Source organism: Asaia spathodeae NBRC 105894, assembly GCF_025994195.1.
Taxonomy (GTDB): domain Bacteria; phylum Pseudomonadota; class Alphaproteobacteria; order Acetobacterales; family Acetobacteraceae; genus Asaia; species Asaia siamensis.
The window spans coordinates 1-56,814 of record NZ_BAPY01000010.1 but is presented as its reverse complement, the minus strand read 5'-3'; the positions used below and the strand labels follow the sequence as shown (position 1 = coordinate 56,814).

Sequence of the window (56,814 nt, the reverse complement as noted above, 5' to 3'; positions counted from 1 at the left end):
GGCGGCATACCGGGAATGGTCTGCACGGCGCCGGGCGTCGTCTGGGCCGTCGGCGCGGCTGCAGCTGCGGGCTGAGCCGGTGTCTGCACAGCGGGTTGGGCCGGGGCTGCAGGAGCTGACGTGTCAGCCGGTTTCGCAGAGGACGCCGGAACAGTATTCGGCGCAGCGTCCTGCGCCCATGTCACCGGGGCCGCGCCAAGCGACACGCCAAACAGCGATACGATGAACGCGTGATGTGAGAACTTCATAGATGCTCCTTGAAAACGACTGATCTCAGCGGGCCTTGCCAAGGGCACTGAGCGCTGCCTGAACCTGAATCTCTGTTCCGATCTGCCCCAGCGCCGCCGTAGCGGGGCGCGGGTCTCCTCCGTAAACACCCAAGGCAGTTCCCGGCAGGGGCGCCTTTTTCAGGGCGTCCTGCCGCACCATCGTCGGGTCGATCGCCAGCATCAACGCCGTATCACTCAGATCGGCATGTTTGCCGAGCGCTGCGCCGAAGCCTTTCTGACGCAGGACATCAGCATAAGCGCCGCCAATACTGTCGTAATACGCCGCCAGATAGAGAGCCTCTCCCTGACCGTGCCACTTATTGTTCAGCTTTTCTACCGCGGCCTTGAGATAGGACAAATATCCGCCGTGATCGGCGATGAAAACAACGCGATGAAAGCCCTGGACATGGAAGCTCTCCCCGGCGCCCTCGATCACGCCCTCAAAGACGGCGGGCGGAATCGAGATCGTGCCGGGGAAGCGCATATGAGAGCTGCGTGGGGTGGTACTGCCTTCAGGGACATAGGCAATGACAGGCGCCACAAGCGTATGGCCCAGCCTTTCGGCGATACGCTCTGCCTGGCTCTGTGCCCTCACATTATGCTTGCCCACCGCGATATAGGGGCCGCTCTGCTCGGTCCCTCCCACGGGCACGATGATCGTGTCGGTACCGCTCTGCAGACGCGCCTGGATCTCGGTCCATGTCAGTCGCTCGAAAGAGACCGTCTCGGCATGGGCGGCAGAAAGCGCTCCCCCGGCGGGAGCGGCTGCCAGAAGAACCGACAGGAAAAAGCCTCGCGCTCTGGAACGAAGGCAGGTCTTGAAAACCACGCGTGAGACTTCCTCTTGAAGAAACCGACGTCGTTCTATCACAGGTGCGGACAGGCGCCAGAGGCGGGCGTGGATGTTGCAGAGTTTTGCCAGAGCTGTAAAACACCCAACTCATTCCGACTCAGATATGGAGCCATTGCCCCATGGCGCTCGACCCAGTCGGCCTCAACGCCCTGCTGGCCCCCGAACCGATCGATAGCGTGGCCCATGTCATTCAGGTCGCCCTTACCCCGGTTTTCATGCTTTCGGGCGTGGCATCGCTGCTGACCCTCTTCAATACGCGCCTTGCCCGCGTATCCGACCATGTCGAGGAGGTGGCCCATCGCCTGAATGAGGCCAATGAAGACGCGGATGAGACGGCAAGGCTCGAACGTCATCAACGCAGACTGCGCCGGCGGATCTTCGCTCTCGACAGCGCAGTCATGCTTGGTGGCGTCGGCGGCGCGTCAACCTGCGGGGCGGCGCTGGCCCTGTTCGTCGGGAGTCTCCACAACAGCCAGACGGTCGCCTGGCTCATCTTTCTCTTCGGTGGCGCGCTGTTCTGCACGGTCGGCGCGCTGTCTGCCTTCCTCGCTGATACGTTTCTTGCATGGCATGGGCTGAAAAGAGATGGGGCTCTGCCCAAGCCCGTCGCCATGGTAAAAGCAACAAGATAGCGAGCAACCTCGTGGTGGGCGTAATTTTATTACCCCACTGCTGCGCAAATAAATCCTGAATAGAAAACACGTTCGTTCCATGCATTTACTGCATTGCTGAAGCGCGTTTTCAGCGATTGCCTTGGGGAGGGTTTAGGCGCTTTTACCGCCGCCACACACCAAACACCTTAGGAAATCCTGATGTTCAGCGTCGAAATCGCCAATCTTCTCGCCCATCCGATCAGCGCCCTCAGCGCCCTCACGATGGTCTCTTTCATTCCCGTTATTGGTGCTCTTCTGGTTGCCACCATCGCTGCCGACCGCACGGCCTGATACAGACACGATCAGGACCATGATTACTTGAAGAAGAGAAGCATAGCCGCTCCGGCTCGCCTCCCGTCTTCAAGCTATTCATCCGAGTATTTTATTTGCGCACAGGCGCAAAGAGCCCCAGATCCAGATGGTGGCCATTGGAATAGTTGAGACCGGTCACCCGGCCATATTCCGTCAGGGAAAATCCCTTTTCCAGCATATGCGCCGTCAGGGCCGCTTCATCCTTATGGTCGACAAGAACCAGTGCACAGGAAGCGTTCGCCGCGAGATACTCTGCGGCTGCAGGCACGCCCAGCAGCTTCGTGTTCGACCCTGCCAGAAATGCGAGGCTCGGTTCGGAATAGGAGACTGAGACCAGCGTGCTGTCTTCGCAGGGGCGATAATCGTCATAAAGCGTCGCCGCGCGCGGGGCGAGCTGCAGCAGCCCGAGATTGGGAATGACCGTCAGGAAGATGCCTGCATGCACCACCACGGCTGCCCCGATCACGACCCAGGCCGCACGCCGACGCTGCCTCTGCCACAATAGCCAGAAGGCATAGAGCACCAGGGGCAACGCTCCGAATGCCGCAATCAACGCGCCGTAATCGAGGCGGTGCTCGCTCTGCCATAGCAGAATGGCCCCTGCCACGACGAAGCCCAGCGCCAGCACGCCCCAGAGCAGCGTATAAAGCCCCATGAGCCCGCGCGCCCATGCCGCCTTGGGTCGGGTCAGCGGCCATTTAGCCAGGGTTGCGGCAGCCAATATAGCGATGGCCGGATAGGTGGGCAGCACATAATGCGGCAGCTTGGTCGCTATGGCTTCGAAAACGAGCCAGTGCGGTACGATCCAGCAGAGCAGAAAGCGAACGGTGGGCTCGCGATGACGTGCCCAGATGGCTGGCAGGCCAAGAACGAGAAAAAGCGATCCCGGCCAGAAAGCCAGCAGAAACACCACGAGATGAAAACCGGGTGGCAGCCCATGTGCCTGCTGACCATGGCCGATCTTCCCGAGAAAATTGGTGCCAACCGAGTGGGAGAAAAACGCCCCGTGGCTCACCACCCCGATGGCAATGCACCAGGGCAGCACGACAGCGAGCGTGATCAGCCAGCCCCAGCGTGGCCGCAGACGACCGAACCAGACTGCCTGACGTTCGATGATACGCAGGGCAAGCGGCGTCGCGAGACCAGGGATGAGTACCACCGGCCCCTTGAGCATCAGACCGCAGCCCATTGCCCCCCAGTAAAGCAGGGCAATGCCGATCGACGTATTCCGATTGCGCTGCTGGTCGATATAGGCCCGCAGCAGGGCCGTCTCCACCAGAAGGATGTCAAGTAGCAGCACCGTATCGATGGTCGCCATGCGCCCTTCAGCGGTGAGCAGGGTCGATACCGCCAACAGGGCAGCTGCGATCAGGCCGGTCATGCCGCCAAACAGCGTCGCGCCAAGATAGGCTGTAAGAGTAACAGCCGAGACCGCGGCGATCAGGCTGGGAATGCGATAAGGCCACGCGACATGACGGTCATGAGGGCCGCCGAAGAGCTTTTGCGCCCCGGCCTCGAGCCAGTAGATGCCAGCCGGCTGGAGATAACGCGGCTGGTCGAGAAAGCGGACATCGACGTAATTGCCGCTCTCGAGCATCTGCGCCGAGGCTTCCATGTAACGCGGCTCGTCACGGTCGAGAGGGACAAGGCTCATGCGACCCGGCAGAAAAATGAGCAGGGTCAGCAAGGCCACGCCGAGATAGTGGCGCCAGGTCAGAGTCATGAGAGCCCTCAGCGTTCGGTTACGCGGCCCGGCAGTTTCGTGCGATTGAGCAGCCACATGACACCCAGAAGATCACGGATGCCGACGAGCGCGCGATTGAAATTGGTATATTTGGACTGACCGTGAAGCCTTGCGCGATGACGGGTCTCCACACAGATCAGCTTCGCCCCATAGCACCCCAGAAGCGCGGGGAGAAAGCGATGGACCCCCTCGAATTGCGGGATACGCAGAAAAGCGGATCGGGCAAAGAGCTTCATGGGGGCGCCGGTATCGGGGCATCCATCGTTCAGAAGACGACGACGCAGGCCATTGGCAAATCTGGTTGCAATGACGCGCGACAGACGGTCATTGCGCTTGAGACGCACGCCGACCACCAGAGGTTCGCCTTCCTTGCAGGCTTCAGCCCGCTTGAGCATGTCGATGATGACGGCCGGATCGTCCTGCCCGTCTCCATCCAGCGTCGCGATCCAGTGCCCTTTCGCTGCCTCGATGCCGGTGCGAAGCGCTGCCGACTTACCAAGGCGGCGATCATGGCTCAGCAGGCGCAGACCAGGCAGACAGCGCGCACGTTCTGCGAGAAGCGCCTCGACCGTTGCGTCGGTGCTGCCATCATCGACAAAGATCAATTCGATTTCAGGGGAGTTCTCGAAAACATCGGCCAGTTCCTGGCAGACGGGGCGGATATTTTCCGCTTCGTTGAGAACGGCAATAACGACAGAAAGACGTACACTCATGGCAGGAACCGCCTATGGCTTGTCCGGGAAGCAGTGCCACCCGGACAGATGATCAGGCCGCGTTCTGGCTGTGTGATCCGGCTTCGTTCGAAGCCTTGAGAGCCTGCGGCAGATCGCTTATGGCAGAGTCCAGCAGGGCTGAGGCACCAGCCTGCTCCGTGCTGAGATGCTGACCAAGCAGGCTGCGCGTCGCCTTGATGGCAGCATCGGCAGCCAGATCGCGCATTTCGCGAATGGCAGCGCGTTCCGAAGCAGCGATGCGATCACGCGCCATCTGCTCGCGACGGGAAGCAACAGCCTCTGCCTCGCGACGTGCGGTCTCGGCAATTGCAGCTGCCTCTTCGCGCGAACGCTCGATCAGGGCGCGGGACTCCGCCAGAGCCTGCTCGCGCTCACGGGTGGCGTCCTCAAGCATCTTCTCGGCTTCACGACGCAGACGGCTGGCCTCGTCGAGATTGCTCCGCACCTGATCGGCACGCGCATCGAGAATGGCTGCTATGGCCTTCCAGAGCTTGCCGCCGAAAAGGACAAAGAAGAGAACGAAGGAAATAGCGACATAAAAACGCTGATCGTGGAACATCGCGTGACTTCCTTAGCCTCTGCTCGCCGCAAGACCGGCCTGAACGGCATCCTGCACCTGGGCGCGAGAGATTGTGTTCTCATTGCCAGCAGGACGCAGCAGCTTCTCGATCAGGCTCTGGGCCGTATCTGCCGCAACACCCGGCAGGCTCGCAAGCGCTTCTGCACGGGCAGAAGCAATACGCTTCTCCGCTTCGGCGATATCGGTCATGAGCCGATGATTCATTTCGTGGGTCTGAGCTTCAGCGGCCATACGGGCTTCGTGAACGACCCGGTCAATATTGGCCTGAGCCTGTGCCGCGGCGTCGTGACGGGCACGACGCAGTTCGTCAACGGCGCGATCGGCGTCGTCACGGGCACGGCGGGCAATATCAAGATCGCCCTCGATCCGGTTGCGTCGATGGGTCAGAACCCCTTCGATACGCGGCAGGGCCGAGCGGCTCAGAACAATGTAGAAGACCGCAAAGATGACCGCGCCCCAGACCACCTGCCCGATAAGCAGGGGATTGGCGAAGTCGAGCTGCGGCATGCCAGCTGCCCAGGCCCGTCCCGGCACAGCGCCGAGCGCAAGCGCAATGGCCAGCGGGGCAGCGAGATTACGAGACGGAAGGCGCATGACTTTACCCTGCCTCTCTAATCAGACGAACAGGATCAGGAAGGCGATCAGAAGAGCGAACAGCGCGACGGCTTCCGTCAGCGCGAAGCCGAGCATGCCGAGGCCGAACACGTGCGGGCGAGCAGCCGGGTTGCGAGCGATGGAGCTCACCAGCGTCGAGAAGATGTTGCCGAGGCCGATGCCGACACCGGCAAGAGCGATAACAGCAATACCGGCACCGATTTCGCGAGCAGCAGTAACGTCCATGAGTCAGTTTCCTTGGTTACGACAGAACAACAGTTAAACGTGAAAGGCGGCGTGCACTCAGTGCGCCACGGCCTCACGCAGATAAATGCAGGTGAGGATGGCGAACACATAAGCCTGCAGAACGCCCACCAGCAATTCCAGAGCCGTCAGCGCGACATTGATGACGACGGGCGCCACAGCCAGCACTGAACCGAATGCCCCAAGACCTGCCAGCATCAGGGTGAAACCGGCAAAAACTTCGAGCAGAACGTGACCAGCCATCATGTTGGCGAAAAGTCGGATCGACAGGCTGACAGGTCGCGAAAGAAAGGAAAGGATCTCGATCGGGATCAGAAGCGGCGCGAGAAAGACCGGCGCACCTTCAGGCATGAAATGCGTGAAGAATTTGACGCCCTGGTATTTGAACGACGCCAGGATCGACACCAGAAAAACGAGAATGGCCAGAGATGCCGTAACGGCAATATGGCTCGTGAAGGTGAAGCAGTAAGGGATCAGGCCGAGATAGTTACCGGCGAGAATGAAGAAGAAGATCGCAAAAACGAAGGGAAAGAATGCCGTTCCTTCCTTGCCGATCGTCTCGGTGGCCATGTTATGAATGAAATCATAGCCCAGCTCGGCAGCAGCCTGCAAACGACCCGGCACCACGGCAGCAGGACGCATGCCGAGATACAGGAACGCCAGAACGGCCACGATGGCTATCAGCATGAAGAGCGGCGACTGGCTGAAGCGCAGGGCTTCGCCAATCTGTCCGAGAACAGGATGAAGCTCGAACTGGCCGAGCGCGTCAATCGTTGATCCGGCGGCCAAGCTGCCTCTCCCGCTTCTCATTCAGAGCTTCCGACAACCCGGAAGCTCCATGAAACCAATAAACAAGACGCAGAAAACTGCGCCACGCTGTCAGACGTTGGCGTTTTTCACCGCACGCCAGACATTCAGCATCCCTGCTGCACCGCCGACGAGCGAGAAAAGGATAAGAAACAGGGGTTTTGTTCCGCACAGGCGATCAAGCCCGTAGCCCAGAACAACGCCAACGATAAGCGCCGCAACCATTTCGGTTCCGATCCTCATCGCAAGGCCGAATGCCGAATAGTCGGCACTGCCTTCTTGCTCTGTGGTGCTCGTGTCCGCCTTACCGCTCTTGCCGCGCATCCGGGCCTCAGCATCAGCCAGCCTTCTGTCGAAGGTGTCAGCGCTTTCTCCCGCTTGCGAGGAAACGTTCAGGTCGTCCTGTGCGCCCACGATTCCATACCTCGCCTTTCTCCCCGGAGCGGGGAGTCCTTGGTGCGCGGTTGCTACCCATCAAGACGTGTCCTGTCAACGCCTCGTAACTGCAGGACAATGAATTCTTGGTGTCATTCAGGCCGCTCAGACCCTGCGCGCCTCACCGGCCAGCTCGCGCCTCGTGCGATCCAGTGCCTCAGCGTAACGACGCAGCACGTATTTCTCGCTCAGGAGCCCCACGATCCGACACGTGGAGTCATTTTCAACCACAACGAGAGCGTCGGCTTCAGCACGCTCGAAGAAATGCACAGCCTCCTCACACGCCATACCAGGAAGAAGCATGATCTCCCGATGCAGGGCCAGCGCTTCCAGCGGTCGTTCTGGCGGATGATCCGGGGAATGGATCTCGGACACCAACACGATCCCGCGATAGCGCCGCACCCCGTCTGTAAGCACGACAAGAGGCCCCATGCCGAGCGGGCAGCACTGCCGTGCCTCACCCACAGTCATGTCGGCCGGCCTGCACGGGAATTCGCGCTGCATCAGGCGTCCGACCGTGAGCGCCCTGAGCCAGCTCACATCGATAGCTGATCGAATCGATTCGCCACGCTGATGAAAACGCCAGGTGGCAAAGGAATAGCCAAACAGTCGGCGCACGGTGAGCATAGACAGCACACTTGCCAGCAGCACGCCACTGGCAAGTGTCAGATCGGCTGTCATCTCGAGAATGAGACAGGTCATGGTCATCGGCACACCGATAATCGCAACCGCCGTGGCACTCATGCCCAGAACGGCACAGCTCGCAACGGACAAACCACCAACACCCAGAGCCGCGATGCCGAAGCCATAAAGCGACCCTGCCAGCACGCCAAGATAAAGCGAGGCAAAGAACAGCCCGCCACGAAACCCGCTGCCGATCGAGATGGAAGAGGCTGTCACTTTCAGAACCAGCAGCAACACCAGAGGAAGTGGCTGCAGCCCTTCTTCCAGTACCTTGATGACTGCCGCGTGACCCGCCGACAGGATGGATGGAGAATAAAGCGCCAGCACCCCCACCACGACGCCACCCAGCGCAGGGCGCAGCCAGACCGGCAGCGGAACCAGTCGAAACAGGGTTTCCGCCAGGGTCACGCCGCGCATCGTCGCGATGCCCACCAGCCCGCAGAACACCCCAAGCACCAGCACAGGCATTGTTTCATGCAGGGTAAGCGGCGCATGAGGCAGAAGCGTCAGCGTGGTACTGACACCCCCCAGGAAGTGGGCCGTACCGACAGCAGCAATGGTCGCAACGGCGACGGGCGCGAGATTGACGAGCGAATAGGTGCCGATCACCAGCTCGAAAGCATAGAAGGCCCCGGCGATCGGCGCGTTGAAGGCCGCGCCGATCGCACCACCCGCACCACAGCCGACAAGAATGCGCAGATCCGCCCGACGCACCCGGAAGAGACGCCCGCATCGGCTTCCCAGCGCTGCGGCAATCTGGGTAAATCCGGCCTCTAGCCCAAGAGACGCGCCGCTTCCGTTCGAAAGAAAGGTCTGGAAGGCGACGATAGCGCTGTCTCGCACCGACATGCGTCCGCCACGCAGGGCATTGGCCTCGATCGGGTCAACCGGGCGGTGGCTGAATCGACGGGCGAGCATCACCCCGAAAACCCCAAGCACGAGCCCGCCAAGACTGGGCATGAGCACGGTGCGCCATGGGCTCAGGCTGGTCAGCCCGGAAAGGCGCCCGTCATTGTGAAGGGCGTAGAGCACGCGATGGGCATAAAGCGTGCTGCGTGTCATGACCCAGACGCTCAGCCCGGCCAGGATACCAACGCCCGCAGCAAGGACGGTCAACCAGATTTCATTGGATCGAACGAGCGCACGCACATAGTACGGCACGTGCATCACGTGCTGGAACCAGTCGACAATTCTGCGAAACCCTGAGGCCAAGAAAGATCCTCACACGGCTTTGAAGACAAGCGGAGAGCGATGCCCTTATTGTCGCCCGGACTTGCCGCAGGCAACAGAAAACCCCAGACTTCGCTCATTCTGCCTCCCCGAAAGGAGCCTCTACTGTGCTGCTGAACGTCATCGAACGCCTCCCGGCCCAACCGGGGGGACACCCGCCAGTCGTTTTTCTGCATGGCCTGTTCGGACGAGCGCGCAATATGGGCTTTCTCCAGCGTCAGGTGTCACGCACGCATCGGACCCTGGCGCTCGACCTTCGCAACCATGGCGAAAGCCCGCACGGCCCCATGGATTTTCCCGCCATGGTCGACGATGTGGTCGAGACCCTTCGTGCCCATGAGGCGCTCCCCGCCATTCTGGTCGGGCACTCGATGGGCGGCAAGGTCGCCATGATCATGGCACTGCAATATCCCGAACTCGTTGCCGGCATCCTGATAGGCGACATGGCCCCTGCCCGCACCGGTTTCGGTCAGGCAGCCCTGGCAGAAGCCATGCTGCATATCCATTTTCCCGATCAGCTCGACCGGCAGCAGGCAGACCAGCTTCTGGCGAAGGATATTCCCAATCGCAGCGTCCGCGATCTGATGCTGCAGAATGTCAGGCTCGGCACCGAACCGGGCTGGCAGATCGGGTTGCAGGACATCACCAATTCGATGACCAACATCGAAAACTGGCCCTATGTCCCCGAGGGGTACGTCTATGAAGGGCCGACGCTCTTTCTGAGAGGGGAGCACTCTCCCTATATCGGCAAGGATCACGAACCGGTCATGCGCAGGCTTTTCCCCAATTACCGGCTTGAGACCATTCCCGATGCGGGCCATTGGCTCCATGCCGACAATCCAAAGCTCTTTTCTGAAAAGATGCTCGGGTTCATCGAGACCATCTGATCGGTAAGCCCTCTCTTTAAGGTATCGCCTCATGCTCAAACGCGCCGCGCTGTTACTGCTGCTTTCCATCGGTTCCGCGCAGGCCGACCCGCTTCCCGCCCTGACGCGGGACGGGCTTCAGGCGCTTACCCTGGCCAAGGATTCCATTGCCTTTCATTCGGTCGCCGGGGCGGATAACCAGACCATCAATGTGGCGGAACTCTATCGCAAGACACTGGTCGATGGCGGCTTTCCCGCTGATGCCATCACCATCACCAGACTGAACGACACGGCCTATATGGTGCTGCGCTGGGCCGGGCAGGACAGCGCGCTCAAGCCTCTGGTCATTTCCGGCCATATGGATGTGGTGGCCGCTCGTGCTTCCGACTGGGCACGCGACCCTTTCACGCCTGTCGTGGAAAATGGCTATCTCTACGGTCGCGGCGCCTCTGACATGAAAATGAGCAACGCTCTGGCTATCACAGCGCTGCTTCATCTGTATCACCAGGGCTATAAGCCAAAGCGTGACATCATTCTCGCGCTTTCGGGTGATGAAGAAACCACGATGAAGACGGGCCAGATCCTGGCCAGCCAGCTTTCCAATGCGCAGGAAGTTCTCAATCTTGATGTCGGTGGTGGCACCCTTGATGAAGAAAGCGGCCAACCGCTTTTCTACAGCTGGTCAGGGGCTGAAAAGACCTATGCCGATATCGCACTGACCGTCACCGATCCGGGTGGTCACTCCTCTGAGCCACGGTCGCATAATGCCATAACGACCCTGGCTCAGGCGCTCGTGAAAATTCAGGCCCATCCGTTCCGGCCCGAGCTGAATGCGCTGACGCGCAGCTATTTCCTCAACGCCGCACGTTTCACCACCCCCCATCTGGCCTCGGCCATGCGCGTCTTTGCCGCCAGCCCGGATAATGCACAGGCCGTAGCAACGCTGCGTGCCGAACCCTCCCTCGTGGGCGCCATCGGCACGACCTGCGTGCCGACCAGAATTGAAGGTGGCCACGCCCTCAATGCGCTGCCACAGCGTGCCGAAGCCAACATCAATTGCCGCATCTTCCCCGGCCACTCCCGTATGGACATCATCCACGAACTGGCTGCCATCATCGATAACCCGGCGGTGCATATTGAAGATCGGAGTGAAGGCTCGGTGGAAACCCAGCCTTCGCCCATGAACGGCCGGCTTCCCACCGCTGTCGTTACCGCAGCCCAGCAGGCTTTTCCCGATGTCCCCGTCTTTGCCAGCATGAGCTCAGGCGCAAGCGACAGCATGTGGTTCAGGGAGAAAGGGGTGCCCTCCTACGGCGCAAGCCCGATCTTCATGAAAGCCTCTGATAATTTCAGCCATGGGCTGAATGAGCGCGTGCCGCTCTCTGCCATCACGCCCGGCATGCATTTCCTGCTTTCCATCATCCCGGCCCTTTCGCAGAACTGATCAGGGTCTGTGGGCGGTGAGGGACACCCTCAATCGCCCGTCAGCGGGTTCTTGATCGTCTTGCCCTCTTCGGAGGCGCGCCAGAGATACCACGCCAGCGCCGAGCGATGGGGGCTGAAACGCTCCCCCTCCCGGCGCAGGGCCGCAGGTTTGGGCGGCTCTGCGAGTCCATGGAGCTTCTGCCAGCCCGCACGCACGCCAAAATCATCTACCGGCAGCACATCACGCCGATTTAATGTAAAGATGAGCAACATCTCCACCGTCCAGCGCCCTATGCCACGCAGGGTGATGAGACGCGCAATCAATGCCTCATCGCTCAGCAAGGCGGCTTCCTGCAGATCGGGCACCACCCCTGTCAGCCTGGCCTCGGCCAGACCGCGCAACGCAAGCAGTTTCGAGGCTGACAGGCCGCAGGCTCTCAAGACCTCATCACTTTGCGCCAGAAGGGCTTCCGGCTCGGGCATGGCGCCATCTGTCAGCGCACAGACGCGCCCCAGAATCGCTTCTGCCGCCCTGCCATGCAGTTGCTGACCGATAATGGCGCGAAACAGCGCCTGATAGGGTGTCTTGCCGTCAGATCCCCTGAGGCGACAGGGCCCGATACGATCGATCGCCGCCGCAAGGGCTGGGTCCTGCCCAAGACAGGTATAGAGGTCCGGGTCTTCGGGCATATGATTCTCTTCTTCCATTACAGCGCGACCGTCTCGCCCGCTTGGCAAGAGCAGGGGTCCAATGTCATGATAGAGGCAAGTGCCAGATCGTGTCGTCATGCAGAGTTCGTCACCTGCCCGATCACGTGGAGGCGTGTGTTCTGATTCTCTACAGGTGTTCTTCTGACACGCACACAGCCCGTTGATCCGGCTCCGCCCTCGTCAGGTGTGGCCTCTGCCTCGCGTCCTGGCAAGAAACGGACACGAAACGAGCCGTTGCTTTTTGCACCGGCGGCACTGAAGACGCGCGCCCTGCCCCCCATGGCAGGAACGAGGGCCAAGCTCAGCCATTACGAACCGAAAACAGCCTCGGAACCGCCGGTCAAGCCAGCTGGCGCCTCGCTGATCCGTCCGCAGGTGCTCGAGGATTCGGGCGTGACAACCGTGTTGATCGCCTCGGCAATCGCCCATGCGCTGCTGATCGGACTGCTGATCTACGAGAGCGCACGCCATGCTCATGGCGAGCCCAACGGCATGGAACAGCCACAGGTCGAAATGATGTTTGCGCCGCCCACCAAAAGCGGCATGGCGGGCCCTCATGAAGACAAACCGGGCGGCGAGGAGAAACCCTCCACCAGCCACGATGCCCCTTCGGCAAGCAGCCAGGACACGCAGCAGGAGCAGCAGCCCGACGAACAGGAATCGACACCGACCCCGGCTGTGCCCACACCGACCGCGCCTTCAGCGCCCCCCGTCCCTGACGGCCCCTCGACCGAGCTGACGAAAACGCAGACCGAACGCCCAGTCAGCCCTGGCATTCCGAAATCCGGCAAGCAGAGCCAGACGCACGCCCATAGTCACCGGTCGAGCCGTCGCCCCACGCCGAAGCAGTCGGATAATCCTTTTGCGAACATGACCACGCTCGATTTCGGTGAGGCGCCCTCTGCCCCACGTCGTCAGCGCGGCCGCCGCGGCGGGTCGGGCGCTCCCATCGACATGTCACTCGGGCCGCTTTCGACCAATGGCCAGATCAACGCGCCTTTCATGACGCGCAATACGATCAAGGGTGTCAGTGACGATTACGGCAGCGAGATCGACCGCTGGATTCGGGCCCATCTCTATTATCCAGAAGATGCCATCAAGAACGGCGAAGACGGCCCGTCTTCCGTGCATGTCGTTCTAGACCGAACGGGCCGTGTCAAATCGGTACGGCTGACTGGCCAGTCAGGGTCGTATTCACTTGATGCAGCGACGACTGGCATGTTCCAGGGCGCGCGCCTGCCGCCCGTGCCGCCCGACATGAAGGGCGACCATTTCGATATTGATCTGACGATCAATTACATTCTGATCAGACGCTGAGCCTGCCATGAGCCTTGACTCCGTTCGCGACGAACTCGCCCGCCTCGCCCCGGAACTCGCGATAATCGATGACGGGTTGAGCACGGCGACGGTTCTTGAGGCAGCCGAGGTGCACAAGGTTGCCCCGGACCAGATCGCCAAGACGCTCTGCGTCGATACTGGGGGCCGGATCGTCCTGGTCGTGATGGCAGGGACGGCACGGCTCGATAATCGGCGTGCCCGCGAGGCGTTGGGGGGCAAACCCCGCTTTCTGGGGCCTGAAGCCGTGCTCGAAGTGACCAGCCACCCCGTTGGCGGCGTATGCCCTTTTGGTCTGCCCGCACCGCTTCCTGTCTATTGCGATGAATCACTGCTGCAGTTCGAAGAAATCATCCCGGCTGCCGGTTCAATCACGGCCTCGGTCCGCATGACGCCTCTGAAACTGGCCGAATTGACCAAGGGCGTCTGGGTGCATGTACGTCAGGATGAAAAATAAGAGCTCTTTTTTATGAAAAGAGAGCCAGAAAACCTTCGCCTGTAGGTCACCGACCAGACAAACAGCACACCAGTTTTCTTGAGATAAAAGTCTTTTTGCTTCTTTTTCTTCAGAAAAAGAAGGTCCCCCACCTCACCAGGAGGCGGGGAACAGGCCCTCTTACTCCGCCGCTTCAGCGTAGGTGGAGATATCAGGGCAGGAGCAGACCAGATTGCGGTCACCCCAGGCGTTATCGATGCGATTGACCGGCGCGAAATATTTCACGCGGTCGAGACCGTTGGGGAAACAACCCTGCATGCGGTCATAGGCGCGGTCCCACTCGCCAACGAGATCGGCGGTGCTATGCGGTGCATGACGCAGCGGGCTGGCTTCCATGGCAATATTGCCAGCTTCGATGGCCGCAATTTCCTGACGGATGGCGATCATCGCATCGCAGAAGCGATCCAGTTCAGCCTTGCCTTCGGATTCCGTCGGCTCGATCATGAACGTGCCAGCAACCGGGAAGCTGACCGTCGGGGCATGGAAGCCATGATCGATCAGGCGCTTGGCGATATCATCCACGGTCACGCCGACAGCATCCTTGAGCGGGCGCAGGTCGATGATGCATTCATGCGCCGTGCGTCCATTGCTGCCGCGATAGAGCACGGGATAATGCCCCTCGAGACGGGCCGCGATGTAATTGGCGTTGAGAATGGCCATTTCGGTGGCTTCACGCAGCCCATCATCGCCCATCATCAGCACATAGGCGACCGAGATCGGCAGGATCGACGCCGAGCCGAAAGGCGCGGCTGACACGGCGCGCGCGTCGCCCATTTCGGGACGACCCGGCAGATGCGGCGCGAGATGCGCCTTGACGCCGATCGGTCCCATGCCGGGGCCACCGCCACCGTGCGGAATGCAGAAGGTCTTGTGCAGGTTGAAATGCGAGACATCGGCGCCATAGAGACCCGGACGGGCAAGCCCGACCTGCGCATTCATGTTCGCCCCGTCGAGATAGACCTGACCACCCGCTTCGTGAACGAGATCGCAAATCTCCATCACGGCTTCCTCGAACACACCATGCGTCGAAGGATAGGTCAGCATCAGCGCGGCGATGCGCCCCTCATGCTGGGCGATCTTCTTGCGCAGATCCTCCAGATCGACATTGCCTGCAGCATCGCAGGCCGTCACCACCACGCGCATGCCGACCATCTGGGCCGAAGCCGGGTTGGTGCCATGGGCCGAAGCCGGGATCAGGCAGACATCGCGCTCGCTCTGGCCATTGGCCTGATGATAGGCGCGAATGGCCAGAAGCCCTGCATATTCGCCCTGCGCGCCCGAATTGGGCTGAAGCGAAATGGCGTCATAACCGCTGACAGCACAAAGCGCGTGTTCGAGAATGCCGAACAGCTCATGATAGCCTTCCGTCTGGTCGGCAGGGGCGAAAGGATGCAGCGCCCCGAATTCCGGCCAGGTGATGGGAATCATCTCGGCGGTCGCGTTCAGCTTCATGGTGCAGGAGCCGAGCGGAATCATGGTGCGATCCAGCGCCAGATCCATATCCGACAGGCGACGCATGTAACGCAGCAGGTCGGTTTCGGAGCGGTGGGCATGGAACACGGAAGCTGTCAGGAAAGCCCCGCTGCGCTGCAGGGATGCCGGGAGTGTCGTTGCGCCGTCGAGCTTCGCTTCAAGCGCAGCGAGACGGGCATCATCCGGGCAGAAGCAACGCCAGAGCGCCTTGATGTGATCGGGCTGGGTGGTCTCGTCACAGGCGATACCCAGACGGCCACCACCCGCATCACGCAGGTTGATCCCGGCCTTGCGGGCGCGCTCGAGCACCAGTGCGGCAGAGTCACCGGCTTCGATCGTGATCGTATCGAAAAAGACGCTTGTTTCGACCTTGACCGCCAGTTCGCGCAGACCCTCGGCCAGGATGGAGGCCAGACGGTTCACACGATGCGCAATCGCACGCAGCCCCTCGGGGCCGTGATAGACGGCATACATCGAGGCGATGACAGCCAGCAAAACCTGCGCCGTGCAGATGTTCGACGTCGCCTTTTCGCGACGGATATGCTGCTCGCGCGTCTGAAGCGCCAGACGATAGGCCGGAGCGCCGCGGCTGTCACGCGACACGCCCACAAGGCGGCCCGGCATGGTGCGCTTGTAGGCATCACGAACCGCCATGAACCCGGCATGGGGGCCACCAAAGCCCATCGGCACACCGAAGCGCTGCATCGACCCGATGGCAATATCGGCACCCAGCTTGCCGGGCGCCTCAAGCATGACGAGCGCCAGCGGATCACAGGTCAGGGCTGCAACCGCGCCCTTCTCGTGGAGGGCCTCGATCACATTGCGGAAATCGCGCACGGCGCCGGAGCTACCAGGATAGGAGAGCAGCGCGCCGAACACGGCGGACGCATCGAGATCGGTCTCGGGATTGCCGACAACGATGGTCCAGCCAAGGGGCTCGGCGCGGGTGCGCAGCACGGCAAGCGTCTGCGGATGGGTGTCGGCATCGACAAAGAACACAGTGCTCTTGGTCTTGGCGTTGCGCTGGGCAAGCGCCATCGCCTCGGCGCAGGCCGTGGCTTCGTCGAGCAGCGACGCATTGGCGATATCGAGGCCGGTCAGATCGCAGACCAGCGTCTGGAAGTTCAGCAGCGCCTCAAGACGACCCTGGCTGATTTCGGGCTGATAGGGCGTATAGGCCGTGTACCATGCCGGATTTTCGAGGATATTGCGCTGGATTACCGGCGGCAGAACCGTGCCGTAATAGCCCTGCCCGATCATGGACTGCATGACGACGTTGCGGCTGGCGATCTGCTTCAGACGCGCCAGGGCTTCGCTCTCCGTCAGGGCCGGACCGATGCCTGAGGCCTTGCGGTCGAGAATGGCGGCAGGAACCGTCTGCTCGATCAGCGCATCGATGCTGGAAACGCCAAGCGTCTCAAGCATGGCGACAACCTCGCCGGGGCGTGGCCCGTTATGGCGGGAAACAAATTGATCGGCAGCCTGGTTTGGCCAGAGGGGGGCGTTACGGGTCACGTCTCGGCAAATCCTCGTCGGGAACGGGGTCAGTCACAGGTCAAAAAAGCAAAGGCGGCACGATGCGCCGCCTTTACCGGTCAGATCAGAGAGAGGCCTTGTAGGCATCGGCATCGAGCAGAGCCTCAAGCTGGGCGGAATCGGTCACGCGCAGCTTGAAGATCCAGCCTTCACCTTCCGGATCGGCACCGACCAGCGTCGGCTCGTCGCTCAGCCGGGCATTGAACCCGGCCAGAACGCCGCTTACCGGTGCGTAGATATCAGAAGCCGCCTTCACGGATTCGACCACGGCAGCAGCGTCGCCCTGAGCGACTTCGGTGCCTTCGTCCTTGGCTTCGACGAAAACCAGTTCACCCAGCTCTTCAGCCGCATGGCCGGTGATACCGACGGTCGCGATCTCGCCTTCGAGACGGATCCATTCATGGGACGGGGTGTAATAGGTGGAGCTCATGATGACATCTTTCTCTGTGAGACGGTTTTCAGCGTTTGAAACCGGGGGGAACGAAAGGCAGGGCGCGGACCTGGACCGGCACAAACTTGCCGCGCAGCGCACCGTAAAGAACCGTGCCGATCGCAGAATGGCCGGTGGCGACATAGCCCATGGCCACGGGAGCGTTCACGCTCGGACCAAAGGCGCCTGACGTGACCACGCCAACCTTCTGCGTGCCTTCGGCATCGGCAAAAAGCTCGGTGCCGCCGCGAACCGGCGCACGGCCTTCAGCCGCCAGACCGACGCGCAGACGCGAGACGCCATCGCGGGCCTGCGTCATGATGATTTCGGCACCCGGATAGCCACCGGCACGGGCGCCGCCCTCACGGCGGCTTTTCTGCATGGCCCAGGTAAGCGCGGCCTCAACCGGGGTCGTGGTCTCGTCGAGGTCATTGCCATAGAGGCACAGGCCCGATTCGAGACGCAGGCTGTCACGGGCACCGAGCCCGATCGGCAGCACACGCTCATCAGCCAGAAGGGCGCGGGCAATCTGCTCGGCATGCTCGGCGGGAATGCCGATCTCGAAACCGTCTTCGCCCGTGTAGCCCGAGCGCGTGACCGTGCAGCGCACGCCATCCACATCCGCCTCGATCGCATCCATGAAGCGCATCGCTTCGGCCTGCGGGCAGAGATCAGCCAGAACATGCACGGCTTCGGGCCCCTGCAGGGCAAGAAGCGCACGATCGGCCAGAGGCTCGATCACAATACGGTCACCAAGGGCTGCCTGCATCAGCGCGGTGTCGGCCTCCTTGCAGGAGGCATTGACGACCACGAACAGCCAGTCGCCCATATTGGCGACCATCAGATCGTCGCGAATGCCGCCTTTTTCATTGGTCAGAAACCCGTAACGCTGGCGGTTGGCACAGAGCCCGGCCAGGTCGACAGGAATGAGGGATTCGAGCGCCAGGGCGGCGTCTTCAAGCGTGCCTGTACGAGGCGTGACGCGAAGCTGGCCCATATGGGACACATCGAAAAGACCGACCTTGCCTCGCGTGTGCAGATGCTCGGCCATCAATCCGGCCGGATATTGCAGGGGCATGGAATAGCCCGCGAACGGCACCATACGGGCGCCCAGTTCGAGATGGAGGGCATTCAGCGGCGTGAGAAGAAGCGCGTCGGACATAGGGCAGAATCCCCCGGAGGCAGGAAACGAGAAAAATCGTCGCCCCTTCTGTCGCCTTTGCCTGAGATCGCTATCCCGTCGGCGGACACCTCATCAAGGTGCCTCTCTCCAGAAGTTCCAGCCGATCGCGGTCCTTTTGCCTGAGAGTTTCCGGGGCGGTTGCTCCTTCGGCGCCGGAAAAAGTGTCCGGTCTCTCCCGTGAATCGGTGTTTACTCTTCGCAGAATTAGGGCTGAAAAGTCAATTCTGTAAACGAAAGGGATTTCAAGTCATGTCACAGCATTTCACGGTCATCGCAGAGTTTGCTGCCCCCGCCGAGAGCTTCGACGCCTTCCTGGAAATCTGCCGTTATGACAGCGACCGCTCGCTGGCCGACGAAGAAGGATGCCTGACCTTCGATGTGCTGACCCAGCAGGATGCTTCGGACATCATTGTCCTGCATGAAGTCTATACGGGGCGCCCGGCTTTCGACGCCCATCTCAAGACGCCCCATTTCGAGAAATTCGCCGCAGCCCTGCGCGATCTCAGGATCGAGGAACGCAATGTGCGCTTCTTCACGCGCCAGCATCCCTGAGTGCTCCGCTCCGGCGCTTCGGAATAAAAGAAGGGGCTGCAAGGCCCCTTTTTTATGCGCCCACTACTCTCTATTGCCCGTCGCGCCATGCAGCATGACTCATCCGTAACGACCCGAACCCCGTCCGGAGGGTTTTCGTGACACGGGGCCTCGCCTAGTCTGTCTTTTTGGGTTTCCTGCGTGACTGAGACAGCATGACACCGTTTTCCAGTTTCCTGCCGTCTGTGGCGCCGCCATCCCCTTCGCGCGAGGCCATTCTGCGAGCCTCACGCCTGCCAGAGGCCGAGGCCCTCGCAGCCCTTCTGGTCGCGGCGACACTGGGTGAACCCTATCTGGAGCAGATCGACCAGCAGGCGCGCTTTCTGGCCACTCGCCTGCGCGAAAGAGCCAGCACCAAAGGTGTCGAGACCATGGTGCAGGCCTTTCCCCTCACCTCCCCCGAAGGCACAGCCCTGCTGACGCTCGCCGGCAGTCTTCTGCGCATTCCCGATGCGGCCACGCGTGATGCGCTGATACGGGACCAGATCGGACAGGGCGCCTGGCTGCAGCAGGGCGGACAGGACCATCCTTTTTTCCTCAATGCGGCGAGCTGGGCGATGTCCACTTCGTCACGCCTCCACGCGCTGACGGGCGGCTTGCGCAGCCTCGCCCTGAAAAGCGGCGCGCCTTTCATCCGGCACGGGGTCGAGCGTGCCATCACGATGATGGGCACCCAGTTCGTACTGGCTGACACGCTGGCCCAGGGACTCAGGCGCAGCCGCAAGGCCGAGCAGGAAGGCTTTTCTCACGCCTATGCGCCCTTGCGTGAAACAGCGCGGACGCCAGAAGACGCCGATCAGGCACGCCAGGAAGCGCTGACCATGGTCGAGACGCTGGGCCGCCATGGACGCGGGCAAACCCTATACGAACGCCCGTCACTTTCTTTCAGACTGTCCTCGCTGCACCCGCGCTTCGAACGGTCCCAGACCGCGCAGGTCATGGAAGAATTGCTGCCTTTTCTGACCCTCCTCGCGTCGAGGGCCAAGGCCGCCAATATTTTCCTGATTGTCGATGCCGAAACCAGCGAGACGCTCGATCTCAGTCTCGACCTGTTCGACCGGCTCTGCCGCCTGCCCGAATTGTCGGGTTGGGACGGGCTCTCTTTTACCGTGCAGGCCTATGACAAGCGGGCACTCCCCCTCATCGAGCATCTCATCACATCAGGCATCGAAACCGGTCGGCGCGTGGGGCTGAGACTGGTGAAGGGTGCCTATTGGGACCACGAGATCCGCCAGAATCAGGCGCAGGTGACGCGTGACTATCCGGTCTTTACCCGCAAATGTCATAGCGATATCAGCTATATTGCCTGCGCCAAACGGGCGCTCGAGGCGCCTGAAGCGCTTTATCCGCAATTTGCCACCCATAATGCGCGCAGCATCGCGACCATTCAGGCAATCGCCGGGCCATGGGCGCCGGGTCTCTACGAATTCGGCTGCCGACACGGCATGGGCGAAACGCTTCTGGCCCCGCTGGTGCAACCCCGTCAGGCCGGTATTGCCTGTCGGATCCTGACCCCCATCGGCCCGGACAGCCACCTTGCCTCCTTTCTTGTGCGTCGCTTGATCGAGGCAGGCTCTGCCTCCTCGTTTCTCAATCAGGCCTATGACAGGCTCATCACGCTCGATGCCCTGATTGCAGACCCCGTCGCTCAGGCACGTATCATTGTGCCGCGCGGCATGCCGAACACGGATATTCCCCTGCCCTGCGACCTGACCATGCCCGAACGGCAGAGTGCCATCGCCCCCGATCTCACGAATGATGCCACCCTTGCCCAGCTTGCTGAGTGTCTGCCCGGGACGACATACCCTCGTCAGGCCGTGCCCATGGGACCGACCATGCCGCGGGCCGAGGGGCGGCCCCATGCGATCATCAACCCGGCAGCTCACGCCGATCGCGTCGGTATCGCGCTTTATGCACGACCACGCGATATCGATGCGGCGCTCAACGCTGCCGAGACCGATCAGATCTGGCGCCGCACCGAACCCGACGATCGCGCTGCCCATCTCGACCGGATGGCCGACGCGCTGGAACAGGACCAGACAGCCCTGCTGAACCTGCTCGTCAGAGAGGCAGGCAAGACCATTGCCAATGCCTCTGACGAACTGCGCGAGGCGGTGGACTATCTGCGCTACTACGCCGCCCAGCTTCGCAGCCTTTCCGAAAGAGGCCTGGTCGGCGCCCCGCTTGGCACGATCCTGTGCATCAGCCCCTGGAACTTCCCTCTTGCGAGCTTCACCGGGCAGATTGCCGCCGCCCTTGCCGCGGGCAATGTGGTGATTGCCAAACCGGCGGAAGAAACACCGTTGATCGCCGCACATGTCGTCACCCTGTTTCTTCAGACGGGCCTGCCCCCTCGCGCGCTCCAGCTTCTGCCGGGCGAGGGGAATGTGGGCGCCTCTCTCGTTGCGGATTCACGCATAGACGGTGTGCTCTTCACCGGCTCGACTGCCGTGGCCAAGACGATCAGCCGTGAATTGCTTGGCCGCACAGGGCGCACCGGCCAGCCCGTGCCGCTTCTGGCCGATACGAGCGGGCAGAATGCCATGCTGGTCGACAGCACGCTGTCGCCCCAGCGGGTCATTCCCGATATTCTGGCATCGGCTTTCGACAGCGCAGGCCAACGCAGCGCCTCGCTGCGTGTGCTTCTGGTGCAGGAAGAAGGCGCCGATGCGCTGATAGAGGCGCTCAAGGCAGCCATCAGCGCACGTCATGTCGGCGCGCCCGATCAGCTGCGTTGCGATATGGGGCCCGTTATCTCGGCGGGTGCCCGCATACGCATCGAAGCGCATATCGACCGCATGAGACGGGCGGGCTATCGCGTCTGGCAACCCGATCTGCAGGCCGAAACGCTGAACGGTCATTTTGTGGCGCCTACCCTCATAGAAATTGGTCGCGTGGCCGATATCGGTCTCGAGGTGTTCGGCCCTGTGCTGCATATCAGACGCTATGCCCGTCATGAGCTCGACGGGGTGATCGATGCGCTGAACGCAACCGGCTATGCGATGACCTTCGGTGTGCAGAGCCGCCTGCATGAGACGCTCGAACGCGCCACGTCCCGCAGCCGCGCGGGGAATATCTACGTCAATCGCTCGATGATCGGGGCAAGTGTTGGGATGCAGCCCTTCGGAGGGCGTGGTCTTTCCGGCTCGGGGCCGAAGCTTGGCGGGCCGCTTTTCATGCCACGGCTGATGCATGGTGCGCCCTGCCCGCTTGCCCCCACCACAGAAACCCCTGTGCCTTCGGCAGCGCGTGCCTTTCTGGCCTTTCTCGAACCACGAGACCCGCCTTCGGCCCGCAAGGTGCGCGCCGTGATCGCCCATGGGCTTTGCGGCCTCAGCCTGGATCTGCCCGCCGCCACGGGTGAGACGAATCGCTACAGCCTGCGTCCGAAAGGCGTCGTGCTTTGCGCCTGTGAAAGCTGGCCCGCCTTGCTGCACGCGGTCGGCCTTGCCCTTGGCACGGGCAATACCGTGCTGGTTCTGGCGCCGGATCCAGCGGTGGAATGGCTGCGTCAGGTCTCACGCCAGCTCGCCAATCTGATCACCCGCGTCAATCCGGGCGCCCTGCCGGAATGCGATGTGATGCTGATCCAGCGCGGCGCGGAAAGCGCTGAACAGGCAGCGCTCACCATCACGGCGCGTGAGGGCATGGTGGTGCCGGTTTATGACCTCGACACTGTGCGACCCGAATGGCTGCTGAGTGAAACGGTGGTCACCATTAATCATGCCGCGATCGGCGCCGATCTTGCCCTTGTAACCCGGGTGTGACGCGCGCATCGGTTGGGAAAGCGGGCAGGCAGTTGCGATAAAACCCTTAATATGGGTTGTCACGAGGGACAGTTTCCATTTTGGTAATGAACCGTTTCAGCTGCAGCCCTTTCCCGGAGTATCCCTGCTTGACCATCCGTCTTTTCCGCGCCGGTACGTTTCTGACCGTCCTGCTGCTAGGCACGCGCGTTCTGCCTGCACTGGCCGCCCAGCCCCAGCCCGAAGCCGCGCCTCTTCCCTCGCCGCTGCCTCAGGCCAAGGATGTCGCTTTTCCCGGCACGCTCAAGCTGAGCGTCGATGCGACCGATCTCGACCATCATGTCATGACCATGCATGAGACGCTGCCCGTGCCGCAATCGGCACGCGAAGCGGGTGAGCTGGTGCTGCTTTATCCGAAATGGATCCCGGGCGGTCACGCGCCTGAAGGCACGATCACCCAGCTTGGCGGGCTGACCATCAGCTCTGAGGGCAAACCTCTCACCTGGCTGCGCGACCCGGTCGATGTGTTCGCCTTTCATGTGCCCGTCACCAAGGCGCAGACCCAGATCGATGTCGATTTCAAGCTGCTCTCGCCCGTGAGCGACAATGAGGGCCGTGTCGTCATGACGCCCCATATCGTGAACGTGCAGTGGAACGAGGTATCGCTTTACCCGGCTGGCTATTACTCACGCGACATTCCCGTGCAGGCCAGCGTGAAGCTGCCGCATGGCTGGCAGGCCGCCACAGCGCTGCGCCCCGTGGGCGCCGCCACTGGCGACACCCTGACTTTTGGCACCGTGCCCTTCAACACGCTGGTCGACTCCCCGATCTTCGCAGGTGCCTATTTCAAGAAGGTCGCGCTGAATGCCCCGGGCGGTGTGCCGGTCACGCTCAACATGGTGGCCGACAAGCCGGGCGATCTGGCGTATGACGATGCCGAACTGCAGATCCATCGCAATCTGGTCACCCAGGCGCTGCTGACCTTTGGCTCGCAGCATTACGCGCATTACGACTTCCTGATGGCGCTGACTGATGAGCTGGGCCGCATCGGTCTTGAGCATCACCAGTCGAGCGAAGACAGCGTGAGCGAAGACTATTTCACGGACTGGAAGCATTCCTTCCCGCAGCGCGATCTGCTGGCGCATGAATACACCCATTCCTGGAACGGCAAGTATCGCCGCCCGGCCGATCTGTATGGTGCCACCTTCAATGCCCCGCAGCGCGGCTCGCTGCTCTGGGTCTATGAGGGCCAGACCGAGTTCTGGGGCAATATTCTTGCCGCACGTTCGGGCCTCGTCAGCAAGGAACAGGGTTTCGACTCCCTCGCCCTCATGGCTGCCACCTATGACGCCCAGTCTGGCCGCACCTGGCGCCCGGTGGCCGACACGACCAATGACCCGATCATCGCGCAGCGTTCGCCGCTCTCATGGCGTGATTTCCAGCGTTCGGAAGATTATTATGTCGAGGGTCAGCTGGTCTGGCTCGACGCCGACATGATGATCCGCAAGCTCTCGCATGACACGAAATCGCTCGATGATTTCGCCAAGGCGTTTTTCGGCACCAATGATGGCAGCATCATTGTCAGCACCTATACGTTCGATGACGTGGTTCTGACCCTCAACAAGGTTGTGCCCTATGACTGGGCCAAGTTCCTGCATGAGCGCATCAGCACCGTTCAGAAGCGCGCGCCCCTGAACGGCCTCGAAGCCTCTGGCTACAAGCTGGTCTATACCGACAAGGAAAACGATTTCGGCGAGCAGAGCGGCAAGAACTACCACCGCCTTGGCCTGCGCTTCTCACTGGGCCTGATAATCAACCCGAAGAACGGCGCTCTGGGCACGGTGGCCTGGGACAGCCCTGCCTACAAGGCTGGCCTTGCCATTCATGACGTGATCGTGGCCGTCAACGGTGACGCCTTTACGCCAGAAGGTCTGATCGACGCCGTGAAAACCGCCAAGACGGACAGGAAGCCCATCACGCTGCTGATCAAGACCGACACGCATTTCCGCACCGTCTCGATCCCTTACTATGACGGTCTGCGCTCTCCCCATCTCGAGCGCATCCCGAACACCCCGGATCGCCTGACAACGCTGTATTCAGCACGTCACTGATCTTCTCCACCGAGAGGTTGCCCATCGAGGCAGCCTCTCGCAAAGCGGTTCAGGAAAAGACCCTTCAGAGTCATGCCGCGCAGGACGAAAGATAAATGATTTCGATGTCATTTATTTGAAAATGACATTCTCTTTGAAAGATATATTTTCTACTTATTGATAAAAATTCGATAGATTTGGACGAAATTTCCAATATCTCACCTGATTTCAACCGCCAGATATCACGCTCTCCCGGACCCTTCGGTCACGGCGCAGCGATGAAATTGAACTCCAGCCTCTGCCCCGGTACGTCAAAACGGGGCTTGAGGCGCAGCGTCATGGCAGGCCGGGCCGGGCCGAGGGCTTCGGCGATGATCCGCTGGCAGGAGACGAAGATGCTGCTATCGGGGATCATGTAAGCCAGATGGGTAATGTCTTCAGGAAGCAAACCGTTGGTGGCCAGAATTTCCCGTATGCGGGCCAGCGCGTTCTGGCATTCCTCGATCAAGCTGTCAGGCACCTGTCCATCGGCGCCAAGTCCTGTCACACCATAGACAGTCACGCTGTCCTGCAGGACAGGACGGGAAGAAGAGGAGAAATGATCGTGCATGAGCCGGAGCATATCGCACATTCCTGAAACTGCCCATCGCTTATGCGCGAAGGCTCCCATTATGGGCCGGTCTCTTCACGCCTCCTGCGCCAGCTGGGAAGGGCTTGGCGTGCTGCTTACCGGAGCGTCCGGCTCTGGCAAGTCGAGCCTTCTGTTGCGCCTTGTCGAGTCCGGCTTCGCCCTTGTAGGCGACGATCAGATCGTGCTGCAGCAGACCATAGCCCGCCCGGCCCCCGCCCTCGCAGGGATGATTGAAGTACGCGGGCTGGGCATCGTGCAGATGCCCTATCTGCCTGAAGCCGCCATCGTCCTGCGGGTCGAACTGGGGCGAAACACCCCCATCCAGCGCCTGCCGGAGAAGACCATCGACCCGCTGACGGGCGCCTGGAGCCTGACACTCGATGCCTTCCATGCCGATGCCGTGGCGGTCATACGCACGGCCCTGCGCTGCATTCGCGGCGATCTCACATTGCTTTGTGGCGTGAACGGGGGAATGGCGACTGCAAACCCTCTCCCCAAAAAGCATGAAGAAAGCTAATGTCACGCCATGTATCCCGGCTTTGATGACAGGAGAGACGGTCTGTGATTCCCGCGCGACGCGTTCTGCTGGTCACCGGGCTGTCCGGCGCTGGCAAATCTTCCATTCTGCGCATTCTTGAAGATCTCGGTTACGAAGTGACCGACAACCCACCGCTGAACCTGCTCGATGCGCTTGTGGCGCGCACGGAACACCCGCTCGCCATTGGCATCGATGCCCGCACGCGCGGTTTTGAGGCGCGTGCCGTGCTTGAGGCGCTGACCAAACTGCGCGCCCAGCCCGGGCCGCAACATGTCGAACTGATCTACGCTACGGCCGAGACCGATGTGCTGCTCCGTCGCTTCACCGCGACACGCCGCCGTCACCCGCTCGATGCCAATACAGGCAGCGGCCCCGGCCTCATGGCCAGCATCGAGCAGGAAATCGGTCTGCTCATGCCCCTGAGAAGCGCTGCCGATCTCGTGATCGACACATCAGATCTGCCGCCACCCGATCTGCGTCGGCTGATCGAGTCGCGATTCGGCCATCAGAATGATGGCGACTCGATGACAACGACCCTTCTTTCTTTCGCCTATCCAGCGGGCCTGCCCCGTGAGGCCGATCTTGTTTTCGATGCGCGTTTCCTGCGCAACCCGCATTACGACGACGCCCTGAAGGCCATGACCGGGCTTGAGCAGGACGTGCGCGAATACGTACGACGTGACCCCGATTACGATCTTTTCTTTTCGCAGATCCTTGGATTGCTCAAACTTGTATTACCTCGTTTCGTGGCCGAGGGGAAAAAGCACGCGACAATCGCCATTGGCTGCTCGGGCGGTCAACACCGCTCTGTAACACTTGTTGAAGAGATTGCTGCCGCGTTAGGGAACTCTGACGACATTACACTCTTGTCAGATGGGCCAATCGCCGTCATGCATCGGGAACTGGCACGGCAGGGACGCAGCTCATGGCGATGGGTTCGCCCCCCTCAGCACCGTGTCACGTCGGATGAACAGACACGGACAGAGCCGTCTTGATAACCGCGAGTGATGACCAATATGTCATGGGGTCGCCAGATTTCTGGCGTCACAGCCCCCTTGAAGGAAGGCCCCGATGATCGGGATCGTTCTTGTCACCCATGGTTCTCTCGCCCAGTCTCTCATTGAAATCGTGACCCATGTGGTTGGCCCGCAGGTCCAGATGGCGGTCATGGGCATCATGCCCGACGATGATATCGCTCTCACCCGTGCCCAGCTCACCGCCGCCATCAATGCCGTTGATACCGGCGATGGCGTTCTGCTTCTGACCGATATCTTCGGCAGCACCCCCTCCAATCTCGCGCTTTCCCTGCGGCATGAAGGCCGTGTTGAGGTTCTGGCTGGCGTCAATGTGCCGATGCTGGTCAAGCTGGCCAAGACACGCTGCACACGCAGCCTGGCCGAATGCGCCGAGCTGGCGACTATGGCCGGCCGCAAATATATCGCCGCCGCCTATCAGCTGCCTGAGTCCTGTTTGCAAGGCGGCAAAAGCTGTGAAATGGTGGTCAATACCACCATGAGCTATGTCCCTCCCATTTCCCCGCTATTGACGCCCCTGCGTCAGGTCGCCCGATGAGCGCAGGCCCGACGCTGGAACGCGATGTGACCATCGTCAACCGGCTCGGCCTGCATGCCCGCGCCGCAGCGAAATTCGTCACGCTTGCTGAAAGCTTCGATGCCGTCATCGACGTGAGCCGTCATGACCAGCGCGTTTCGGCGCTGTCGATCATGGGGTTGATGATGCTTGGCGCCGGTCGTGGCGAGATGGTCCGCATTCAGGCAAGCGGCCCACAGGCCAGCGCGGCCATCGATGCGCTGATCATTCTCGTCTCCGACGGCTTTGGCGAACGTGATTAAGAGACTGCGCCGCCCGTCGAGCGACATTACCCTGCCCGACGACCGGCCCATGAAAATCCTGCAGGGTACAGGCATTTCCGCCGGAATCGTCATTGCGCGGGCAAGCCTCGCTCATGAGCGCCCTCTGCCAGTCATCGAGGCCGTACCGTCGCAACTGCCCGCCGAGGCAGAAAGCACACGTCTCGATCAGGCCATCGCCCTGACCCTCAAGCAGCTCAAGAAACTGCGCGGCAAGCTGACCAGCCTGCCCGATGAGGGCCGGATCGAAATCGATGCAATGCTCACGGTCTATGAGCGCATGCTCAACCATTCGCGACTGGTACGCGCCGCCTATCGACGCATTGCCGAAGACGGATTGACGGCAGAGGCCGCCGTTCAACTCGAAAGCGAGACACTGGCCGCCCAGGCTGGGCCTCAGCCCGGCATGCCGGAAGAGGAAATCGAAGGCGCAAGGCGGCGCGAAGGCGAGTTTCGAGAGGTGGCCCGCAGGCTGCTCCGCAATCTGACCGGCGTGTCATTTCGCGCTTTTTCCGATATTCCGGGCGGGTCGGTTCTGGTGGCAGAGCAGATTCGCCCCGCCGATGCTGCCGTCATCGATCCGAACCGCATCGCTGCCGTGCTGTCGGAAGGCGGCGGCGCGACAGATCATACGGCCATCATGCTGCGTGCGTTGAACGTGCCTGCCGTGCTGGCCGTGCCTGAACTGACCAGTCTCGTCGAGGATGGCAGTCTGCTGATTGTCGACGGATCGAGCGGGCGGGTCATCATCAACCCTGATTCCTCGACGCTCGCAGAAGCCCGCTCGGCCATGGCCGAGGAAGCAAAGGAACGCAAGGGCATTGGCCGCCTGCGCCGCCTGCCGAGCCGCCTGATCAGCGGTGAAGATGTCGAGCTTCTGGCCAATATCGAGATCGCCAACGAACTGCCCCTGCTGCACCGCAATGGTGCGGCGGGAATCGGCCTTCTGCGTACCGAATTCCTGTTCGATGAGAGCGAGCCTTTGCCCGACGAAGACGGGCAATATGCCGTCTATGCCGGGCTGCTTGCCGACATGCAGGGCATGACGACGACCATCAGGGTGCTGGACTGGGGCGGCGAAAAGGGTCTGGCCCGGTTGAGGCAGCTTGGCATTCATGACGAGCAGGAAGAGGAAAACCCGGCGCTTGGCGTGCGAGGACTGCGCCTGCTGCTGCGCCACCCCGAAATTCTGGAAGCTCAGCTCTGCGCCATCCTGCGCGCCAGCCTGGAGGGGAAGTGCCGCATTCTGCTGCCTATGGTCAGCTCGGTAAATGAGGTGATCGCCACAAGGCAGATCTATGAACGCTGCGCCAGAAGACTGCGTCGTCGTGGAGTGAAGCTTCCCAATGACCTGCCCCCGCTCGGGGTCATGATCGAGACACCTGCAGCCGCCCTGACAGCGGGAGCTCTTGTGCGTCAGGCGGATTTTCTCGCGCTCGGCACCAATGACCTGACCATGTATACGCTGGCTGTCGATCGCTCGGCCTCAATGGGATCGGCGCTTTACACGGCGCTTCATCCGAGCCTGCTCAAGCTGCTGCGCTTATCCGTCGATGAAGCCCTGCGGGCACACCGCCCGATCTGTGTCTGCGGTGAGATGGCCGCTGACCCGCGCAGTGTCGCCCTGCTGATCGGTATGGGGCTGCGTTCATTCTCGATGTCAGCGGCCTCGCTTCCGGCCGTCAAACGCATGATACGCTCCCTGAGCATCGACGCTTGCGATGATCTCTATCGCCGGGCAATGCTGGTCGAAGACCCCATCCAGCTTACGGAACTGGTGCGTAGCTTCGCCTGCTGATTTTTGCTTGTCAGAGAAGCAGGCCGTCGGGTGCGTTTGCACCCCCAGCCGTGCGAGCGTGAAAGCACCATGACCGGGGCGTGAGGCCATCGGTTATGGTGCCGGAGAGTGGTCATTCAGACCACTGCCTCCAGTCTCTCAAACGGAAATAGTCTCTTAGTGGCGGAGTTCTTCCGGCACCTTGCCGCCGTTTTCGGCCAGCTTCTGCATGACCTGACGGATCAGCCATACATTCATGGCGGCGCTGTCTTCGGTGCTTTCCGAGTAATGCAGCTCCTGCGCCAGATGCTTGCGTGCGTCGAGAGAGCTGTCCATGTCGAGCAGCTTCAGCAGATCGACGATGGAGGTCCGCCAGTTCAGGGGCTGGCCTTTCTCGGCAGCAAGACGTGTCAGGACGGCATCGACATCGACAGGCGTACTCGGTGCCGAAGGTGTGGCGGATGAGGCATTGGTATCAATTGGTGACGCGGCAGTGCTGCCCGCCGAACCGCTTGCCGGTGCCGCTTCGGCGTGGCCGAAGATCTTCGTCATGATCGTGCTGAAAATGCCCATTATGGCTCTCCCTGACGTACGATGCCCGAATCACGCTTCTTGTCGCATATTTCTGAATATTTCATGTCGTAACCAAAAGTGACATGTTGCTTCAGGGCATCAATTGAACTGGAAAATACCTTATCGTCCTGAACGTATAAAGGTTTTCTCTTGCATAGTGATTTTTTTGACACAGCAATGAGGCGCGCATGCCTCATTGCTGAGACGCTGACAGCCGTATAGGCGGAGTTTTCCGCCATTTCAGAGGATCAGCCCGCGCTATGTCGCCCAGCCCAGATGTCCATTTTATTTCCGGCCTTCCGCGCTCGGGCTCGACCCTGCTTTCCGCCCTGCTCTCGCAAAACCCGGCCCTCGTCACATCGGGCCGATCCTCCCCGGTAGCGCCCATGATCCTGCGCGTATCGTCCCTCATGGCTGAAGGTGAATATGCGGGCGATTTCGATGCCAGAAAGCGCGACCGTGTGCTGCGCCAGATTCTCGACAGCTATTACGCTTCGGGCACTGAGCGACGGGTCATCATCGACACCCATCGCGACTGGTGCGCCCGGCTGGGGCTGATCGACACAATCTTTCCTGCGGCAAAAGTCATCTGCTGCGTGCGCGACCCGATCTGGATCATGGACTCGCTTGAGCGCCTGATCGTTCGTGACCCCATTCTCTCATCGCATCTCGTACCGATCGGCAAGCGCGCCACGCAGCATGACAGGCTCGACCATCTGCTCTCTGCCGATGGCGTCTTCGGCTATGCCTGGCGGGTGCTGATCGAGGCGTTTCACGGGCCATTCGCCAACCGGCTCATTCTGGTCGATTACGACTATCTCGCCCGTTACCCCAAGGCCACGCTGGCCACTCTTACGCGGGAGCTCGGCCTGCCCGCTCATGACTATGATTTCGCGCATGTCGAAAGCCATGATCACACGGCGTTCGATCAGGCACTCTCCACACCGGGCCTGCATCAGCTTCGCCCGAAAGTCAGCTTTGAAGAGAGGCGCTGCATCCTGCCGCCCGCTGTGCAGGAGACCCTGGCTGGCGGCATGTTCTGGCGTCGGCCTCAGGCGGGAGAAAGCGGGGTGCGCATTCTCGCCTGAGACGGCGTATGCTCAGAAGACGAGAACCGTCTTGCCGATGCTTGTGCCAGCCTCGCTGTCACGATGCAGCGCCATCAGGGTTTCGGCAGAAAGCCCCGTCACGCGCCGATGCTCTGTCGGCACCAGATCGCCCGCCTGAACCAGAGACGAAACCTGCTCGAGAATATCATGCTGGCGCGCCTTGTCCGGCGTGGCGAAAAGAGAGCGCGTGAACATGAATTCCCACGAAATCACGGCGCTCTTGCGTTTGAACCCCATGATATCGAAATGCGCCGGATCGTCGATCAGGCTGAGATGCCCCTGCGGTGCCAGGATTTCCTCATAGGTTTTCTGATGCTGGTCGCTGGCTGTCAGAGACGCGATATGGCTGACATGCTCAAGGCCAAGCGCCCTGATCTGAGCCGCCATGTCACCACGATGATCGATGACATGATGCGCGCCCATCTTCTCGACCCATTCACGCGTTTCGGGGCGTGATGCCGTGGCGATAATTGTCAGCCCTGTCAGCTTGCGCGCAATCTGGATCAGTATCGACCCAATCCCACCGGCACCGCCTACGACAAGGAGCGCGCCAGAGGTCAGATGAGTGACCGAAAGACGGTCAAAGAGCATTTCCCACGCTGTCACCGCGGTAAGGGGCAGAGACGCTGCCTGCCCCCAGTCCAGCCCCTCGGGCATGTGGCCGACCAGTGTTTCCTCAACAAGCTGCTGTTCGGCATTACTGCCCTGGCGCATCAGCGCGCCTGCATAGAAAACACGATCACCGGGTCGGAAATGGCTGACATCTGGCCCGACAGCCTCGACGATTCCGGCAGCGTCCCAGCCCAGAACACGCCAGTCATCGCCCTCAAGCGCGCCAGCGCGATGGCGTATCTTGGTATCGACCGGGTTGATCGAGACCGCCTTGACCCGCACGAGCAGATCACGCCCCTCCGGCGCTTCCGGATCGGGAAGCTCGATATCCTGCAGGATGTCAGGCGCACCGGGCGCCTTGTAGCCGACCGCTTTCATGCGGATCTCCCTTTTCGTGAAAACACGCTGAAGAGAGAAGCCTAGCACAGCCCCCACACCCGAAGCAGCATTCTGTCACTTCGGGCAGGATCAAACTCAGGCGGGGCGCACCAGCTCGTACAAGGCGACAGCCGCAGCGTTGGATACGTTCAGGCTCTCCATATCGCCGGGCATGTAAACGCTGGCGATTTCGTCACAGCTCTCACGTGTCAGGCGGCGCAGACCTGCCCCTTCGGCCCCCAGCACCAGCGCCACACGACGCCCCGCATAGCTCGGGCCGTTCAGCACCGAACCACCGGCGTCGAGCCCGACAGTCCAGAGACCGGCATTCTGCAACTGGGCGATGATGCGTGACAGATTGACCTCGCGCAGAACCGGCACGACATCGAGCGCGCCTGAGGCTGCCTTGGCCAGCGCGCCCCCTTCCTGCGGGGTATTGCGATCCTGAACCACCAGTGCCGCCGCACCGAAAGCAGCCGCAGAGCGCAGGATAGCCCCGATATTGCGCGGGTCAGTTACCTGATCGAGAATCAGCAGCGGGCCTTCACGACCTTCAAGGACCTCATCAAGAAAAGGCGGGGTCAGGGGTTCGACACGCAGACATACACCCTGATGCACCGCATCGCGCTCGCAGAGCAGATCGAGACGCTGGCGCTCCACCACATTGGGGGAAATGCGGATGGGCGCCTGTTTGGATTCGAGCGCCGATAATCCCTCTTTCGTCACCAGCAGTTCATGCAGATGACGATCCGGGTTACGCAGGGCGGCTTCTACCGCATGCAGCCCGTACATCCAGTAGCCACTGGCCGCGGCGCGCCCCTCGGCGGAGCGGCCCGAACGGCCTGAAGGAGAACGGGGAGAGGGCGAGCGTGAGGGGCGTTTCGACATGAGGGCACTTCTAGAGGAACCCTCTCATCATGCAACAAAAATGAAGAATTCCCGTTGACACCAGTCCTGATCCGCCATATTTCCCGTGCCGACCCGGAGAGGTGCCCGAGTGGTTAAAGGGGGCGGACTGTAAATCCGCTGGCTTGCCTACGTTGGTTCGAATCCAACTCTCTCCACCAGGTCCCCTTCCTGACAATCCGATCATGATCCAAGCGCTTTCATGGCGATTGCCGGGCCTCGCCTCAGGCTCGTTCTGCAGGGCTTTCTTCCTCCCGCTCTTCCCTGTTTGCAGGGAGCGTCTTGCTGCGGCGGGCCGCCTTCGACCCCACTCCTCCTTTTTTGCTCATCTTCCCTGGCCGTGCCGCATTGCGCGCAATGCGCTGCACGTTACACACTCTCCTCATCGTTACGGAGACGGATAAACCGTCTCCCTGCCCGGGCGACGCAGCTTGTCTTGCGCGACCGTGAGTTTGAGGAGTGGATTGGTGATGGGTTCTGGTTTGGCATCACAACGCGATATGACCCGCGCGAAAGAGGCGCGTCCTGACCGCTCGAAAATGGCCCGGCTAAGCCTTGCCTGTCTCGGGCTGGCCTGTTTTGGCCTGAGTGCGGCCCATGCAGAACCGCGCAAGGTCATTCTCGACGATGACGGCTTTGCACTCGCGCAATGGATGGTCATCAAGGCCCCTGATGTTCAGGTCATGGGGGTCACGACCGTGACTGGCGACGCCTGGGCGAAAGAGGCGACAGCCGATGCCCTGCGCGGTGTGGAAATTGCCGGGCGTCCGGATCTGCCGGTCTATACCGGCGCCAGCTTTCCACTGGTCAACACGGAAGCGCAGACAGAACGCTGGGAAGCCCTCTATGGCAAGATGGTCTGGAAAGGCGTCTGGATGAAGCACTGGGTGGAGCCCACCCTGCAGAAGCTCCCGCCCTATCATGGGCCCGATGTCGTGCCGGATCTGCCCCAGGGCAACCCGACCATCAAGGCGCAATCGGAGCGTGCAGCAGATTTCATGATCGACATGGTGCATCGCTATCCGCATCAGATCTCGATCATCGCGACCGGCCCTCTGACCAATCTTGCGCTGGCCCAGCGCCTCGACCCGCAATTTGCGTCTCTGGCGAAAGAACTGGTCTATATGGGGGGCAGCCTCAACCCGCGACAGACGCGCCCCGATGAGGTCGCCCATCAATTTGCCCGTGAGTTTCTGAATACACCAAGACGCGAATTCAATATCCGCTTCGACCCCGAAGCAGCCAGCATTGCCCTGCGGGCACCCTGGCCGAAAATCACCATGATCCCGGTCGATCCTTCAACGGATACCGAACTGACGCCTGCCCTGCTCAAGCGCCTTTCGCGCTCCGACACCCCTGTTGCCCGGTCGCTCAAAACGCGCGAGCCCGGCTTTCCCCTCTGGGATGAGATAGCAGCGGCCGTCTGGCTCGACCCAAGCCTGATCACGCAGAAGGCAGATCTCTATGTCGATGTGAACACGCAGTTCAGCGCCTCTTATGGCGATATCCTCTCCTGGTCGCCCGGCTATCAGCCCGGTCTTGGCGAGGGCAGAACCATCGTGGTGCAGAGAATCGACATCCCCCGCTTCGAGGACCTCATCGACCGCCTCGTCGCAGCCCCCCAGAAGCCCCTCAGCGGCAGACCTCTGCCCTGATCAGCCCGATCTGTGCCGGGGTGTAGACTTGATCCGCCCCGGCACCGCACCTTGATTCCGGCTCTAACCGCCGAAGCGAGGCGAAGAAAGCGGCTCGAGAAGAGGGATACAGATACGCCGCCCCTGCATCCCTCCCTGACAGGATGCCCTGCAGAAGCGGCAAAGTGGACCTAAATCCGGAGCGCTCTACCGCCTCCCGGTTGCGATCTGGTCTCTCCATGGGGAATCTGCCCCGCGACGGGCGCAGGTGGCGCTGGCGACTTTCTGGCCGTAGGCGAGCGCCTGATGCAGGGCATCGGCTGACGGGTGGCCCAGTGTCTCAGGGGTGAGCAGGTTTTCTTCATGCAGGCCTGCAAGAAACCCGGCCATGAAGCTGTCTCCGGCCCCTACCGTATCGACAACCTCAGTCGGGATGGCCTTGGCATGAGCGTGCGAAACGCGGCTCCATCCGCTGACACCATCCTTGCCATGGGTGATCACCACCACCCGCGCCCGATGCCGGAGCCAGTCTGCCGCCGCGGCCTCATGCGATATTTCCGGAAAAAGCCAGTCAAGATCGGCACCACTGATCTTGATGATATCAGCGGCCCGAAGCAGCCTGTCGATACGCGCCCGGTAGCCTGCCTCGTCGCGCACCAGCGAAGCGCGGATATTGGGGTCAAAACTCACCAGCCTTGTGCCACCAGCCTCGCGCAGAAAGAGCGTCTCATAGGCTGACGCCGTGGGCTCGCGTATGAGCGCGATCGAGCCGAAATGCAGTGTTCCGACCCCGGACAGTGCCAGATCGGAGGGCATGGCCTCACAGATGCGGTCAGCCGCGCCCTCATCGTAAAAAGCATAGACCGGCTCTGCCTGATCGAGGCTGACGAAACCGAGGGTCGAAGGCGCCTCCAGCCGCTGCAGAAAGCGCTGCCCGACCCGGCTCTCCGTCAGACCAGCCACAAACTGGTCGCCGAAAAGATCGGTCGAGACGGCGCAGCCATACTCTGTCGGCACCCCGAGCCTGCCCAGGGCTCGCGCCACATTATAGGACGACCCACCCAGACAAGGGCGATACGCCGCCCCTCCTTCTGCCTGCACGGGAATGAAATCGATCACCGCCTCGCCGAGGCAGAGAACAGAGTGGGTCATTGCTGTCTTTCCGTCCGCAAGAGCGGGTTATGCGCGGCAATTGTGAAAAGGTGCCGGACTCAGGCCCCTGCTGCCGTTGCCTCGAAAACCGCAGAAGCTTCCGTCGTCTGGGGGTCAGAGAACAGTTGCTCGGCGACAACCGGGCTGAAGGTGAAAGTGTCACAGCCGAGGGAGGCGAGACGGGCCATGTCTTCGGCATGGCGCAGGCTGGCCACCAGCAGGCGTGTCGTCGTGCCTGTCGAACCGAGAATGGCCTGCATCTCGCTGATCACGGCCAAGGCATCGCGACCGCTATCGTTGATACGCCCGAAATAGGGAGCCACATAATCCGCTCCGGAAGCGGCAGCCGTCAGGGCCTGATGGGCCACATAGACCGCCGTCAGGGTCGTTCGCACACCGCGCGCATGCAGCGCCGCAACGGCACGGATGCCGTTCTCGGTAATCGGCACCTTGACCACAAGACGGGGGTCGAGCGCGGCAAGAGCGAGGCCGGTCTCGATCAGGGCATCGGTTTCTGTACCCCAGCACTGGGCCTGAACTTCCTGCACCGGATAGGTCAGGATCTCCTGCATCAGCGGCGCAATGTCATCGAAGCTGCTGCGTAGTCCGGCGCGATCGAGAATGGTCGGGTTGGTGGTGACACCATGAAACAGACCGGTCGGCAGCCAGCGGGCCAGGGCCTCGCGGTCAGCTGTATCGAGAAATAATCTTACACCCGGACGGGCACCCGGCTCGGCTCTCTGGACCATTCGACTCTCCTGAATTCAGCAATGATAGCAGGGAGAATACGTACTTTTGTCCTATTGTCAGGACACATGTTAGAATGAGCGAACACATATGCGTCACCCGGAAAAAGCGGGGCGCTAAGGCTGCGGAAAAGACGACCATGACGCGAGTGAAGCGGATGCAGGGCAAGGGCGTGACGTCTGACAAGGCTACGCGGCTTCGTGTGGCCTGGATGTATTACGATCGCAGGATGACCCAGAGAGACATCGCCGAAGCGCTGGGTCTGGCTCGCACCACGGTTATCCGCCTGCTGGAGGAGGTCCTGCGTCGGGGTGAGGTGCAGATCTGGATCGCCACCGATTCAGAAGAAAGTCTCAGCCTTGCCGCCGATCTGGAGGCACGCTTTGGCCTGGCAGAGGCGATCATCGTGCCGCAAGCGCGTGATCAGGACGAGGCAACACGTTCCGTCGGGGCCGCGCTGGGGCGCTTTCTCTCGGAGACGGTGCATGAGGGCATGAGTCTTGGCGTTGGCTGGGGCCGCACCCTTACTGCCTCACTGGGCAGTTTTCGCCCCTTACGCCTGGCCGATACAAGGGTCATTTCCCTTCTTGGCGGCATGATCGAAGCCGGGCACGAAAACAGCACTGATTATGCCTGGCAACTCGCCAGCCGGATGGGGGCGGAGTGCTTTCTCTATCCGGCGCCGCTTCTGGTCGATTCGGCGGAGACAGCGCGTGTCCTGCGCGAGAAATGCGGGCTTGATCGGATCGATCAGATGGCCGCCTCGCTCGACATGGCGATCGTGAGCGTCGGCGATATCGGCGCAGAGGCCACGTCATTGTCGCGCGGCCTTATTTCCGCAGCGGAATACGAACGTCTCATCGAGCGTGGCGCGCTATGCGATGTGATGTGTCATGCGCTCGATGGTCAGGGGCGTGAAATCGACCACCCTCTCAATCGCCGCATCATGTCTGTGGCGCTCTCTGTTCTAGCTGAAACGCGCCATCTGGTGATCGCCTCGGGCGGCGTGAGCCGAGCCCCCGCCATTTTTGCTGCGATCAGAAGATTAGGCTGCCATACGCTCGTGACCGATATCGGCGCGGCCCGCGCCCTGCTGGCCCTGGGGAACGATCTCTGACGAGCTGATCGCTTCCTGCGCAACAGGCACAAAAAAACGCCGCCCCCTGACAGAAAGGAGCGGCGTTCGAAACTGGCAGAAAGCAGCCGTTTATTTCAGCTTGGCATTGCACTGCGAGTAATACCCGCCGCCCTTCTGAATCCATTTCAGAGAGCCATTACCACCGCTCTGCTGGTTGGCATGATACTGGTCGAGGCAGGTCTTCATACGGGCCTTGCCTGCTGAAAGCTTGGCATATTGTGCCGATACGGCGGTGGGAAACACTACATTGCCAGACGACGCCGTGCTGGGCTTTGACGCAATACCTGCCCCGGGCGAAGCCGGTGCGTCGGTGGTGACCGGCTTGTCAGCGGCGGCCTCTTTCTCGGCAGCGGGCATATTCTGCTGCGCTGTCTGGGTCGAGACATCCCCACACTGGGCGGCCTTGAAATCCTTGTATTTCTGACCGTTCAGCGTGCCTGCCTTTTCAGCGGCCTGAAACTTCGCATGGCATTCCTTGGCGGTCAGCGCCAGAGCTGAAGGGCTGGCGAGCGCCGCCCCTCCGAGCATGAGACTGGCCAGAAGAGCGTGGCCATGTGAGCGTTTCAGTGCCATCGGTATTTCCCTTGAAGGACAATGCGGATCAGTTGATCCGCTCGCCATGAAGAACCATGTCCAGACCTTCGAGTTCCTCATCACGCGTGACACGCAGACCGATTGTGAGGTCGATTGCCTTGAGGATGATGAAGGTGAAGATCACGCACCAGACGATGGTCACGCCAACCGCTTCGGCCTGACGGACGAACTGGGCGAAGGAGCCCACCACACCGGCAGGGTTCGCATCGGTCGCCGAAAGCGGGCCATAGGCGAACACACCGGTCAGCAGCGCACCAACGATACCGCCCGTGCCATGAACACCAAAGGCGTCAAGGCTGTCGTCATAGCCGAGGCGCGGCTTGAGAATGGCAGACGCCCAGAAGCAGACCACACCGGCCACAAGACCAATGATCAGCGCCGGACCAGCGAGAACGAAACCGGCAGCCGGGGTAATGGCAACCAGACCGGCCACTGCACCCGAGATGATGCCCAGAGCCGTCGGCTTGCGCGAATGGATCCATTCTGCTGCCATCCAGGCCATGGCACCGCCTGCGGTCGCGATCTGCGTGGTCAGCATGGCCATGCCTGCACGCCCGTTGGCGCCACCGGCAGAACCTGCATTGAAGCCGAACCAGCCAACCCAGAGCAGCGAGGCACCAATGATGGCGTAGGTCAGGTTGAAGGGTGAGAGATCCTCATGCCCGTAGCCACGACGCTTGCCCAGAACCAGTGCCGCGACGAGACCGGCCACACCGGAATTGATGTGAACGACCGTGCCACCGGCGAAATCGACAGCGCCGATACCAGCCACCCAGCCAAGCGGGCTCCAGACCCAGTGAGCGATCGGGGCATAGACCACCAGCGACCACAGGATGGTGAACACGCAGAGTGCCGAGAACTTCATGCGCTCGGCAAAGCTGCCGGCAATCAGGGCGGGGGTGATGATCGCGAAGGTCATCTGGAACATGACCCAGACGCTTTCGGGGATGGTCATCGCCACCGGGTTGGCCGAATTGGCGCCCATGGTGAAGGCCTGATCGACACCCTTGCTGATATGCTCGGCAACGCCGTTCAGCATGAAGCGCGACATATCGCCGATCCAGGGCGTGCCCGTGCCAAAGGCAAGGCTGTAGCCCACCACAAGCCAGACAAGGCTCGCGATACAACAGATGGCGAAAGACTGGATGAGCGTGGCCAGCACGTTCTTCTTGCGCACCATGCCGGCGTAGAACAGGCCGACACCCGGAATGGTCATCAGCAGGACAAGAGCCGTGCTGACTAGCATCCACGAGGTGTCGCCGGTATCAATGGCGGCGGGCGCTGCAAAAGCGGGCAGCGGCATCAGGGCGAGGGAAAGAGGAGCAAGCGCCTTGTACATGCGGCTCATATGGCTGTTTCTCCCGTTTCACCGGTTCTGATGCGGATGACAGTGTCCAGCGGCGAGACAAAGATCTTGCCATCGCCGATCTTGCCGGTGCGCGCTGCGTTCAGGATCGCCTCGACCACCTCATCGACGATATCGTCGGTCACGGCGATCTCGATCTTGACCTTGGGCAGGAAACTGACCTGATATTCTGCCCCTCGATAAATCTCCGTCTGTCCCTTCTGACGACCGAAACCCTTGATCTCGGTAACCGTTAGACCCTGTACCCCTAATGGGGTGAGGGCTTCACGGACATCGTCCAGTTTGAACGGCTTGATAATCGCCGTGATGAGCTTCATTACATCCCTCCGCGCCGCAACAGGCCTCTGTTTAGGCAAACAGTTCTGCCAGTTATCATGAACGTAAATCGTGCCAGTTTCATAACGAGATTGGCAAGGGCCTATAACGATCCATTTCCCATTTCCTAGGACTGCATTAAAAAAGCCACGGTTATTCAGGCTGCGAGGAAATGCACCCCATGCGACAGGTCGATATCTGCATCAACGGCGCCGGTCCGGTTGGCGCGACTCTGGCCTGCCGTCTCGCGGCGTCAGGTCTGCGAATCCTGCTGATCGACCGGGCCCCCCTGCCCGGCATGGAGCACCCTTCGCTCGATGGTCGTGCCTATGCCATTACCGAAGGCTCGCGCCGCATGCTTGACGCGGCGGGTATCTGGCAGCATCTGCCCAGCCCCTCGCAGCCCATACGCAGCATCACCGTCAGTGACGGCCGCCCCGGCCAGGCCGCCTCGCGCCATGGCCTGTGTTTTTCACCAGACGACGCCCCCGTCGAAAATGGCGAGAAAACCCCTTTCGGCTGGATGATCGAAGCGCGCGATCTGCGTGCCGCGCTCAATCATGCCCTGACCGCGCATGAGGGCGCGCTTGAAATTGCCGCCCCGGAAACCGGCAGTTTCGTCTTCGAAGACAACCATGTTGCGATCACGCTTGGATCGGGCGCCTCTTATCGCGCAGCCCTCGTCATTGCCGCTGAGGGTCGTCAGAGCCCTCTGCGGCAGCAGGCGGGCATCATGGTCACGCGTCTGCCCTATAACCAGTGCGGTCTGATCAGCATCATCCATCATGAAAGACCGCATGAAGATCGTGCGCTCGAGCATTTTCTGCCTCAGGGCCCGTTTGCCCGTCTGCCCCTGCCAGGCAATGCCGAGCATCCTTATCGCTCGGCCATTGTCTGGGCAGAATCGACCCGACGCGCCGAACGCTTCTACGCTCTCGACGAAACCGGCTTTGCCGGAGCCATCATGCAGCGCCTTGGTGATGATGTCGGTAACGCCGTGCCGGTCGGGCGCCGCTGGATCTATCCGCTCTCCGCCCAATATGCGCAGCGCTATATCGGCCCTCGCCTCGCTCTGGCGGGTGATTCCGCCCATGGTCTGCACCCGATTGCCGGGCAAGGGCTCAATGTCGGTTTCAAGGATGTCATTGCCCTGACAGCCCTGCTCGAAGAGCGTTTCGCGACAGGCGGCGATCTTGGCGGTGCAGATCTGCTCACCCGTTATCAACGTCGCGTACGCCCGGGCAACATGGCCATGATGGCCGCCTGTGACGGGCTTGAGCGGCTTTTCGGCAACGACAACCCCGTTCTGCGTTTCGGGCGCGATCTGGGTCTGGAAGCGATGAGCCGCCTGCCCGGCCTGCGACGCGCCTTTGTGAAGAAGGCCATGGGTCTATGAGCACACCACCCGACCTCAACGCCATCTGGCAGGAAATGCTCAAGCAGAGCGATGTCTGCTGCGACGTGCTTATTCAGGGTGTTTTCGCGACCGGCATCAGCGATCATCGCAATTTTCAGGGCGCATTGGCTGCCCTGCTCGGCACCAAACTGGCAGACCGCGCCCTGTCGGCGCCTGTGCTGTCGGCCCTCGTCACGTCGGCTCTGATCGAACGACCCGAAATCGCCGAAGCCGCCGCCGAAGACATGATCGCCATTTTCGAACGCGATGCCGCCTGCCCCGATTACGTGACGCCTTTCCTGTTCTTCAAAGGCTATCACGCCATTCAGGCCTATCGCATCGCGCACTGGCTCTGGCAGCATGACCGCCAGCATCTGGCCCGCCATATCCAGAGCCTTGTGAGCGAGCGTTTCGGCCTCGACATCCACCCCGCCGCACAGCTCGGTCGACGCCTCGTCTTCGATCATGGCGCAGGGATCATCATTGGTGAGACCTGCATCATCGAAGACGATGTTTCACTTCTTCAGGGTGTCACGCTAGGCGGCACCGGCAAGGAGACGGGCAATCGTCACCCCAAGGTGCGTCGCGGTGTTCTGGTCGGCGCTGGCGCCATCGTTCTCGGCAATATCGAGCTTGGCGAGGGCGCCAAGATCGGTGCTGGTTCGGTCGTGCTGGAAAGCGTCCACCCCTACACCACGGTCGTCGGCAACCCGGCCCGCCGCATCGGCACACGTCACACCAACATGCCTGCCCTCGCCATGGATCAGCGCCTGCCTCCGGTCGATTACGTGATCTGACCGGGCAGACAGAGCGAACGCGCCAAAGTTGGAGACGCAACACCGGTGAAACGATTCAGCCTGAGAAAGAGCCGAAAGGCCCTCTGCCGGGTCGGTCTCTCACTGACAGGCGCGTTCGGCGTGTATATCGCCATACTGGCTTATCCCCAGCCCGCCTTTGCCTATCGTCTGCACTATCGGCAATTCGATATCTGGTCGGATCGCCCCATCGACAATCCTATCTCTGCGGTCCTGGATGATGCGACGCGACGGCTGAAGACATCCATCCTTTATACGCCAGAGCAGCATTTTCACGTCTTCATATGCAACACGCGCTGGCGCCTGCAACTATATGGGATATTCCATCCCCGTGTCGGCGGCATCGTCATCGCGCCTCTCACATCCAATACCTATCTCCGTGAAGCCGATATCATCTGGAAGTGGCCTGGATACTCGAGCACGACGCTGTTCCTCTCCGGATGCTTTATGCGCATCCTCCGGCAGAGAAAAAGCTGCTGGCACGACTGGCCAAGGTGCGACTGCCCTGATGTCGGTCAAATCGCGATGGTCCCGGATCAGTCGAAGGCCTTGCGAACGAGCGAACCGAGCAGCGTGCCTTCTGCCGCGCCTTTTGCCTCCGTGGCGCCAAGATAGGGGCCGATCGCCCCTGCTAGATTGGACAGGGTCAGGGTCTGCAGCCAGATGCGCCCCGGCCCGGTCAGTCTGGCGAGAAACAGCCCGTCGCCGCCGAACAGCTTGTTGCGTATGCCGGGCAACATGGTGATGTCGAACTGAACGCTCTCTTCAAACATGCCGACATGACCGGGATGCACGTCTATCTGCTCACCGGGCGCCAGATCATGCGCGATAATCTCACCGCCAAGCTCGGCCCAGAACTGGCCGTAGCCCGAAATCCGTTGCAGCACGAAGCCCTCACCGCCGAACAGGCCCGCACCGAGCTTGCGCTGAAAGGCGAGGTCGAGGCGCACCCCTTCCGTACCTGCGATGAAGCCGTGACGATGCACGAGATAGGCGCGCGACCCATCCAGCGTATGTTCGGTGATATGACCCGGAATTTTGGCGGCAAAAGCCACCATGCCGGGCGCCCCTTCGGCACGGTATTCGGTCATGAAGAGACCACCGCCTGCAATCATGCGAGAAACCGAGCCGAAAAACCCGCTATTGCCAGCCCCTGCCGTGCTCGTATTCAGGGTCACATGCGGGCTCTTCCAGGAGAGTTCGCCCGTCTCGGCCACAAGGCGCTCGCCCGGCTGAAGCGCGATGCGAAGCACCGGAAAAAGCGATCCGTCAATTTGCGCGTCCATGCGAGAGTCTCCTGAAACAGTAAGACACAAAGCTTGGCACGATCACTGCGTTCGATGCAGCGAAAAAATGGGCTACTCCCGCTCTCTGAAGCGGAATTTCAGGCAGGCGCCGTCAGAGGAACTCGATATGGGTCTTGAAGCCCAGAAGAACCGCATCCCGCAGATTGCCCTGCCCGTTGGGGCGGATGAAGGCCTGGACCATCGGCTGCATCAACACGCCACGAAAAGCGTGCCAGCCATAATTGGCCTCCATCACAATGGCATGGCGCTGGATGCCTGTCGCACGATAGGGCAGCGTCTTGCCCTGCGCACGCAGCAATTCCTCGGTGCGCTGCACGCCCGGTGAAATAGCGGTGTAGCTGAACACCATCGCGATCGTATCTTCCGGTCGCGAGGCGAAAGTACCGCGGCTGATAAGGCCACCATAGGCCTGCCAGTTGCGCAGTGCGACATGCTTGTCGTTATACAGAAAGCCCCAGAGCGCCGTCAGGCCGGCATCTGAATCGTTGCCGAAGCGATCACGCCGGTAGGTCGCAAATTTCTGATCCATCATCACCCAGCTATTCAGGCTGGCATGATGTTGACGCTGGCTTACCCCGGTCAGCACGTAAGGCTCGCCATATTCATCCTCATGGATATCCGAGAGTGCGGCGGTCGTGAGGGCAACGCCAATCTTGTAATGTCCGGGCAGATGACTGCGTATCTTGGGCTCCCAGCCCAGTTCGAGCGGCAGCCTGACGCCATTGATATAGGCACTGTTGAATTTGAAACCGCTTCTGTTCATCCCGTAGGAGAACATTCCCTCCTCAGTCAGATAGAGGCCGAGCTGGATATAGGATTGCGGCAAGGGACGACCACGCACACGCAGCCCCCAGTTTCCGGCGGGGAAGGTCGACGCATAGCCCGTATCGGCAGCGGCGCGCGGTCGCCCGCAGATCGCATTGATCTGGAATGTGCAGAAAAGCGGGCTGGCCGCAAAATCGGAAAGTTCGGCCATACGCCCGGCCGCAATCGACAGCTTGCCGCCATAAAGCGTCTCTTCGCCATAGGCCATGACAAGATGCACGACCACATTGCCGCCGCCGCCATAGATTTCGGATGAGTGATTGAGCCAGTCACCAAACATGCGGTTGGCAGGCGTCCCATAGCGTCCGGTCACGACCATATGGGTGGCAAAGCCCTTGATATGGGCAATGCGCTCCCAGTCCACGTTCAGGGACAGGGCATATTGCCCGGCATTGCTCGAACCTTGCCGGTAATCGCCGACATTTTTCGTGGGCGCAGTGACCGCCGCCGCATATTCGTTGATGTTGTCGAGCAACACGCCAATGCCATGACGACGCAGCCAGTCTGTCAGCCCGTATGGATTGTAGAAAACAGCCTTTGGCTGGCCGAATGCCGGCACACTGGTCGGCTGCAATTGCCGGTCAGGAAACGGATCATTGATCTGATAGCTGGGTTCGGACCCGGTTTCTTCGTCACTGTCCTCACCGGCCCAGGCGGGCAGCGGCGCCGTCAACCCGGCCAGACAGGCAGCCGTGAGGCTCCAGCGAAAAAGGGATTTCGACACGATAGGCAGGGCTCACGAAAACGTTAGTCTCATGTCCCTAGCACCGGTCAGCCCTGCCTGCCACCCGCTTTTGAGGCGGAGCTGCTCTGCCTTATAGGCAACTCACTCTTATTCGGCATCGATCTTGCGTTTGGGAAGCAGGGCCGGGATGAAGGTCAGGGTCGCCAGAAGCGTACAGGCCAGCGACATCAGAAGCAGACGCCCCATGCTTGCCGTACCCGGATGCTGCGATGCCGCCAGAGAGCCGAAAGCCGTCCCGGTGGTGAGCGCCGAGAAAAGAACAGCGCGCGCCGTGGGCGAGGTCAGCGGGCTTTTGATGCCAGCGCGCCAGTTCATGACGAAGTAGATATTGAACGACACGCCAACGCCCAGAAGCAGTGGCAGGGCGATGATATTGGCGAAGTTCAACGTCTCGGGTACCGTCACGATCAGGATGACCGTCAGCAGGGCCGACAGCATCAGGGGCGCCAGAACGAGCACCATATCCAGCAGACGGCGCAGGGCGACGAAAAGAATGATCGCAATCATGGCCAGAGCCGAGAGGGCCGCCGTCGAGAAGGCATGAACCATGGTATGGGCGCTCTCGACCACCTCAAGCGCCGTGCCTGCCGTATTCTTGTCGACCGAAAGCATGTCGTTCAGGAAGTGATACAGCACCTTGCTGTCAGACATACGTCCCTTTGGCAGGATCTTGAGCAGCGCACGCCCGTCAGGCAGCACATAATCGCGCGCGATATCCTGGGGAATGCCCTCAAGCGTCACGGGGGTCGGCTGAAGCACATCCACAAGTTGCGAAAGCTGCTCAGGCAGGAAGCGTGTCAGCGCCGTATTGGCCGCCAGAATCTGCGCATCCGGCGCCTTGGCGAGAAGGGCAAGAGATCTCTGGATGTCGCGCAGGGGCGAAGCTGGCGCCGTCTTGTCGAGAACAGCCCCAAGCTTGCTGGCCGCCGCCGCCGCACTGGCGCGCAGTGCATTGGCATCGGGAGCAGGCGCAACCTCCTGCCCCACAAGCGTCGGCAGAAGGATCGACGCCGTATCCTGAATCATGGCCAGTTTTTCGGTCTGGTTTTCGGGCACGAACATGCCAAGCCACATGACCGACGAGACACTCGGCAGCGCCTCGAACTGCTTCACCCGCTCAGCCGCAATCCTGAGGTTGGGCACAATGACCTCGCCGTCATAGGGCGACGCACGAGGATCCTGCTCAAGCAGGTGAAGCGCCCGCATACCCTCGGTATCGGGGTTCTTGGTATGCAGCGGATCGGCATCGAAGCTGAGACGCGGAATGAGCGCCAGACCGGCGATGGCCAGCAGGGCATAGAAGGCGAGCACCAGCTTGCGATAATGACGCAGCCAGTGATCGACCCCTGCCAGCTTCCTGAAGCCAGGCTCACCACGGCTCAGACGCGCACGGAACAGGCAGAGCAGCGCAGGCAGCAGCGTCATGGTGCAGAGAAAGGCGATGATCATGCCAATACCGGCGATCAGCCCCAGCTGCGCCACACCGACGAAATTGGTCGGCACGAAAGCAAGGAAGCCCGCCGCTGTCGCGAGCGAGGCGACCAGAATCTGGTGCCCCGTTTCACGCCCTGTTTCGGCCAGCGCATCAGCCGGTGACATCTCGCCCCCCGATGTCAGACGCTGACCACGAAAACGTACCGAAAACTGGATGGCGAAATCGACGGCAATACCGACAAACAGCACAGCAAAGGCGACGGAGATCAGATTGAGCTTGCCGACCGCGATGGCCGCAAACCCGGTGGTCAGGAGCAGGCCAATCACGAGCGTGATGAGAATGGGCACGATGACACGCACCGAACGCACGGCCAGCACCAGCCAGCACGCCACCAGAACGAGAGAGGTCAGCAGCCCGAGACCCATGCCATGAGCGACAGTCGAGAATTCCTCATCGCTGAGCTGCACCGGGCCTGTGATCATCGCAATGGCGTTGCCACTCTTGACGAAAGGCAGGGAGTCGATGGCCTTGCGCATGGCAGCACTCGCCTCGCCACCCGGCTGGAGCGAACCGAAATCCTGATGCGGCTGCGTCATGACATATTGATAATTGCCCGCCATGTCGGCCAGCGGCCCCGCCAGAAGATTCTGCCAGGAGAGATCCTTGGGATGGCCCTGAGCCGCGTCACGAAGCGCAGAGGCAAAGCCCTGAAGCTCCGGGGTGAAGCTTTCGGGAATGTCCTCACCGGCTGACAGCCCCTCCCCCATCAGGCCGAGCGCCGAGAAGATCCCCCGGGCAGAGGGATCAGCCGAGAGGGTGCCCAGAAAAGGCTGCGCGGCTACGATGGAGTCGAGCAAGGACCCCAGAACCGGCTTGTCGAGATAGAGCAGCCCGTGATTCTGCAGGAAGGGTGAGTCGTCAGGCAGTCTGACCGTGCGGAAATTCTTGTGATCGGCGCGCAGGATCTTCGCCAGTTCACGCGCTGTCGCCCGCCCCTGCTCGGGCATATCGGCCTTGATGATGGCGACCATCAGGTCGTCATTCTGCGGGAAAAGGCGGCTCAGCTCGGCACCGCGCTGTTTCCACGGCAGGCTGGCGGCAAACATTTCATCAGTATCGGTCGTCACGCCAAGGCGTTGCACTGTCAGAAACAGGCTGCCCGCTGTCAGAAGCGCGAAAAGGAGAATAACGAACCAGGCGCGTCTTGTGCAGAACGAGACGATCGAGCCGATGAAGTTTGCTAGCATTGGAGTGCGATGAACCCTGCCACGGTGAGACGCCAAGGCGTCACGGTCCGGGCAGGTTTAGAGCATTGTCTCCCGATTGGGAAACTTCATCCGTCACACTCTTGTAACACCTTGATCAGCTGCGCGTGTTGCGCAGGAAGGCAAGCGTCTCGACGCAGGCAGCAGAAGCCTCGCGTCCCTTGTTGTGAACATCCTTGCGCGAGCGGGCCTGAGCCTGTTCGTCGGTATAGGTGGTGAGCACGCCAAACGAGATTGGCGTCTCGGTGGCAAGCTGCGCCTGCATGATTCCGATCGTCGCACCCAGGCTGATGAACTCGAAATGGGCCGTATCACCCTTGATGACGCAGCCAAGGCAGATCACGCCCTCATAAGTGCCGGTCTTGGCGAGAGCCTGCGCCATGAGCGGCAGTTCGAAAGCACCGGGAGCATCGAACACGTCGACATCGCGAATGCCGTGCTCTTCGAGCCATTCAAGCGCACCGTCGCGCAGACCATGCGTGACATCGGTGTTGAAGCGGCTGACGAGCAGAGCGAGCTTAGGGGTCGGCACCAGGTTGAGATCGGGGGCGACGGGGATGGTCTTGCTCATGGGTGATCCTTATTTCTGAACCATAGTCTCGACGAGTTCCGGCCAGACATCACTGAGCTGATGTCCCATCCGGGTACGTTTGGCATGAAGATAGGCGCGATTGAACGGATTCGATCCGGCTTCGAGGCGCTCCTGACTGACGACTTTCAGCCCCGCTGCCTCGAGACCCGATACCTTGCTGGGGTTGTTGGTCAGCAGGGTCAGGGTATGAATGCCGAGCAGTTCCAGAATAGCGGCCCCAGTCACCCAGTCTCGCGCATCGCCGGGCAGGCCGAGTTCGAGATTGGCCTCGAGCGTGTCCTTGCCCTCATCCTGAAGCGCATAAGCCCTGATCTTGTTGCCAAGGCCAATGCCCCTGCCTTCATGCCCCCTCAGATAGACGAGGGCACCCGACGGCGCCGCCGCAATCCGCTCGAGCGCCTCGCGAAGCTGCGGGCCGCAATCGCAACGCAGGGAACCCAGCGCGTCGCCGGTTACGCATTCCGAGTGCAGGCGTACGAGAGGCACGCCCTTTGTCAGATCGCCCTTGACGAGTGCCACATGCTCGATGCCGTCCGGTGCACGAAACGCCTGGATGCGCAGGTCATGCCCGCCATAGACGCTCGGCAGCGCGGCTTCGGCAATGCGTTCGACCGCAGGGGGCACAGGTGTTGGCACCGTAAGGTCGCTCAGCGCCTCACGCCCATGCACACGGCACCAGGCCGCGATCTCTTCGATGCTGATGACCGGCATGTCGTGACGGGACGCGAATTCCTGCAGCTCCGGCAGACGCGCCATTGTGCCATCGGCACTCATCACTTCGCAGATCACCGCTGCCGGATGCAGCCCGGCAAGACGGGCGAGATCGATAGCGCCTTCGGTATGGCCATCGCGCGCGACCGTACCTTCGGGATGGGCGCGCAGCGGAAAGATATGGCCCGGTGTGCTGATATCCTCAGGGCGGGCATCGGGATGACCGGCAAGCTGGATCGTGCGCGCCCTGTCGGCAGCGGAGATGCCTGTCGTAATCCCCGTCGTCGCCTCGATGGAAACGGTGAAGGCTGTTCCACGTGGATCATGGCCGCGTCGGGGCATCATGGGCAGATCAAGACGTTCGAGCTGCTCGGCCTCGAGAGGCAGGCAGATCAGACCCCGCGCATGGGTCGCCATGAAATTGACCGCCTCAGCTGTCGCGAACTGGGCTGCGATCACGAGATCACCCTCGTTTTCGCGCCCTTCATCATCGACCATCATCACCATGCGTCCGTCACGCAGAGCCGCAATGGCTCTGGCGAGCGGATAGGACGGCGTCGTGCTCATGACCGCACCCCGTATTTCAGCAGGCTCTCGACATATTTGGCCAGAACATCGACCTCGACATTGGCCGGCGCGCCAGGAGTCAGTTCGGACAGCCCGGTATGATCCCAGGTGTGAGGGATGATCATGAGCGCAATGGTGAAACTGCCCTCTGCCACGTCGCTCACCTCATTGACCGTCAGGCTGACGCCATCGAGCGCGATCGAGCCTTTTTCGACCACATAGCCGCGCAGGGCCGCCGGAAGACGGAACGTGATATGATGGGATTCCCCGACCGGCCGCACTGCCACAAACTCGGCCAGACCATCGACATGGCCCTGAACGATATGACCTGACAGACGGGTGGCGGGTGTGCTGGCCCGCTCGAGATTGACGCGTGAGGCTTCTTTCAGTCGCCCTAGGGCGGTGCGCGACAGGGTTTCGGCACTGACAAAGAAATCGGCGAGTCCTGACGAGTCGTAGGCGGCAACCGTCAGACAGACCCCGTTGACGGCAATGCTCTCACCCAAATCCATGTCCGAGAGACCTGTCTCGACCTGAAGCAGGATTGCCTGGTCACGGGGTTCGACGGTCCTGATACGGCCGATATGCTCGATTATGCCTGAAAACATCAGAATGCAGCCTTGTCAGCAGGAAGGGGATTTGCCCCTTCATCAAGTATGAAACGCAAGGGAGAAGGTCCGTGGGAGCGCACCGAACATCGATCGGGGCCTTCATGCGAGGCTCTTATGGTCAGCCAGTCATCCCACAGGCCGAGCGTCTCGATTTCAGTCAGAAGCGCCGGTCCGGCCTCGACCATGGCCCAGTTCACGCCGTGATCTCCCAGAAGGGCCGGGATTTCGGCGAGATTGCGCGATACGATCACCTTGTAGCCGCTTCCAATCATCATCTCCCGCCATGAATCCGGCAGCCGGTCCTGACGATCGCAGACGACCACCAGACGCGGCGCCCGGTCTTCATGATCGGGAACATGACGCACGGTAAAGCGCGGGCGATCGGCCAGAACCGTGCCGATTCCCGTGATGATCGCATCGCTTGCCCGTCTGAGACGGTGGGCGATCTCGAGCGAATTCTGGCTGGTGAAGGTTGTCTTGCCCTCAGGCGGGATCATCGAGCCCTTGGCGTCGCAAGCCTGTTTGACCGTGATCCAGGGCCGCTGCTTCACGATCCTGGTTGCGAAAGGCGCGATAAGCGACTGGCAGGCTCGATAGGTCTCGGCCAGCGCAGGATGATCTTCCAGAAGATGGACTATGCGCCCTTCAGGCATCTGCCTCAGCCGGGCAATACCGCCACCGGCGACAGGATTGGGGTCGCGCATACCGATCCAGACCGTGCTGACCGGGCTGTCACGAAGGGCTTCGCTGCAAGGCGGCGTGCGACCGACATGATTGCAGGGTTCAAGCGTCACAAGCGCGGTAGACGCCCGATCGATTACAGCGAGCTCTCGCGCCCTGTGCAGCGCCAGCGCCTCGGCATGGCGCGCCCCTGTGCGATGATGCGCCTCGGTGACAAGGATCTCCCCCTCGCGATCGAGCAGGGCACAACCAACAGCGGGATTGGGAGAGGTGGCGCCAAGATAGCGCGAAGCTTCAGCAAGCGCAGCGTCGAAGCCCAGACGGATGGCGTCCAGAGCGGGCCCTGAAAGAGCCTCTTTCTCTAGGTCAGGTCTGGAGGAGAAAACTCCCGGCACAGCAATACGGTCCCATCCCATCAGGACGGTCCCCAGGCGCGAACATCCCTCGTTCTCACCGTGGCACGCCAGGGTGAGAGCGTTTTCTGTTCTCTTCCATCCGGACTGTGACCGTCGGCTCCGGGTTCTGACCGGATCTGCTGACCCTCCGGTTCTGAAGCCGAAGGCGCTCGCGGGCTCGTGCCAAGGCACCTACCGCCGGTGGGGAGTTTCACCCCGCCCCGAGAACGTCAATTATAAATCCGGTCTTCATGACCGGGCGCTTACTATGTGCTGTCTTGGCCGCAATTTGCAAGAGCAGGCGCGGAGCCTGCCCGGCTACCGCGGGAAATCCCATGCGGCAGACATGAAAAAGGGCGGGAAATGACCCCGCCCCTTTTTCATAATTCGTGGCTGGACAGCCGGGTTCAGCGGGTTGCTGCCTGCGGAACCGAATTGTGGATAGCGCCCTGCGTGGCGTTGGCGCCGTTGCTCACATTATGCCCGATGGAGCTGACATCGCGCCCTGCGCCATCAACCGTGTTGCAGGCGGTGAGGCTAAGAGCCGGGAGAGCCAGCATAACAGCAAGAGCACCCGTGCGGAGGAAGGAAACCGTGGTCATGGAACATTTCCCTATTAAAATGTTTGGGGCCATTCAACGCCCGGATCAGAAAACGGTTTTCACAGTTACATAAAGAGACGATTTTTGCGTCTGACGCTTCGGCCGGTGTACGGGCGGCCTTGTCTGTTCACGGAAAAGAGAGGCTTCTTGCCCTCACTACTGAACCCGGCCTGATCTCCTGCGCTTCCCCTGCATCCCTCTCGGATTTATCGCTGCCGCATCAGGATCTTCATGGCCCATTCCTCACCCGCCCTCCTCTGGTTCAGGGACGATCTCCGCCTTGCCGATCATCCCGCACTGAACGCAGCCCTTGATGCGCATGGCGAGTGTCTGTGCGTCTATATCCTCGATAGTTCCGGCTCGACGCGCAGCCCGGGGGGAGCATCGAAATGGTTCCTGCATGAGACCCTCACTGCCTTCAGCAAGAGCGTGGAAGCCCATGGCGGCAGCTGCCTCATTCTTGAAGGAGATCCGGCAAAGCTCATCCCGCAACTGATGAAGAAAGCGGGCGCAGAAAAGCTCTATTGCCATCACCGCTATCAGAAGGCGGCACGCGATCAGGACGATGCCATCGCCACGGCGCTGGAAAAGGCAGGGAGTGAAATGGTCCGCCTGCATGGCACACTGCTGCGCGCGCCTGAGACAGTCACCACAAAGACGGGAACACCATACAAGATCTTCACGGCATGGTGGAAAGGCTTCAAGGCCCTGGGCACCCCCTCCAAACCGGTTGCCACGCCAGGAAAATGCGCGCTGAAATCCTGGGATGCCATTCTGAAAGACGCTGGCAAGGCATTGAAGCCTGCCGACACTGGCAAGGCGCTGCTTCCGACCCAACCCGACTGGGCCAGCAAGATGGCCGAATACTGGGAATTCGGAGAAGACGCCGCTCAGGAAATCGCGAAGGATTTCGCCGCCGGCCCGCTCGACCATTACGGGACTGGCCGCAACGACATGGCAGCCGAGGAGAGTTCACGACTTTCTCCTTATCTCCGCCTTGGGGTCATTTCCCCGCGGCAGGTCTGGCATTACTGCGCCGACAAGGGCGCCAAGGAAGACCGTGAGATCTATCTCTCGGAACTCGGATGGCGCGATTTCTCGTGGTACACGCTCTTTCACAACCCGCATCTGCCAGACCGCAATCTGAAATCACAGTTCGATTCTCTCGGCTGGCGCCACAGCAAGAAAGACCTCGCCGCCTGGCAGAGAGGGCAGACCGGTATTCCCGTCGTGGATGCCGGAATGCGTCAGCTCTGGGAAACGGGCTGGATGCATAACCGGGCACGCATGATCGTGGCCTCATTTCTCGCAAAGCATCTGCTGATCGACTGGCGTGAAGGAGAGAACTGGTTCTGGGATACCCTGATCGACGCCGACCCGGCATCCAATGCGGTCAACTGGCAGTGGGTCGCCGGAACGGGGATTGAAGCCTCGCCCTTCTTTCGCATTTTCAACCCCCTGCGCCAGACGGATAAATTCGACCCGAAGGGCGATTACATCCGCCGCTGGGTGCCCGAGCTTTCCAGACTGCCTGATGACGCCATCGCTGCCCCCTGGGATGCGGCACCAGAGGTGTTGGAAAAAGCTGGCGTCAAGATTGGCAAGACCTATCCCAGACCGATTGTCTCGCTCAGTGACGGGCGCGATCGCGCCATGGCAGCCTATCGCAAGACGCGTGGCTCATGACCGGGTGATCTGCAGGGTCACAGAGTCGCCGTTTCGCGCGCTCAGAACCAGCGGCGCAGCGGCACCAGCCCCGAGACTGGCAATTTCCTCAAGTGCCGGAAGATTGGCGGCCAGTGAAAAGACCCTGTCGCCAATCTGGCCGTTATGGCCCTGCACAAAGCGCAGGGGCGCCTGAACGGCGCCTTGCTCATCGGTGATCGTGCTGACCGCAGCCTGACTGAGAATGGCGTAGCTATGCATCATCGGCTCTGAGAGGATAAAAAACTGCTCCCAGTCTTTGGCCTCTGTTGCCTGAAAATCGATCCCCTCGTTTTCAATGCTGCGCAGATAACGACCCGTGCCATCCATACGCCGCAGGGTAACGACGCCGCTCGGCAAGCGATTGGCAAGCAACTGGGGGATTGGCCTGGGCAGGGAAACGACCTTGCGCAGGGTCACCGTAAATTCGGCAAGCGAGGCGTTGTCGGCAAAGAAGAAGAGCCCTGGATAGCGTCCGGGGGGTGGTGTCACCGAGAACAGACAATCGCGCAGCGGGTCGTGATCGACAACCTGACCGAAGAAATCGAGAAGCCAGAAACGGGCAGACGCATAAAGCATGAACGGAACTCTCTTTCTTCAGTCAGCAGCAGTCGCACCAGCGACGGTCAGACATTTCTGCATCACGCTGGGCAGAGCCTGACGCGAAAGGCTCTCTGACGGACAGGCGAAACCGGGCTGGTTATGCAACGCGCCGAAATCGGGCACCCGCGCCATCATAACCCTCAGATGCAGCGTAAAATGTGTGAAAACATGACGTATCTGTCCAGCCTCTTTCCACAGCGCCTCTACTGGCGCCTCATCCAGCGCGCTCGCCAGATCCTGTGCTTCGTCCAGCCAGGACGTGCCGGGCAGTTCCGTCATCCCGCCGAGCAGACCTTTTTCCGGGCGATGACGCAGCCAGACAGCCCCTGAATCATCCCGGAGAAGAAACACGACGCCATGTCGTTCCGGCTTTGCCTTGCGAGGCGCGCGCACCGGAAAACGCTCCGGCTCTCCCGAGGCATAGGCCCTGCACACGCTGCGCCAGGGGCACATGAGGCAGGAGGGACGACGTGGCGTGCAGAGACCAGCCCCCAGATCGAAAAGTGCCTGAGCAAAATCGCTCGGTGCAGCGCGCGCTGCCGGGTCGTCATTGAGCAGAGTGGCCAGATGGTCCAGCCTGCGCCGCACACCTGGCAAGGGCGCGTCTTCTGCATGCAGACGCGACGTGATGCGCTCGACATTGCCATCGACCGGCACGACCGGCACGCCAAACGCAATTGCCGCAACAGCGCGCGCCGTATAGGCGCCGATGCCCGGCAAGGCCTGAAGCCCGGCAACATCGGGAGGAAACCCGCCAAGCGCTGCCACAGCCTGCGCGCAGGCATGGAGATTGCGCGCGCGGCTATAATAGCCAAGCCCTGCCCAGAGAGCGAGAACGTCCTGCAAGGGCGCTTCGGCAAGATCCTGCACGGTGGGATAACACTTCAGAAACCGCTCGTAATACGGCATAACCGTCACCACAGTGGTTTGCTGCAGCATGATCTCGCTCAGCCATACGGCATAGGGATCGGCCACCTGGCCGGGCAGAGCGCGCCAGGGCAAGACACGCCTTTGATGGGCATACCAGTCGAGAAGTGCGGAAGCTGAAGGAGTCACCCCGGCGATATGAAGCGAGATTTGCCTTCGGACAAGGCCCAGACGCGCACAGCTGCCGATAAACCATCGCGCTACAAGACTCCATCTCGCCCCGGCAGTGACAGGCCAGCGGCCAGATCCGGCGTTCAGAAGCAGTCACTCCCTCCGGCTGCTGCCGAACGTCCTCCGGAACGCCGCGCCATGACGGGGCGCGCTCTGGGCTCGATCCTGCCTCAGGTCACGAAACCGGCCTTCAGTAAACGCGCAGCCCCAGCCATCAGGCTTATTCTCGACTGGGCCGAAATCGTAGGCCCCGCCCTTGCAGCGCAGACGGAGCCCCGACGGGTCAGCGCAGGCACGCTGACAATTGCCTGCACCGGGCCTGTCGCGCTGGAGCTTCAGCACCTGGCCCCCCAGCTTATCGAGCGGATCAATACCCATTGCGGCCCCCTGCGCAGTGGGCGCGACCTGCGCTTCGATGACGGCTCCATTCTGGTCAGGAAACTCAGGATCTTGCAGGATCCGTCGATTGTGCGTCCTGTCACGCCGGCCGCTCGCCCCATGCCGCAACCCGTTTCCATACCCGACATGAAGGAAGGCGATCTGAAAGCCGTTCTGGCGCGTCTGGGGGGGCATATAAAGCGCAGACCGCGGCGCTGACCCCTGCCCAGAAACCCCTTGCCCCGCCTGATTTTCGCCTGCGCCGACCATTTGTCACGAAACGAAATCGCGCAGTTACGCTTTCGTCTTTATTCCGCCCCCACTCGGCACGATATGCAAAAAAACCGGAAAGCGACGTTTTACCGCTCTCCATGGAAGGGAAGACTGAAGCCATGCAAGGTTCATACAGATTGAGGGCGGCTCTTCTTGCCCTGCCTCTGCTGATGCCCCTCTCTGCCCATGCGCAGCGGGGCGGCGGCGGTGGTTTCCACGGTGGTGGCGGGCCGGGCGGCGGCTTCCATGGTGGCGGAGGCGGTGGACCGGGCGGTGGCTGGCATGGCGGAGGCCCCGGCGGCGGCGGACCCGGTGGCTGGCGTGGTGGCGGCGGGCCCGGCGGTTGGCGCGGCGGTGGAGGCCCTGGCGGCTGGGGCGGTCGCGGAGGCTATTATGGCGGTGGCTGGGGTCGCCCATGGGGCGGTGGCT

55 protein-coding genes, 1 tRNA gene and 2 riboswitches (1 of these 58 only partly in view) are annotated in these 56,814 nt (G+C 61.2%); of the genes, 23 read left to right on the top strand and 33 right to left on the bottom strand.

Features of this window, described 5'->3' with window-relative positions:
• Together AA105894_RS07865 and AA105894_RS07860 are read right to left on the bottom strand one after the other, a co-directional pair.
• On the bottom strand, nt 1-248 hold the 5' end (the start) of the coding sequence (locus tag AA105894_RS07865; RefSeq protein ID WP_267311226.1) for a YncE family protein. 1,048 nt of this gene lie to the left of the window's left edge; the window shows 248 of its 1,296 coding nt (coding positions 1-248); its start codon is at nt 246-248; its stop codon lies off the left edge, out of view.
• 25 nt (nt 249-273) lie between these two features.
• Nucleotides 274-1,098 (bottom strand): creatininase family protein, encoded by an 825-nt coding sequence (locus AA105894_RS07860; RefSeq protein WP_373316750.1) that lies wholly within the window; start codon nt 1,096-1,098, stop codon nt 274-276.
• A gap of 143 nt (nt 1,099-1,241) precedes the next feature.
• Between AA105894_RS07860 and AA105894_RS07855 the strand changes: the two genes are divergently transcribed.
• Both AA105894_RS07855 and AA105894_RS07850 read left to right on the top strand, forming a co-directional pair.
• Nucleotides 1,242-1,754 carry a DUF2721 domain-containing protein gene (locus AA105894_RS07855; protein ID WP_188425807.1) on the top strand — a complete coding sequence of 171 codons (513 nt, stop codon included), beginning with the start codon at nt 1,242-1,244 and terminating at the stop codon, nt 1,752-1,754.
• Nucleotides 1,755-1,934: 180 nt separating this feature from the next.
• The gene (locus AA105894_RS07850; RefSeq protein WP_264784174.1) at nt 1,935-2,066 is read left to right on the top strand and encodes a hypothetical protein; all 132 of its coding nucleotides are present in this window, start codon (nt 1,935-1,937) and stop codon (nt 2,064-2,066) included.
• Nucleotides 2,067-2,157: 91 nt separating this feature from the next.
• On the opposite strand, the gene AA105894_RS07845 is transcribed toward AA105894_RS07850, so the two are convergent.
• The 8 genes from AA105894_RS07845 to AA105894_RS07810 form a co-directional block, all read right to left on the bottom strand.
• Nucleotides 2,158-3,810: an ArnT family glycosyltransferase gene (locus AA105894_RS07845; protein WP_267311225.1), complete on the bottom strand. Its 1,653-nt coding sequence runs from the start codon at nt 3,808-3,810 to the stop codon at nt 2,158-2,160.
• Between the two features lie 8 nt (nt 3,811-3,818).
• On the bottom strand, nt 3,819-4,544 hold the full coding sequence (locus AA105894_RS07840) for a glycosyltransferase family 2 protein (protein ID WP_188425805.1): 726 nt from the start codon (nt 4,542-4,544) through the stop codon (nt 3,819-3,821).
• Between the two features lie 52 nt (nt 4,545-4,596).
• The gene (locus AA105894_RS07835; protein WP_188425804.1) at nt 4,597-5,124 is read right to left on the bottom strand and encodes a F0F1 ATP synthase subunit B family protein; all 528 of its coding nucleotides are present in this window, start codon (nt 5,122-5,124) and stop codon (nt 4,597-4,599) included.
• 12 nt (nt 5,125-5,136) lie between these two features.
• Entirely contained in the window at nt 5,137-5,739 is a 603-nt protein-coding gene (locus AA105894_RS07830) for a F0F1 ATP synthase subunit B family protein (protein WP_188425803.1), read from the bottom strand.
• 21 nt (nt 5,740-5,760) lie between these two features.
• Nucleotides 5,761-5,985, bottom strand: a complete 225-nt coding sequence (locus AA105894_RS07825; RefSeq protein ID WP_025824649.1) for an ATP synthase subunit C family protein — start codon at nt 5,983-5,985, stop codon at nt 5,761-5,763.
• Between the two features lie 57 nt (nt 5,986-6,042).
• On the bottom strand, nt 6,043-6,792 hold the full coding sequence (locus AA105894_RS07820) for a F0F1 ATP synthase subunit A (RefSeq protein ID WP_267311224.1): 750 nt from the start codon (nt 6,790-6,792) through the stop codon (nt 6,043-6,045).
• Between the two features lie 90 nt (nt 6,793-6,882).
• The gene (locus AA105894_RS07815) at nt 6,883-7,224 is read right to left on the bottom strand and encodes an AtpZ/AtpI family protein (protein ID WP_267311223.1); all 342 of its coding nucleotides are present in this window, start codon (nt 7,222-7,224) and stop codon (nt 6,883-6,885) included.
• A gap of 126 nt (nt 7,225-7,350) precedes the next feature.
• Complete coding sequence (locus AA105894_RS07810) at nt 7,351-9,096, bottom strand: chloride channel protein (RefSeq protein ID WP_267311240.1); 1,746 nt, start codon at nt 9,094-9,096, stop codon at nt 7,351-7,353.
• A 170-nt stretch (nt 9,097-9,266) separates the two neighbouring features.
• On the opposite strand from AA105894_RS07810, the gene AA105894_RS07805 reads away from it, so the two are divergent.
• Together AA105894_RS07805 and AA105894_RS07800 are read left to right on the top strand one after the other, a co-directional pair.
• Complete coding sequence (locus AA105894_RS07805) at nt 9,267-10,046, top strand: alpha/beta fold hydrolase (RefSeq protein WP_188425801.1); 780 nt, start codon at nt 9,267-9,269, stop codon at nt 10,044-10,046.
• 31 nt (nt 10,047-10,077) lie between these two features.
• Nucleotides 10,078-11,469 carry a M20/M25/M40 family metallo-hydrolase gene (locus tag AA105894_RS07800; protein ID WP_267311222.1) on the top strand — a complete coding sequence of 464 codons (1,392 nt, stop codon included), beginning with the start codon at nt 10,078-10,080 and terminating at the stop codon, nt 11,467-11,469.
• A 29-nt stretch (nt 11,470-11,498) separates the two neighbouring features.
• Here AA105894_RS07800 and AA105894_RS07795 read toward each other — a convergent pair whose 3' ends face one another.
• Nucleotides 11,499-12,140 (bottom strand): DNA-3-methyladenine glycosylase family protein, encoded by a 642-nt coding sequence (locus AA105894_RS07795; RefSeq protein ID WP_267311221.1) that lies wholly within the window; start codon nt 12,138-12,140, stop codon nt 11,499-11,501.
• A 255-nt stretch (nt 12,141-12,395) separates the two neighbouring features.
• Here AA105894_RS07795 and AA105894_RS07790 point away from each other — a divergent pair, with 255 nt between their 5' ends.
• A complete protein-coding gene (locus AA105894_RS07790; RefSeq protein WP_267311220.1) occupies nt 12,396-13,478 on the top strand; it encodes an energy transducer TonB in 1,083 nt (360 codons plus the stop codon).
• Nucleotides 13,479-13,485: 7 nt separating this feature from the next.
• Complete coding sequence (locus tag AA105894_RS07785) at nt 13,486-13,953, top strand: YbaK/EbsC family protein (RefSeq protein ID WP_267311219.1); 468 nt, start codon at nt 13,486-13,488, stop codon at nt 13,951-13,953.
• 159 nt (nt 13,954-14,112) lie between these two features.
• Here the strand turns inward: AA105894_RS07785 and gcvP are convergent, their stop codons facing one another.
• From gcvP to gcvT, 3 genes are all read right to left on the bottom strand, one after another.
• On the bottom strand, nt 14,113-16,980 hold the full coding sequence (gene gcvP, locus AA105894_RS07780) for an aminomethyl-transferring glycine dehydrogenase (RefSeq protein ID WP_267311218.1): 2,868 nt from the start codon (nt 16,978-16,980) through the stop codon (nt 14,113-14,115).
• Nucleotides 16,981-17,065: 85 nt separating this feature from the next.
• Nucleotides 17,066-17,431 (bottom strand): glycine cleavage system protein GcvH, encoded by a 366-nt coding sequence (gene gcvH / locus AA105894_RS07775; protein ID WP_188425796.1) that lies wholly within the window; start codon nt 17,429-17,431, stop codon nt 17,066-17,068.
• 28 nt (nt 17,432-17,459) lie between these two features.
• Entirely contained in the window at nt 17,460-18,593 is a 1,134-nt protein-coding gene (gene gcvT / locus AA105894_RS07770) for a glycine cleavage system aminomethyltransferase GcvT (RefSeq protein ID WP_267311217.1), read from the bottom strand.
• A gap of 118 nt (nt 18,594-18,711) precedes the next feature.
• Nucleotides 18,712-18,802, bottom strand: a riboswitch (glycine riboswitch).
• A 61-nt stretch (nt 18,803-18,863) separates the two neighbouring features.
• Between gcvT and AA105894_RS07765 the strand changes: the two genes are divergently transcribed.
• The 3 genes from AA105894_RS07765 (at nt 18,864) to AA105894_RS07755 (ending at nt 25,062) form a co-directional block, all read left to right on the top strand.
• Nucleotides 18,864-19,166 (top strand): putative quinol monooxygenase, encoded by a 303-nt coding sequence (locus tag AA105894_RS07765; RefSeq protein ID WP_188425794.1) that lies wholly within the window; start codon nt 18,864-18,866, stop codon nt 19,164-19,166.
• Nucleotides 19,167-19,360: 194 nt separating this feature from the next.
• Nucleotides 19,361-22,972, top strand: coding sequence for a bifunctional proline dehydrogenase/L-glutamate gamma-semialdehyde dehydrogenase PutA (putA, locus tag AA105894_RS07760; protein ID WP_267311216.1), 3,612 nt, complete (start codon nt 19,361-19,363; stop codon nt 22,970-22,972).
• Between the two features lie 128 nt (nt 22,973-23,100).
• On the top strand, nt 23,101-25,062 hold the full coding sequence (locus AA105894_RS07755) for a M61 family metallopeptidase (RefSeq protein WP_267311215.1): 1,962 nt from the start codon (nt 23,101-23,103) through the stop codon (nt 25,060-25,062).
• A 244-nt stretch (nt 25,063-25,306) separates the two neighbouring features.
• On the opposite strand, the gene AA105894_RS07750 is transcribed toward AA105894_RS07755, so the two are convergent.
• Entirely contained in the window at nt 25,307-25,663 is a 357-nt protein-coding gene (locus AA105894_RS07750) for a RidA family protein (protein WP_188425791.1), read from the bottom strand.
• Nucleotides 25,664-25,712: 49 nt separating this feature from the next.
• Here AA105894_RS07750 and AA105894_RS07745 point away from each other — a divergent pair, with 49 nt between their 5' ends.
• The 5 genes from AA105894_RS07745 (at nt 25,713) to ptsP (ending at nt 29,879) form a co-directional block, all read left to right on the top strand.
• Nucleotides 25,713-26,189, top strand: coding sequence for an HPr kinase/phosphorylase (locus tag AA105894_RS07745; protein WP_267311214.1), 477 nt, complete (start codon nt 25,713-25,715; stop codon nt 26,187-26,189).
• Nucleotides 26,190-26,233: 44 nt separating this feature from the next.
• Nucleotides 26,234-27,205 (top strand): RNase adapter RapZ, encoded by a 972-nt coding sequence (gene rapZ, locus AA105894_RS07740; RefSeq protein WP_267311213.1) that lies wholly within the window; start codon nt 26,234-26,236, stop codon nt 27,203-27,205.
• A 76-nt stretch (nt 27,206-27,281) separates the two neighbouring features.
• A complete protein-coding gene (locus tag AA105894_RS07735) occupies nt 27,282-27,782 on the top strand; it encodes a PTS sugar transporter subunit IIA (protein ID WP_267311212.1) in 501 nt (166 codons plus the stop codon).
• A complete protein-coding gene (locus tag AA105894_RS07730) occupies nt 27,779-28,063 on the top strand; it encodes an HPr family phosphocarrier protein (protein WP_188425788.1) in 285 nt (94 codons plus the stop codon). The genes AA105894_RS07735 and AA105894_RS07730 overlap by 4 nt, the downstream gene beginning before the upstream one ends.
• The gene (gene ptsP / locus AA105894_RS07725) at nt 28,056-29,879 is read left to right on the top strand and encodes a phosphoenolpyruvate--protein phosphotransferase (protein ID WP_267311211.1); all 1,824 of its coding nucleotides are present in this window, start codon (nt 28,056-28,058) and stop codon (nt 29,877-29,879) included. The genes AA105894_RS07730 and ptsP overlap by 8 nt, the downstream gene beginning before the upstream one ends.
• A 156-nt stretch (nt 29,880-30,035) precedes the next feature.
• Here the strand turns inward: ptsP and AA105894_RS07720 are convergent, their stop codons facing one another.
• Nucleotides 30,036-30,431 (bottom strand): DUF3597 domain-containing protein, encoded by a 396-nt coding sequence (locus tag AA105894_RS07720; protein WP_267311210.1) that lies wholly within the window; start codon nt 30,429-30,431, stop codon nt 30,036-30,038.
• A 260-nt stretch (nt 30,432-30,691) separates the two neighbouring features.
• Here AA105894_RS07720 and AA105894_RS07715 point away from each other — a divergent pair, with 260 nt between their 5' ends.
• Entirely contained in the window at nt 30,692-31,519 is an 828-nt protein-coding gene (locus tag AA105894_RS07715) for a sulfotransferase family protein (RefSeq protein WP_267311209.1), read from the top strand.
• A gap of 12 nt (nt 31,520-31,531) precedes the next feature.
• On the opposite strand, the gene AA105894_RS07710 is transcribed toward AA105894_RS07715, so the two are convergent.
• On the bottom strand, nt 31,532-32,530 hold the full coding sequence (locus AA105894_RS07710; protein WP_267311208.1) for a zinc-binding alcohol dehydrogenase family protein: 999 nt from the start codon (nt 32,528-32,530) through the stop codon (nt 31,532-31,534).
• A 96-nt stretch (nt 32,531-32,626) separates the two neighbouring features.
• A complete protein-coding gene (gene rlmB / locus AA105894_RS07705) occupies nt 32,627-33,418 on the bottom strand; it encodes a 23S rRNA (guanosine(2251)-2'-O)-methyltransferase RlmB (protein WP_188425784.1) in 792 nt (263 codons plus the stop codon).
• A gap of 95 nt (nt 33,419-33,513) precedes the next feature.
• Here rlmB and AA105894_RS07700 point away from each other — a divergent pair.
• Both AA105894_RS07700 and AA105894_RS07695 read left to right on the top strand, forming a co-directional pair.
• A tRNA-Tyr gene (locus AA105894_RS07700) sits at nt 33,514-33,597 on the top strand.
• Nucleotides 33,598-33,906: 309 nt separating this feature from the next.
• A complete protein-coding gene (locus AA105894_RS07695) occupies nt 33,907-35,091 on the top strand; it encodes a nucleoside hydrolase (RefSeq protein ID WP_267311207.1) in 1,185 nt (394 codons plus the stop codon).
• Between the two features lie 186 nt (nt 35,092-35,277).
• On the opposite strand, the gene AA105894_RS07690 is transcribed toward AA105894_RS07695, so the two are convergent.
• Together AA105894_RS07690 and AA105894_RS07685 are read right to left on the bottom strand one after the other, a co-directional pair.
• The gene (locus tag AA105894_RS07690) at nt 35,278-36,222 is read right to left on the bottom strand and encodes a carbohydrate kinase family protein (RefSeq protein WP_267311206.1); all 945 of its coding nucleotides are present in this window, start codon (nt 36,220-36,222) and stop codon (nt 35,278-35,280) included.
• A gap of 59 nt (nt 36,223-36,281) precedes the next feature.
• Entirely contained in the window at nt 36,282-36,971 is a 690-nt protein-coding gene (locus AA105894_RS07685; protein ID WP_267311205.1) for a transaldolase family protein, read from the bottom strand.
• Between the two features lie 74 nt (nt 36,972-37,045).
• Here AA105894_RS07685 and AA105894_RS07680 point away from each other — a divergent pair, with 74 nt between their 5' ends.
• Nucleotides 37,046-38,086: a sugar-binding transcriptional regulator gene (locus tag AA105894_RS07680; protein WP_267311204.1), complete on the top strand. Its 1,041-nt coding sequence runs from the start codon at nt 37,046-37,048 to the stop codon at nt 38,084-38,086.
• Nucleotides 38,087-38,176: 90 nt separating this feature from the next.
• On the opposite strand, the gene AA105894_RS07675 is transcribed toward AA105894_RS07680, so the two are convergent.
• From AA105894_RS07675 to glnK, 3 genes are read right to left on the bottom strand one after another with little or no spacing between them, the layout of a single operon-like run.
• Nucleotides 38,177-38,680 carry a hypothetical protein gene (locus tag AA105894_RS07675; protein ID WP_267311203.1) on the bottom strand — a complete coding sequence of 168 codons (504 nt, stop codon included), beginning with the start codon at nt 38,678-38,680 and terminating at the stop codon, nt 38,177-38,179.
• Between the two features lie 28 nt (nt 38,681-38,708).
• The gene (locus tag AA105894_RS07670; protein WP_304500469.1) at nt 38,709-40,040 is read right to left on the bottom strand and encodes an ammonium transporter; all 1,332 of its coding nucleotides are present in this window, start codon (nt 40,038-40,040) and stop codon (nt 38,709-38,711) included.
• Nucleotides 40,041-40,045: 5 nt separating this feature from the next.
• The gene (glnK, locus tag AA105894_RS07665) at nt 40,046-40,384 is read right to left on the bottom strand and encodes a P-II family nitrogen regulator (RefSeq protein WP_025841918.1); all 339 of its coding nucleotides are present in this window, start codon (nt 40,382-40,384) and stop codon (nt 40,046-40,048) included.
• A 170-nt stretch (nt 40,385-40,554) separates the two neighbouring features.
• Here glnK and AA105894_RS07660 point away from each other — a divergent pair, with 170 nt between their 5' ends.
• Both AA105894_RS07660 and cysE read left to right on the top strand, forming a co-directional pair.
• Complete coding sequence (locus tag AA105894_RS07660) at nt 40,555-41,778, top strand: UbiH/UbiF/VisC/COQ6 family ubiquinone biosynthesis hydroxylase (RefSeq protein ID WP_267311202.1); 1,224 nt, start codon at nt 40,555-40,557, stop codon at nt 41,776-41,778.
• Nucleotides 41,775-42,575: a serine O-acetyltransferase gene (gene cysE, locus AA105894_RS07655; RefSeq protein ID WP_188425777.1), complete on the top strand. Its 801-nt coding sequence runs from the start codon at nt 41,775-41,777 to the stop codon at nt 42,573-42,575. Before AA105894_RS07660 ends, cysE begins: the two co-directional genes overlap by 4 nt.
• A 554-nt stretch (nt 42,576-43,129) precedes the next feature.
• On the opposite strand, the gene AA105894_RS07650 is transcribed toward cysE, so the two are convergent.
• The 8 genes from AA105894_RS07650 to AA105894_RS07615 form a co-directional block, all read right to left on the bottom strand.
• Nucleotides 43,130-43,879, bottom strand: coding sequence for an AIM24 family protein (locus AA105894_RS07650; RefSeq protein WP_267311201.1), 750 nt, complete (start codon nt 43,877-43,879; stop codon nt 43,130-43,132).
• 112 nt (nt 43,880-43,991) lie between these two features.
• On the bottom strand, nt 43,992-45,449 hold the full coding sequence (locus AA105894_RS07645) for a carbohydrate porin (protein ID WP_267311200.1): 1,458 nt from the start codon (nt 45,447-45,449) through the stop codon (nt 43,992-43,994).
• A gap of 108 nt (nt 45,450-45,557) precedes the next feature.
• A complete protein-coding gene (locus AA105894_RS07640; protein ID WP_267311199.1) occupies nt 45,558-48,152 on the bottom strand; it encodes an MMPL family transporter in 2,595 nt (864 codons plus the stop codon).
• 115 nt (nt 48,153-48,267) lie between these two features.
• On the bottom strand, nt 48,268-48,741 hold the full coding sequence (ribH, locus tag AA105894_RS07635; protein ID WP_267311198.1) for a 6,7-dimethyl-8-ribityllumazine synthase: 474 nt from the start codon (nt 48,739-48,741) through the stop codon (nt 48,268-48,270).
• A 9-nt stretch (nt 48,742-48,750) separates the two neighbouring features.
• Nucleotides 48,751-50,040, bottom strand: a complete 1,290-nt coding sequence (ribB, locus tag AA105894_RS07630) for a 3,4-dihydroxy-2-butanone-4-phosphate synthase (RefSeq protein ID WP_267311197.1) — start codon at nt 50,038-50,040, stop codon at nt 48,751-48,753.
• Nucleotides 50,037-50,648 carry a riboflavin synthase gene (locus AA105894_RS07625; RefSeq protein ID WP_267311196.1) on the bottom strand — a complete coding sequence of 204 codons (612 nt, stop codon included), beginning with the start codon at nt 50,646-50,648 and terminating at the stop codon, nt 50,037-50,039. Before AA105894_RS07625 ends, ribB begins: the two co-directional genes overlap by 4 nt.
• On the bottom strand, nt 50,648-51,748 hold the full coding sequence (gene ribD, locus AA105894_RS07620; RefSeq protein WP_267311195.1) for a bifunctional diaminohydroxyphosphoribosylaminopyrimidine deaminase/5-amino-6-(5-phosphoribosylamino)uracil reductase RibD: 1,101 nt from the start codon (nt 51,746-51,748) through the stop codon (nt 50,648-50,650). The genes AA105894_RS07625 and ribD overlap by 1 nt, the downstream gene beginning before the upstream one ends.
• 63 nt (nt 51,749-51,811) lie before the next feature.
• A riboswitch (FMN riboswitch) is annotated at nt 51,812-51,960 on the bottom strand.
• Between the two features lie 174 nt (nt 51,961-52,134).
• Nucleotides 52,135-52,329, bottom strand: a complete 195-nt coding sequence (locus AA105894_RS07615) for an entericidin (protein ID WP_267311194.1) — start codon at nt 52,327-52,329, stop codon at nt 52,135-52,137.
• Nucleotides 52,330-52,560: 231 nt separating this feature from the next.
• Here AA105894_RS07615 and AA105894_RS07610 point away from each other — a divergent pair, with 231 nt between their 5' ends.
• Nucleotides 52,561-54,015 (top strand): cryptochrome/photolyase family protein, encoded by a 1,455-nt coding sequence (locus AA105894_RS07610; protein WP_267311193.1) that lies wholly within the window; start codon nt 52,561-52,563, stop codon nt 54,013-54,015.
• On the opposite strand, the gene AA105894_RS07605 is transcribed toward AA105894_RS07610, so the two are convergent.
• Entirely contained in the window at nt 54,010-54,612 is a 603-nt protein-coding gene (locus tag AA105894_RS07605) for a hypothetical protein (protein WP_267311192.1), read from the bottom strand. The two genes, AA105894_RS07610 and AA105894_RS07605, sit on opposite strands and share 6 nt — an antisense overlap.
• 18 nt (nt 54,613-54,630) lie before the next feature.
• Nucleotides 54,631-55,692 (bottom strand): A/G-specific adenine glycosylase, encoded by a 1,062-nt coding sequence (locus AA105894_RS07600; protein WP_267311191.1) that lies wholly within the window; start codon nt 55,690-55,692, stop codon nt 54,631-54,633.
• Nucleotides 55,693-55,701: 9 nt separating this feature from the next.
• Between AA105894_RS07600 and AA105894_RS07595 the strand changes: the two genes are divergently transcribed.
• Both AA105894_RS07595 and AA105894_RS07590 read left to right on the top strand, forming a co-directional pair.
• Nucleotides 55,702-56,331 (top strand): DUF721 domain-containing protein, encoded by a 630-nt coding sequence (locus AA105894_RS07595; protein WP_267311190.1) that lies wholly within the window; start codon nt 55,702-55,704, stop codon nt 56,329-56,331.
• Nucleotides 56,332-56,504: 173 nt separating this feature from the next.
• Nucleotides 56,505-56,814, top strand: a 310-nt coding sequence (locus AA105894_RS07590; RefSeq protein ID WP_267311189.1) for a hypothetical protein, incomplete at its 3' end; no start/stop codon positions are given.

Coding starts and splice junctions, on each gene's coding strand:
- AA105894_RS07840 (WP_188425805.1), bottom strand. CDS start 4,544: ATGAGTGTACGTCTTTCTGTCGTTATTGCCGTTCTCAACGAAGCGGAA.
- AA105894_RS07855 (WP_188425807.1), top strand. CDS start 1,242: ATGGCGCTCGACCCAGTCGGCCTCAACGCCCTGCTGGCCCCCGAACCG.
- AA105894_RS07835 (WP_188425804.1), bottom strand. CDS start 5,124: ATGTTCCACGATCAGCGTTTTTATGTCGCTATTTCCTTCGTTCTCTTC.
- ribD (WP_267311195.1), bottom strand. CDS start 51,748: ATGGGATGGGACCGTATTGCTGTGCCGGGAGTTTTCTCCTCCAGACCT.
- AA105894_RS07830 (WP_188425803.1), bottom strand. CDS start 5,739: ATGCGCCTTCCGTCTCGTAATCTCGCTGCCCCGCTGGCCATTGCGCTT.
- AA105894_RS07685 (WP_267311205.1), bottom strand. CDS start 36,971: ATGGTCCAGAGAGCCGAGCCGGGTGCCCGTCCGGGTGTAAGATTATTT.
- AA105894_RS07605 (WP_267311192.1), bottom strand. CDS start 54,612: ATGCTTTATGCGTCTGCCCGTTTCTGGCTTCTCGATTTCTTCGGTCAG.
- AA105894_RS07765 (WP_188425794.1), top strand. CDS start 18,864: ATGTCACAGCATTTCACGGTCATCGCAGAGTTTGCTGCCCCCGCCGAG.
- AA105894_RS07825 (WP_025824649.1), bottom strand. CDS start 5,985: ATGGACGTTACTGCTGCTCGCGAAATCGGTGCCGGTATTGCTGTTATC.
- AA105894_RS07750 (WP_188425791.1), bottom strand. CDS start 25,663: ATGCTCCGGCTCATGCACGATCATTTCTCCTCTTCTTCCCGTCCTGTC.
- AA105894_RS07690 (WP_267311206.1), bottom strand. CDS start 36,222: ATGACCCACTCTGTTCTCTGCCTCGGCGAGGCGGTGATCGATTTCATT.
- AA105894_RS07675 (WP_267311203.1), bottom strand. CDS start 38,680: ATGGCACTGAAACGCTCACATGGCCACGCTCTTCTGGCCAGTCTCATG.
- AA105894_RS07735 (WP_267311212.1), top strand. CDS start 27,282: ATGATCGGGATCGTTCTTGTCACCCATGGTTCTCTCGCCCAGTCTCTC.
- AA105894_RS07610 (WP_267311193.1), top strand. CDS start 52,561: ATGGCCCATTCCTCACCCGCCCTCCTCTGGTTCAGGGACGATCTCCGC.
- cysE (WP_188425777.1), top strand. CDS start 41,775: ATGAGCACACCACCCGACCTCAACGCCATCTGGCAGGAAATGCTCAAG.
- AA105894_RS07715 (WP_267311209.1), top strand. CDS start 30,692: ATGTCGCCCAGCCCAGATGTCCATTTTATTTCCGGCCTTCCGCGCTCG.
- AA105894_RS07850 (WP_264784174.1), top strand. CDS start 1,935: ATGTTCAGCGTCGAAATCGCCAATCTTCTCGCCCATCCGATCAGCGCC.
- AA105894_RS07785 (WP_267311219.1), top strand. CDS start 13,486: ATGAGCCTTGACTCCGTTCGCGACGAACTCGCCCGCCTCGCCCCGGAA.
- gcvT (WP_267311217.1), bottom strand. CDS start 18,593: ATGTCCGACGCGCTTCTTCTCACGCCGCTGAATGCCCTCCATCTCGAA.
- AA105894_RS07800 (WP_267311222.1), top strand. CDS start 10,078: ATGCTCAAACGCGCCGCGCTGTTACTGCTGCTTTCCATCGGTTCCGCG.
- AA105894_RS07680 (WP_267311204.1), top strand. CDS start 37,046: ATGAGCGAACACATATGCGTCACCCGGAAAAAGCGGGGCGCTAAGGCT.
- AA105894_RS07795 (WP_267311221.1), bottom strand. CDS start 12,140: ATGCCCGAAGACCCGGACCTCTATACCTGTCTTGGGCAGGACCCAGCC.
- AA105894_RS07595 (WP_267311190.1), top strand. CDS start 55,702: ATGAAGCGAGATTTGCCTTCGGACAAGGCCCAGACGCGCACAGCTGCC.
- rlmB (WP_188425784.1), bottom strand. CDS start 33,418: ATGTCGAAACGCCCCTCACGCTCGCCCTCTCCCCGTTCTCCTTCAGGC.
- AA105894_RS07615 (WP_267311194.1), bottom strand. CDS start 52,329: ATGACCACGGTTTCCTTCCTCCGCACGGGTGCTCTTGCTGTTATGCTG.
- AA105894_RS07695 (WP_267311207.1), top strand. CDS start 33,907: ATGGGTTCTGGTTTGGCATCACAACGCGATATGACCCGCGCGAAAGAG.
- glnK (WP_025841918.1), bottom strand. CDS start 40,384: ATGAAGCTCATCACGGCGATTATCAAGCCGTTCAAACTGGACGATGTC.
- AA105894_RS07720 (WP_267311210.1), bottom strand. CDS start 30,431: ATGGGCATTTTCAGCACGATCATGACGAAGATCTTCGGCCACGCCGAA.
- AA105894_RS07670 (WP_304500469.1), bottom strand. CDS start 40,040: ATGTACAAGGCGCTTGCTCCTCTTTCCCTCGCCCTGATGCCGCTGCCC.
- AA105894_RS07660 (WP_267311202.1), top strand. CDS start 40,555: ATGCACCCCATGCGACAGGTCGATATCTGCATCAACGGCGCCGGTCCG.
- AA105894_RS07845 (WP_267311225.1), bottom strand. CDS start 3,810: ATGACTCTGACCTGGCGCCACTATCTCGGCGTGGCCTTGCTGACCCTG.
- AA105894_RS07745 (WP_267311214.1), top strand. CDS start 25,713: ATGGGCCGGTCTCTTCACGCCTCCTGCGCCAGCTGGGAAGGGCTTGGC.
- AA105894_RS07810 (WP_267311240.1), bottom strand. CDS start 9,096: ATGCACGTGCCGTACTATGTGCGTGCGCTCGTTCGATCCAATGAAATC.
- AA105894_RS07710 (WP_267311208.1), bottom strand. CDS start 32,530: ATGAAAGCGGTCGGCTACAAGGCGCCCGGTGCGCCTGACATCCTGCAG.
- AA105894_RS07625 (WP_267311196.1), bottom strand. CDS start 50,648: ATGTTTTCAGGCATAATCGAGCATATCGGCCGTATCAGGACCGTCGAA.
- AA105894_RS07730 (WP_188425788.1), top strand. CDS start 27,779: ATGAGCGCAGGCCCGACGCTGGAACGCGATGTGACCATCGTCAACCGG.
- ribB (WP_267311197.1), bottom strand. CDS start 50,040: ATGAGCACGACGCCGTCCTATCCGCTCGCCAGAGCCATTGCGGCTCTG.
- AA105894_RS07650 (WP_267311201.1), bottom strand. CDS start 43,879: ATGGACGCGCAAATTGACGGATCGCTTTTTCCGGTGCTTCGCATCGCG.
- AA105894_RS07640 (WP_267311199.1), bottom strand. CDS start 48,152: ATGCTAGCAAACTTCATCGGCTCGATCGTCTCGTTCTGCACAAGACGC.
- putA (WP_267311216.1), top strand. CDS start 19,361: ATGACACCGTTTTCCAGTTTCCTGCCGTCTGTGGCGCCGCCATCCCCT.
- gcvH (WP_188425796.1), bottom strand. CDS start 17,431: ATGAGCTCCACCTATTACACCCCGTCCCATGAATGGATCCGTCTCGAA.
- ribH (WP_267311198.1), bottom strand. CDS start 48,741: ATGAGCAAGACCATCCCCGTCGCCCCCGATCTCAACCTGGTGCCGACC.